General features: G+C 46.3%; 46 protein-coding genes (2 of these 46 only partly in view). 27 read left to right on the top strand and 19 right to left on the bottom strand.

Annotated elements, in window-relative coordinates:
• Positions 1–2,106, top strand: the 3' portion of a protein-coding gene (locus ACN0W5_RS13915; RefSeq protein WP_417454697.1) for a tetratricopeptide repeat protein. The gene continues 1,833 nt to the left of window position 1, outside the view; only the last 2,106 of its 3,939 coding nucleotides appear in the window; its start codon lies beyond the left edge, outside the window; the stop codon is at positions 2,104–2,106.
• 26 nt (positions 2,107–2,132) lie between these two features.
• Positions 2,133–3,563: a tetratricopeptide repeat protein gene (locus ACN0W5_RS13910; protein WP_417454696.1), complete on the top strand. Its 1,431-nt coding sequence runs from the start codon at positions 2,133–2,135 to the stop codon at positions 3,561–3,563.
• Positions 3,564–3,568: 5 nt separating this feature from the next.
• Here the strand turns inward: ACN0W5_RS13910 and ACN0W5_RS13905 are convergent, their stop codons facing one another.
• On the bottom strand, positions 3,569–4,099 hold the full coding sequence (locus ACN0W5_RS13905) for a cupin domain-containing protein (protein WP_417454695.1): 531 nt from the start codon (positions 4,097–4,099) through the stop codon (positions 3,569–3,571).
• A 90-nt stretch (positions 4,100–4,189) separates the two neighbouring features.
• Positions 4,190–4,618: a carboxymuconolactone decarboxylase family protein gene (locus tag ACN0W5_RS13900; protein WP_417454694.1), complete on the bottom strand. Its 429-nt coding sequence runs from the start codon at positions 4,616–4,618 to the stop codon at positions 4,190–4,192.
• 186 nt (positions 4,619–4,804) lie between these two features.
• Between ACN0W5_RS13900 and ACN0W5_RS13895 the strand changes: the two genes are divergently transcribed.
• The 3 genes from ACN0W5_RS13895 to ACN0W5_RS13885 all read left to right on the top strand — a co-directional run bounded on the left by ACN0W5_RS13895 (position 4,805) and on the right by ACN0W5_RS13885 (position 6,662).
• Entirely contained in the window at positions 4,805–5,692 is an 888-nt protein-coding gene (locus ACN0W5_RS13895) for a LysR substrate-binding domain-containing protein (RefSeq protein WP_417454693.1), read from the top strand.
• A gap of 87 nt (positions 5,693–5,779) precedes the next feature.
• Positions 5,780–6,370, top strand: a complete 591-nt coding sequence (locus ACN0W5_RS13890) for a tetratricopeptide repeat protein (protein WP_417454692.1) — start codon at positions 5,780–5,782, stop codon at positions 6,368–6,370.
• Between the two features lie 43 nt (positions 6,371–6,413).
• Positions 6,414–6,662 carry a hypothetical protein gene (locus ACN0W5_RS13885; protein ID WP_417454691.1) on the top strand — a complete coding sequence of 83 codons (249 nt, stop codon included), beginning with the start codon at positions 6,414–6,416 and terminating at the stop codon, positions 6,660–6,662.
• Between the two features lie 71 nt (positions 6,663–6,733).
• On the opposite strand, the gene ACN0W5_RS13880 is transcribed toward ACN0W5_RS13885, so the two are convergent.
• Positions 6,734–7,438: a hypothetical protein gene (locus tag ACN0W5_RS13880; RefSeq protein WP_417454690.1), complete on the bottom strand. Its 705-nt coding sequence runs from the start codon at positions 7,436–7,438 to the stop codon at positions 6,734–6,736.
• 226 nt (positions 7,439–7,664) lie between these two features.
• Positions 7,665–8,612 (bottom strand): TraB/GumN family protein, encoded by a 948-nt coding sequence (locus ACN0W5_RS13875; protein ID WP_417454689.1) that lies wholly within the window; start codon positions 8,610–8,612, stop codon positions 7,665–7,667.
• Between the two features lie 295 nt (positions 8,613–8,907).
• Between ACN0W5_RS13875 and ACN0W5_RS13870 the strand changes: the two genes are divergently transcribed.
• Together ACN0W5_RS13870 and ACN0W5_RS13865 are read left to right on the top strand one after the other, a co-directional pair.
• A complete protein-coding gene (locus tag ACN0W5_RS13870; protein WP_417454688.1) occupies positions 8,908–9,360 on the top strand; it encodes a tellurite resistance TerB family protein in 453 nt (150 codons plus the stop codon).
• A gap of 91 nt (positions 9,361–9,451) precedes the next feature.
• Positions 9,452–10,189 carry a class I SAM-dependent methyltransferase gene (locus tag ACN0W5_RS13865; RefSeq protein ID WP_417454687.1) on the top strand — a complete coding sequence of 246 codons (738 nt, stop codon included), beginning with the start codon at positions 9,452–9,454 and terminating at the stop codon, positions 10,187–10,189.
• On the opposite strand, the gene ACN0W5_RS13860 is transcribed toward ACN0W5_RS13865, so the two are convergent.
• Positions 10,175–12,334 (bottom strand): PAS-domain containing protein, encoded by a 2,160-nt coding sequence (locus tag ACN0W5_RS13860; protein WP_417454686.1) that lies wholly within the window; start codon positions 12,332–12,334, stop codon positions 10,175–10,177. The two genes, ACN0W5_RS13865 and ACN0W5_RS13860, sit on opposite strands and share 15 nt — an antisense overlap.
• 210 nt (positions 12,335–12,544) lie before the next feature.
• Between ACN0W5_RS13860 and ACN0W5_RS13855 the strand changes: the two genes are divergently transcribed.
• The 3 genes from ACN0W5_RS13855 to ACN0W5_RS13845 all read left to right on the top strand — a co-directional run bounded on the left by ACN0W5_RS13855 (position 12,545) and on the right by ACN0W5_RS13845 (position 17,975).
• Positions 12,545–13,312 (top strand): DeoR/GlpR family DNA-binding transcription regulator, encoded by a 768-nt coding sequence (locus ACN0W5_RS13855; RefSeq protein ID WP_417454685.1) that lies wholly within the window; start codon positions 12,545–12,547, stop codon positions 13,310–13,312.
• A gap of 78 nt (positions 13,313–13,390) precedes the next feature.
• The gene (locus tag ACN0W5_RS13850; RefSeq protein WP_417454684.1) at positions 13,391–14,743 is read left to right on the top strand and encodes an MFS transporter; all 1,353 of its coding nucleotides are present in this window, start codon (positions 13,391–13,393) and stop codon (positions 14,741–14,743) included.
• A gap of 769 nt (positions 14,744–15,512) precedes the next feature.
• A complete protein-coding gene (locus tag ACN0W5_RS13845; RefSeq protein ID WP_417454683.1) occupies positions 15,513–17,975 on the top strand; it encodes a hypothetical protein in 2,463 nt (820 codons plus the stop codon).
• A 142-nt stretch (positions 17,976–18,117) separates the two neighbouring features.
• On the opposite strand, the gene ACN0W5_RS13840 is transcribed toward ACN0W5_RS13845, so the two are convergent.
• Genes ACN0W5_RS13840 through ACN0W5_RS13830 form a run of 3 tightly spaced genes read right to left on the bottom strand, consistent with a single transcriptional unit; the run spans position 18,118 to position 19,549 of the window.
• The gene (locus tag ACN0W5_RS13840) at positions 18,118–18,591 is read right to left on the bottom strand and encodes a hypothetical protein (RefSeq protein ID WP_417454682.1); all 474 of its coding nucleotides are present in this window, start codon (positions 18,589–18,591) and stop codon (positions 18,118–18,120) included.
• Between the two features lie 8 nt (positions 18,592–18,599).
• Positions 18,600–19,061 carry a hypothetical protein gene (locus ACN0W5_RS13835; protein WP_417454681.1) on the bottom strand — a complete coding sequence of 154 codons (462 nt, stop codon included), beginning with the start codon at positions 19,059–19,061 and terminating at the stop codon, positions 18,600–18,602.
• Positions 19,062–19,063: 2 nt separating this feature from the next.
• Complete coding sequence (locus tag ACN0W5_RS13830; protein ID WP_417454680.1) at positions 19,064–19,549, bottom strand: hypothetical protein; 486 nt, start codon at positions 19,547–19,549, stop codon at positions 19,064–19,066.
• A gap of 309 nt (positions 19,550–19,858) precedes the next feature.
• On the opposite strand from ACN0W5_RS13830, the gene ACN0W5_RS13825 reads away from it, so the two are divergent.
• The 3 genes from ACN0W5_RS13825 to hsdR all read left to right on the top strand — a co-directional run bounded on the left by ACN0W5_RS13825 (position 19,859) and on the right by hsdR (position 25,030).
• Complete coding sequence (locus ACN0W5_RS13825) at positions 19,859–21,310, top strand: N-6 DNA methylase (protein ID WP_417454679.1); 1,452 nt, start codon at positions 19,859–19,861, stop codon at positions 21,308–21,310.
• Positions 21,310–22,566 (top strand): restriction endonuclease subunit S, encoded by a 1,257-nt coding sequence (locus ACN0W5_RS13820; RefSeq protein ID WP_417454678.1) that lies wholly within the window; start codon positions 21,310–21,312, stop codon positions 22,564–22,566. The genes ACN0W5_RS13825 and ACN0W5_RS13820 overlap by 1 nt, the downstream gene beginning before the upstream one ends.
• Positions 22,567–22,690: 124 nt before the next feature.
• The gene (hsdR, locus tag ACN0W5_RS13815) at positions 22,691–25,030 is read left to right on the top strand and encodes an EcoAI/FtnUII family type I restriction enzme subunit R (protein ID WP_417454677.1); all 2,340 of its coding nucleotides are present in this window, start codon (positions 22,691–22,693) and stop codon (positions 25,028–25,030) included.
• A 131-nt stretch (positions 25,031–25,161) separates the two neighbouring features.
• Here hsdR and ACN0W5_RS13810 read toward each other — a convergent pair whose 3' ends face one another.
• On the bottom strand, positions 25,162–26,184 hold the full coding sequence (locus ACN0W5_RS13810) for a LacI family DNA-binding transcriptional regulator (RefSeq protein ID WP_417454676.1): 1,023 nt from the start codon (positions 26,182–26,184) through the stop codon (positions 25,162–25,164).
• Positions 26,185–26,546: 362 nt separating this feature from the next.
• Here ACN0W5_RS13810 and ACN0W5_RS13805 point away from each other — a divergent pair, with 362 nt between their 5' ends.
• The 6 genes from ACN0W5_RS13805 (at position 26,547) to ACN0W5_RS13780 (ending at position 33,020) form a co-directional block, all read left to right on the top strand.
• The gene (locus tag ACN0W5_RS13805) at positions 26,547–27,566 is read left to right on the top strand and encodes a TRAP transporter substrate-binding protein (RefSeq protein ID WP_417454675.1); all 1,020 of its coding nucleotides are present in this window, start codon (positions 26,547–26,549) and stop codon (positions 27,564–27,566) included.
• Positions 27,567–27,689: 123 nt separating this feature from the next.
• Positions 27,690–28,271 carry a TRAP transporter small permease subunit gene (locus ACN0W5_RS13800; RefSeq protein ID WP_417454674.1) on the top strand — a complete coding sequence of 194 codons (582 nt, stop codon included), beginning with the start codon at positions 27,690–27,692 and terminating at the stop codon, positions 28,269–28,271.
• 16 nt (positions 28,272–28,287) lie between these two features.
• Positions 28,288–29,595 (top strand): TRAP transporter large permease, encoded by a 1,308-nt coding sequence (locus ACN0W5_RS13795; protein ID WP_417454673.1) that lies wholly within the window; start codon positions 28,288–28,290, stop codon positions 29,593–29,595.
• A gap of 11 nt (positions 29,596–29,606) precedes the next feature.
• Positions 29,607–31,415, top strand: a complete 1,809-nt coding sequence (locus ACN0W5_RS13790; RefSeq protein ID WP_417454672.1) for an IlvD/Edd family dehydratase — start codon at positions 29,607–29,609, stop codon at positions 31,413–31,415.
• A gap of 70 nt (positions 31,416–31,485) precedes the next feature.
• Positions 31,486–32,373, top strand: coding sequence for a sugar kinase (locus ACN0W5_RS13785; RefSeq protein ID WP_417454671.1), 888 nt, complete (start codon positions 31,486–31,488; stop codon positions 32,371–32,373).
• A 14-nt stretch (positions 32,374–32,387) separates the two neighbouring features.
• Positions 32,388–33,020, top strand: a complete 633-nt coding sequence (locus ACN0W5_RS13780) for a 2-dehydro-3-deoxy-6-phosphogalactonate aldolase (protein WP_417454670.1) — start codon at positions 32,388–32,390, stop codon at positions 33,018–33,020.
• A gap of 276 nt (positions 33,021–33,296) precedes the next feature.
• Here the strand turns inward: ACN0W5_RS13780 and ACN0W5_RS13775 are convergent, their stop codons facing one another.
• Positions 33,297–33,785: an AAA family ATPase gene (locus tag ACN0W5_RS13775; protein ID WP_417454669.1), complete on the bottom strand. Its 489-nt coding sequence runs from the start codon at positions 33,783–33,785 to the stop codon at positions 33,297–33,299.
• 645 nt (positions 33,786–34,430) lie between these two features.
• On the opposite strand from ACN0W5_RS13775, the gene ACN0W5_RS13770 reads away from it, so the two are divergent.
• A complete protein-coding gene (locus ACN0W5_RS13770) occupies positions 34,431–37,682 on the top strand; it encodes a response regulator (protein WP_417454668.1) in 3,252 nt (1,083 codons plus the stop codon).
• Positions 37,683–37,793: 111 nt separating this feature from the next.
• Here the strand turns inward: ACN0W5_RS13770 and ACN0W5_RS13765 are convergent, their stop codons facing one another.
• On the bottom strand, positions 37,794–38,294 hold the full coding sequence (locus ACN0W5_RS13765; RefSeq protein ID WP_417454667.1) for a hypothetical protein: 501 nt from the start codon (positions 38,292–38,294) through the stop codon (positions 37,794–37,796).
• Between the two features lie 144 nt (positions 38,295–38,438).
• Positions 38,439–39,338, bottom strand: a complete 900-nt coding sequence (locus ACN0W5_RS13760; protein WP_417454666.1) for a 3-keto-5-aminohexanoate cleavage protein — start codon at positions 39,336–39,338, stop codon at positions 38,439–38,441.
• 772 nt (positions 39,339–40,110) lie between these two features.
• On the opposite strand from ACN0W5_RS13760, the gene ACN0W5_RS13755 reads away from it, so the two are divergent.
• The 7 genes from ACN0W5_RS13755 to ACN0W5_RS13725 all read left to right on the top strand — a co-directional run bounded on the left by ACN0W5_RS13755 (position 40,111) and on the right by ACN0W5_RS13725 (position 50,161).
• Positions 40,111–41,085, top strand: a complete 975-nt coding sequence (locus ACN0W5_RS13755; protein WP_417454665.1) for a homoserine O-acetyltransferase/O-succinyltransferase family protein — start codon at positions 40,111–40,113, stop codon at positions 41,083–41,085.
• A gap of 417 nt (positions 41,086–41,502) precedes the next feature.
• Complete coding sequence (locus tag ACN0W5_RS13750; protein WP_417454664.1) at positions 41,503–42,024, top strand: PAS domain-containing protein; 522 nt, start codon at positions 41,503–41,505, stop codon at positions 42,022–42,024.
• A gap of 332 nt (positions 42,025–42,356) precedes the next feature.
• Positions 42,357–42,899, top strand: a complete 543-nt coding sequence (locus tag ACN0W5_RS13745) for an MgtC/SapB family protein (RefSeq protein ID WP_417454663.1) — start codon at positions 42,357–42,359, stop codon at positions 42,897–42,899.
• Positions 42,900–43,092: 193 nt separating this feature from the next.
• Positions 43,093–44,181: an endonuclease/exonuclease/phosphatase family protein gene (locus ACN0W5_RS13740; protein ID WP_417454736.1), complete on the top strand. Its 1,089-nt coding sequence runs from the start codon at positions 43,093–43,095 to the stop codon at positions 44,179–44,181.
• Positions 44,182–45,656: 1,475 nt separating this feature from the next.
• A complete protein-coding gene (locus tag ACN0W5_RS13735) occupies positions 45,657–47,762 on the top strand; it encodes a methyl-accepting chemotaxis protein (protein ID WP_417454662.1) in 2,106 nt (701 codons plus the stop codon).
• A gap of 388 nt (positions 47,763–48,150) precedes the next feature.
• A complete protein-coding gene (locus ACN0W5_RS13730) occupies positions 48,151–49,713 on the top strand; it encodes a PAS domain S-box protein (protein ID WP_417454661.1) in 1,563 nt (520 codons plus the stop codon).
• A gap of 61 nt (positions 49,714–49,774) precedes the next feature.
• A complete protein-coding gene (locus ACN0W5_RS13725; protein ID WP_417454660.1) occupies positions 49,775–50,161 on the top strand; it encodes a response regulator in 387 nt (128 codons plus the stop codon).
• Positions 50,162–50,270: 109 nt separating this feature from the next.
• Here the strand turns inward: ACN0W5_RS13725 and ACN0W5_RS13720 are convergent, their stop codons facing one another.
• The 7 genes from ACN0W5_RS13720 to ACN0W5_RS13690 form a co-directional block, all read right to left on the bottom strand.
• Positions 50,271–51,044 (bottom strand): ABC transporter ATP-binding protein, encoded by a 774-nt coding sequence (locus tag ACN0W5_RS13720; protein WP_417454659.1) that lies wholly within the window; start codon positions 51,042–51,044, stop codon positions 50,271–50,273.
• Positions 51,038–52,105: a FecCD family ABC transporter permease gene (locus ACN0W5_RS13715; RefSeq protein WP_417454658.1), complete on the bottom strand. Its 1,068-nt coding sequence runs from the start codon at positions 52,103–52,105 to the stop codon at positions 51,038–51,040. The genes ACN0W5_RS13720 and ACN0W5_RS13715 overlap by 7 nt, the downstream gene beginning before the upstream one ends.
• A complete protein-coding gene (locus ACN0W5_RS13710) occupies positions 52,102–53,235 on the bottom strand; it encodes an ABC transporter substrate-binding protein (protein ID WP_417454657.1) in 1,134 nt (377 codons plus the stop codon). The genes ACN0W5_RS13715 and ACN0W5_RS13710 overlap by 4 nt, the downstream gene beginning before the upstream one ends.
• Positions 53,236–53,636: 401 nt before the next feature.
• A complete protein-coding gene (trpS, locus tag ACN0W5_RS13705) occupies positions 53,637–54,647 on the bottom strand; it encodes a tryptophan--tRNA ligase (protein WP_417454656.1) in 1,011 nt (336 codons plus the stop codon).
• A 304-nt stretch (positions 54,648–54,951) separates the two neighbouring features.
• Complete coding sequence (locus tag ACN0W5_RS13700; RefSeq protein ID WP_417454655.1) at positions 54,952–55,584, bottom strand: hypothetical protein; 633 nt, start codon at positions 55,582–55,584, stop codon at positions 54,952–54,954.
• Positions 55,585–55,667: 83 nt separating this feature from the next.
• On the bottom strand, positions 55,668–56,606 hold the full coding sequence (locus ACN0W5_RS13695; RefSeq protein ID WP_417454654.1) for a dihydrodipicolinate synthase family protein: 939 nt from the start codon (positions 56,604–56,606) through the stop codon (positions 55,668–55,670).
• Between the two features lie 273 nt (positions 56,607–56,879).
• Positions 56,880–57,671, bottom strand: partial view of a hypothetical protein gene (locus tag ACN0W5_RS13690; RefSeq protein ID WP_417454653.1) — the 3' portion only. 18 nt of this gene lie beyond the right edge of the window; the window shows 792 of its 810 coding nt (coding positions 19–810); the start codon falls outside the window, past its right edge — the gene reads right to left on this strand; its stop codon occupies positions 56,880–56,882.

The following is a 57,671-nucleotide window of genomic DNA, read 5'->3' as shown; positions in this document are numbered from 1 at the left end:
GAAACTTTGGAGGTGGAAGATCATTACAGGGAATATTACAGAGGTGTCGATGCTTACGAAAAAAATCATCAAACGACAGCTAAGGATATATGGTTTCGTCTGGCATCAAAAGGCTATGCGCCTGCTCAACTAGAATTACAAAGAAAGTATTTTAAGTGGTTTGACACTGAACATTTCGATCAAGTTCAATTATGGCTTAAAGAGGCCGCAGAGAGCGGCTATGCCCCGGCTCAGGTGCAATATGCAAGTGATTTGGCTGTCTATTCATTTGAGGATGAGGGGTTACAACAGGTATATCACTGGTATAAGCGCGCAGCAGATCAAGGGTTAAACCGCGCTGTGGCCGAGGTTATTTCAGCCCATGTTCATGGAAAGGGTGTTCCCAAAAGTCATAAAAAAGCTGAAGAGCTGACAATCCATTATGCACAACAGGGATCTGAGTATGCCCAGTTCCAGTTGGGGTACTGGTATGAACATGGATTTTTGGTGGAAAAAGATCTGGATCAGGCCCACAAATGGTACCAGAAATCTGCGGATCAGAACTATTGGCTTGCGATAGAGGCAATGGAACGGTTGCAAGACGCGCAATCGCAGTCACCTGATACAACTTCGGCTCAGCCCCCTGGTGAAACAATAGAACCCGTAGAGCTGACAGAGAAGGCGGCAAAATCTCTTCCCCAAGAAGTCCCTGAACAGAGAGAAAACCCGGAACAGAAAGTCGCCTCCAAACAGAGAGAATCTTCTCAGCAAGCAAAGGCCGAGAGTGACGCCGCTAACGAGGCAAGCTATCGACTTATGTGGCTTTCATTTCGCATGGAGGACTATGAGCTTGCGTTATCAACCGGTTTGCCTCTGGCAGAAGCAGGTGATCTCGAAGCCCAAATTTTGGTCTCGAAAATCTATGCCAGAAAAAGTCCGCCCGATCATGACGAAGCGTTCAAGTGGATCTCCCGTGCAGCTGAAACAGGTGATGGTGCTGCTCTGACTTTACTGGCTGCGCACTATCTTGCCGCGAAGGGCGTCGCACAGGATTTTGAAAAAGCCTTTGACCTGCACAAGTCTGCGGTCGAACAGAAAGATCCCAGAGCTCACGTCGGGTTGGCCATGCACTATCATTACGGTCTGGGGGTGCCCAAAGATTTAAAAAAAGCGGCAGACTACTATGAAACGGCCGGGGAGCTGGGAGAAGTCAGGGCTTATACCTCACTCGGGGAGATGCATGAAAATGGTGACTTGGGGGCAAGGAATCTTGCGCGTGCCCAGCATTATTACGCATTGGCGGCAAAAGCCGGGGATCAAGAAGCCGAGGCAAAACTGGAAGAACTGAGGGCAGTTTTGTCCAGTATTCCCAAACCAAAAAGAAAGCCTGATAACATTCCTGCGCGTCCGGTTCCCAAACAGCTTGCCAAGGAAACCCCGATAATTAAGCGGCAAGACAAGGGGACTTTCCCGTCTTCGTCTTCTGGATATCTTGCCTCGTCCATGGAAAAATATAAGGAACTCTATGCTGCGGGTGACTATGGCAAAGCACTTGAGATACTGCACCCATTCGTCGAAGTAAATAATCCCCAAGCTTTATACCTTATGGCTGATATGTATTTCAGAGGATTAGGAGTTAAACGAGACACAAAACAGGCATTCCTGCTTTTCGAACGTTCAGCACTGTTAGATTACTCGAAAGCACAGGCTAAGGTTGCCTATCATTATTTGGCGGGGACTGGTACCAATAAAAATCTTGATAAAGCCCATAACTGGGCACTGAAATCAGCAGTTCAGGGGGATGCTCTAGGTCAAGAGGCTATGGGGCTTGTTCTTGCAGGAAAAGATCAAAGTGATCAGGGCTTAAGACAGGCTGTGAAATGGTTCAGGCTCGCAGCGGAACAGGGTGGTGTTGATGCTCAATCGTTATTGGGTTTTGGGCTTACGTCACTTGATACAGACGACAAGGAAGGATGGATGTGGTTGTACGTGGCGGCCATTCGAGGGGATAAACTTTCAAAGTCAAACGTTGACAAATCAAAAGAACATTTTTCTGAAAGCTTTGTCACGCGAGTGGAAAATATGGCGCGCAATTGTATTGATCAAAACTACCGGAACTGTGAGTGATGGACGCTTGTTGGGGCAGAGAAGTAATGAAACAGACCAGACAGAGTATTTTGATGCGGGTTATCATATGGTGGGTGGCCATGGCATTCTGGACTTTGCCAAGTTTCGCCCAAGATTTTGACAAGGGGCTCAGTGCCTATCTTGATGGCGAATATGCCGTCGCTCTCAATGAGTTTCATATGCTTGCCGAAATGGGGGATGGTGAGGCCCAGTTTTACCTGGGTGAAATGTATGGTTTGGCCCACGGGGTGGAACGTGACCTTTTCGTGGCCCGGAAATGGTTTTTGCGCGCTTCTGAACAGGGGAATTTCGATGCCGATAGTCGGCTCGCGCTTCTTTATCTGCATGGTGTCGGCGGAGAACAAAGTGATACCTTGGCGTTATATCATGCCCGTCGAGGAGCAGATAATAATAGTGATGCATCTCAGTTTACCTTGGCAGAGTTTTATGAAAAGGGTCATGCCGGGGTGGCCCAAAGTGATGAAGATGCTCTTAAATGGTATCAGTTGGCGGCTGATAAAGGATTTACCCCGGCTTATCTGGGGCTTGGGCGACTTTATGAAAAAATCGATGATATTGATAATGCAAAACGATGGTATCAGCGTGCCATTGATGAGGGGGATGAGTATGCAATAAAACCCCTGGCCAGACTAAAGGCGCAAAATGCTGACGCCAAACAGACAGCTGGTAATAATCGTAAGGTTGTTTCTTCAAAAAGTTCTTCTTCTTCTTCTGGGAGCAATATTGCTGTCGAGTATCCGGATGAAAAGGCACGAAAATCTTCTGATCGCGTTTGGGAAGACGACAAGGATGATTTTTTAGTGGGCACTAATGCCTATTTGGATGGCGATTTTTCCCTTGCACTGGAATTTTTATATCCGCTTGCAGAAAAGGGTGTTCCCTATGCCCAGTATTATATGGGGGAAATGTTTGATCGTGGGTTGGGCATTAACAAGAACCCCAAGGCTGCTGTAAAATGGTTCAAGGCTGCATACAAGAACGGCGTGAGTCGCGCAGGACATAATCTTGCGTATATTTATTTCACCGGAAGTGCGGGGTTTGTGGACCGTCAAACAGCCCTGAAGATTTACCACAAGGAAGCCAAGGCGGGAAATAGCCTTTCACAAGTTAATCTGGGGCATATCTATAGCACTGGAAATGACGTACCACAGAGCGATAAAATCGCTGTACGTTGGTACCGTGAAGCGGCTAAAAATGGCAACCCGACTGGGATGTTTCAATTGGGCTTGGCCTATTATCATAGTGTTGGCGGTGTCAATCGGGATCATGACATCGCTTATATATGGTTCTCTCTGGCAGACGAAGAGGGCGTCGAAGAGGCCCTGGTTTACAAGGATCTACTTGCGAAACCACTGACAAAAGCACAATTACTAAAAGCCAATAAAAGGGTAGCAGAGTGCCGACAACGCAAATTTAAAGGCTGCTTTTTGTTGTAAAAGCATTACTGACTTATCGTTCCCGAGGTCGTGAGCTGGGCATTTTTCTTGCCGACAAAGATCGCAAGAAGCTTGGCAGGTTTTGAGTTGCTCAGGTTTTCCGTCAGCGTGTGGATAGCCCCCGGTGGTTCTATCCAGCTATCTCCGGCCGCATAGTCAATGGCTTCTTCGCTGCCGAGCTGGCTGCGAACATTTCCCTCTAGCACATAGACAAAAACAAATGTTTCGTGACTGTGCGCCGGGGATTTGTTCCCCGGCACCAGTTCGACCGTAATTGCCGTCAGTTCATGTCCGGGCATATTCCCGATGGCTTCTTGCAAAAGCATCGTGCGTTGGTTTTTTGCATCCCCGTTCTCTGGGTTATTCTCAGGGCTATTCTCGGGGCTGTTCTGGTGAATATTCCGGGGGGTATTTGGGGAAGAAATTTCATGTGCGTATGTCATGCCGTAATGGGGCACATAAATAACACCTAACATTACAAGTGACATAAGAAGCCGACCCGTTACTCGCGTTCGGCATTTGGTAATCTTCAGCATTCTTATTTCCCTTGTTATGGCCCCTTAATGACACTGTCGTGGCCTTGGAATGAAGCCTCATGAAGTGTTTTGCCGAGATAACGATAACGACTACTGTATCTGTATTGCGATAGCGATACGGTTCCATGCGTTAATTGTTGTAATAGCCATGATGATTTGGGCGATCTGTTCTTCGTTAAAATGTTCGCTTATACGACTGTAAACTCTGTCACTGACCCCATGGTCGGAAATCAGTGTGACTTCTTCTGTCAGGGCCAGAACAGCGCGCTCTTTTTCTGTAAAAAGCGGGGACTCTCGCCAAGCAGACAGGGCGAACAGGCGTTCGGTTGTCTCGCCGTTTTCCTGTGCGGCTTTGGTGTGCATCTGAATGCAATAGGCGCAGCCATTGATTTGTGATGCACGGGTTTTGATTAGCTCTGGCAAACTGGTGCCAAGGTCTATGGTGCCCAGATACTTCTCTAACCCGAACATAGCCTCGTAAGCAGCAGGTTGGACTTTATCAATTTTTACTCTGGTCATGTTCATGTTCTCTTTTTGTTAATGGGTCTAAGGGTCTAGGGGGCTGATTTAATGGTGTTTAGTGATGTGTAACTTGATGTTCGTCTGAAATAACAATCACTTTGTATCGCAATTGATTGGTGCATTAAATGTTAGTTTTGTTATTTAATAATTGCTAAATCAGCATGAATTAATCCATAAAGACGTATGTTTAAACTTGATGATCTCAAGATCTTTATCGCAACGGCAGAGGCCGGCAGTTTTGTTGGCGCAGCGCAGCATCTGAACATTGCGCCGTCGGTTGTCAGTCGAAGTATCAAGAGCCTAGAAGTTCAGCTGGATACCACCCTGTTTAATCGCACAACCCGCAAGATTACTCTGACGGGCGAGGGGCAATGGCTGTTGAGCCATGCGGCGAAAACTCTGGATAATGTGCATGATATTCGCGCGCACTTTCGCGATCAAAGCACAGAACTTCAGGGAAACTTGGTTATTGATGCGCCGACGCCTTTTACCCTTCATCTGCTTGCGCCTATTTTGTCCGAATTCACGCGCCAACATCCCAAGGTGCGGCTGTCGCTGGAAAGCAACGAAGATATTGCAGACCTGATTGAAAAGCGGGTTGATGTTGCTATTCGCCTTGGTGCGTTAAAAAGCTCTGGCTTGAAAGCTAAAAAAATTGGGTCGATCCAGCGGGCTTTTTACGCATCGCCGGGCTATCTTGAACAAAAAGGCGTCCCGGTAGATGTGGCTGATTTACGAGAACACAATTGCTTGGGATTTTCACAGAAAACACCATCCCTCAATCGGTGGCCAATTTTGACCGAGAGTGGGGAATGGTTTGAAATTACACCCTATATGACAGCTAATAGTGGCGAGACCCTCAAACAACTGGCGATACATGGTCATGGTATCTTGTGTCTGTCGGATTTTACAGTCAGGAACGAACTGGAAAGTGGTAAACTTGTTTCTGTCCTCTGCGATAAAATCGTGCCGCACACAATACCCGTATCAGCCGTTTACTATTCTGAATACAAAGTCGTCAGGCATGTCCGTGTGTTCCTCGATTTTCTGGTTGAACATGCTACGCTTTAGGTGTGAATGATTTTTTTGCAATTAAGGCGTGTATTGATTTCTCTCGTCTGGTAAATAGGAATACCCTTATAAAAGCTGGACTTTGAGATGAGATTTCTTTTTTCAATCTATCTAATATTGAACATCCTGTTTGGTGCTGTTGCCTTTGCGGATGATTTTGATGACGCTAATCAGGCTTATGATGCCGGAGACTTTGCAAAGGCGCACAAACTCTTCCGAATGTCAGCAAAAGACGGAGATGAATTGGCGCAATTTAATCTTGGTCTGATGTACCTTCAGGGAAAAGGCGTATCTCAAGATTATGATGAAGCCGTTAAATGGTTCCGGCTTTCTGCTGATCAGGGGGATGCCAAAGCTCAATACAACATGGGTGTTGCATATGATCGGGGAAAGGGCGTGAAGCAAGACGATAAAGAAGCTTTTCGGTGGAATAAGTTAGCAGCCGAAAGCGGTCATGCTGGTGCGCAATTTCAATTGGCTTATGACTATGCAATAGGGGACGTGGTTCCGCACGATTTATTGCGTGCTTATATGTGGTTCTATTTTGCGGCTGAGCAAAATGAAGACAACGCTGAAGGTAACCTTGACTATGCCATCGAACAAATGACAGACGCGCAATATGCCAAGGCTAAATCAATGGTTAGAGAATGTATCGCGCAAGATTATCAGGGATGTTAAGGGTCGGGTATCTGGCTCTAACTTTCTTAATGTGGGGTTCTAAATGAAACAATTTATTGTTCGTGCTTTTTTTCTCTGTAGCTTTCTTTTTGGAAATCTTGTTCAAGCTGCCGATTTGGATAAAGGGACGACCGCGCTGATCCGGGGGGGGTATCCCGCTGCGTTGACGGAATTAACACCGCTTGCCGAACAGGGAAACGCCACAGCGCAATATTATCTCGGTGTGATGTACAAAGAAGGACAAGCCAATTCCTGTTGCGAGCGACCAAAAGTGTGGTTCAGCGTAAGGTGATAAAAAAAATGAAGGTACTTCATATGAAATACCTTCATTTGTTCTTTCATTAGCAACTTAGATGATTGTCGCTATTGTTTTTTGCCACTCCAATAAGTGTAGGGACCTGTTTCTTCATCCCCCCATGGTCCGCGAAATCCGTCCAGAACATTATTGAACTTAAAATCAAAATCACCTGTGCTGTTACTGTCTTGCCATGTACAGGTAAGTACTCTGGTTTGATTTGGAAAACAGTTTGTCAAATTTCCGAATTGAATAGCTCCGGAATTTTCGAATTCATAGGTACCAGTTATTTTATTCTCAGCGGTAAGGGTAAATGTCGTCGTAATTGAATCAGATATATTGTTGTTAATTAATTTTCCTTGATACACGCCGGCTATATCTAAGTGCCAATCAGTGTTGGCATTGTCTCCGACCCGACGACCCGCTTTGTAGTTTTTAATGGCTACTTTAAGCTCTTCGGGTGACAGGCTCATCACATTTTGATTGCCAATAAAATGAACTTTACATTCTGCCTGCATTCCTGCGCTATTCATGTTTTTTTCACACCCTTCTTGGGCCGTGACAATCGCATCGTCAATATTGGGATGATTCCATGCCCAGCCATAGGTATAGGCACTGTGATTACCAATGGCACCGACCATTGCCTTGTGGTCACCATAGGTGAGGTATTTTTGTTGATCATAGTACATGCCCGGTGGCACCGGACGTGTGGTTTGGCAGGCCGCGACAGCAAGCAATATTACGCCCAAAGAAATTGTTTTAAACAGATTCATAATAACAGTCCTGAATGAAAATCTTTAGAAAATTGACTGGTTCGTAAATCGTTTGTGCGAGCAGACGACTGAAAACCAGGTTCAGACTAGAAGATTGGTATGGATGGACGTTTTTTATAGTAAATCTATTCCTGTAAAACAACCATTGCGTGATGTTTGTGAGGTGTATTTTTGTTGTCCTAACCTGACTGTTATCTAACTGTAGGAAATTTGCTGCTCTACTGCATCACTGCCGCACAACTTCGTACCCCAGGCGTTCCAGATACCATTGCAGGGATTGATCGCCGCCAAGGTGTCCCGCGCCGACGGCGATGAAGACGGTGCCTGATCCGCGCATGATGTCTTCGATCTGTTCAGCCCAGTCGGCGTTGCGGTCGTCTAGCAAGGCGGTTTTGATGCGATCCTGTCCATCGAAAGAGGCATTCATGAGGGTGGCAAGTTTTTCGATCTGGCCGGTTTTCCAATAGGTGAACAGTTGGTCGAGCATATCGGTGTCTTCGACCATCTCTTCCATGGAGCTATTGAACATGGCCATATCTTCTTCGGGTGTCATGTCGCCAAAAATACGCAATTGTTGTTCAAGCGTTTCCAGATAACCCAGTTCTTTTCCCGCAGCTTTAGCATCTTGCCAAAGCGCTTTATCCACACCTGATTCCGGGTTGAGCCCTTTGGTTTGCATTTGAATTCCGGCCAGGGTGACGGCGGTGAACCATGGACGTAGCTCAGCAAAATTCTGCATGGCTGTTTCGGGAATACCTAAAGAACTTAAGGCGCGGACAAAATTTTCCCGTTCTGGTGGGGAAAGCTTTTCGTAAAAGGGCGTGCCTGATTTGTTAAATGCATGTTTCTGGAGCAGAGGAACCATGGTTTCCGGCGTGGCATCACCGATGGGGGCTTCGATATAAAAACGATCTGCGCTATCAAATGCCTGTTTGATTTTTGGTGTCCGCCATTGCAAATTTTCGTTCTGAACATGGACTGTGCCGAATAACCAAACAACACTGTCTTCATCGGACAACTTCCAGATCGCAGGGTTGATTTTACTATCGGCAAAGGCACTTTGTGCTGCAAAGCTGAGACCTATGATTAATCCTGTAACAAGGACGCTCGAGCGAAGGAAAGCTGTCATTGCGGTCTTTGTTACGTGAATAATGCCCATGAAGTTCGTGCCCATGAAACTGTCCTGAATTCGAATGCTGTTTAAAAAATGATTACCAGTAGAAAGGAACGCCAGTATTTGCCGTCAAACCGTAAATTGCAACGATGAAAAACAAATGATTATCAGGAAGAATTATGTATTTTTGGGGCGACAATAGGGCGGATGAAAAAGATATTGTGATGATCAAGTTTCCCGGGAAAGTAACGATTTAAATTTCTTTTATCGTTTTGCTACTGGAAGTTAGGAACAAAAGGTTCTACCTATTACACTGGGTAATGGGGATGTTAGTATAAGAGGAAGGTCCAGGATTATGTCCAGCTTGTTATTGGAAAAACTTGTTACCGAAGTGCGTCGGTATCAAAACAAAGACTTTCTGCATGCAGCAATGGCAGTCTGCGCTATCACGGCCTATTCGGATGGGGAAGTTTCCATCGAAGAACGTTATTCTATTGATTATGCCATTGATAATATCGAAGCCTTGAAAACCTTTGATCCGGCACAGGCAATCGAAATTCTGGATGACTATATCTATCTTTTGAAAAGTGGTGCAGAGGGCGCCAAAGCCGAGCTTTATAAAAAGATCAAAGTCTTCGAAGGGAAATACAAAAGATCCCGAACACTGTTACGGGTGGCGCATTTGATAATTTGTGCCGATCGCGAAGTAGATCCGCGTGAACAGAAAGAATTTGCCATGCTTTGTAATCTTTTAGGTTTAGAAGCAAACAAGCTCTGGCGTCAGATCGAAAACCAGAAAGCGCTTTAAGTTCGCGGGGCTAAGTATGAAGGTTCTCTGTGAATTTTGTGATGAGTACTGATATCTGATCAGATGATATCATCTTTGGATTGTTGCCCTTATGACAAAGCAAAACAACACACTGGCCTATTATGAAAAAAATGCTAAGGCCTATGCTGATCGAGATTTCTTGGGTACTTTTGGTGAATATCGGGATCTCTTTGTTACCACGGTTAAGGTAGAGTTTCAAAAAACAGTATCATCGAAAAAAACAGTGTTACCCAAACCTAAGGCCTTGCTTAAAGCGAATGACACTCACAAGCCTAGAGTGCTTGAATTAGGTTCAGGGAGCGGGCGAGATGCGCAAGCTTTTATGTCGTGTGGATTTGATGTCACTCTTGTGGATGGGGCAGAACAACTCGCGCAAATTGCCAAACAGAGAACGGGACAGGATGTTCTGGTGATAGATTTTGAGGACCTTGCTTTTGAAACCGAGTTTGATGGTGTCTGGGCAGCAGCTTCCTTGCTTCATGTACCTTCTCTAAAGTTGCCGGACGTTCTGAAGTCAGTTGAACGAAGTTTGCGAAACACAGGCGTTCTTGTGGCGAGTTTTAAAGAGAGTGATCACGATTGGGTTGACGATCTTGGGCGGTACTTTTGCGCCATGACAGAAAATCATTTGGCTGAGTTGATTGTAAACAGCGGTTTTGAACTTTTGACTATAGAAAAAAGAGACGGGCAAGGCTCGGATGGGAAACCGACGGTCTGGTTATGGATTGTTGCGCAGAAAAAACGATGTCTTGTTAAAAATGCAGATGACAAAGAGGTTGGTAAACTAGTTCTATCAACCTTTGGATGATGGTTTGTCTCGCTTATCACAAAGAAGCTCGGCATGATAAACCGGAATGGTGATGCGAAAGGTTGCGCCTGTCGCTTTATTATTCGGGTCCTTCGTGCTCAGGACGTGGATTTTGCCACCTTGATGTTCGATAAGGTCCTTGCAAAGATGCAAGCCAAGGCCGCTGCCTATTTCACCATCTGTACCTTTGGTCGAGAGGTTTTCATCCAGCCTGAACAGCTTTGATATTTGATCCGGCGCAATCCCGACCCCAGTATCTGTTACTTCCAGTTCGATAAAATCGCCGTTACTGCGCGTATCTATTGTGACAGCCCCACCGTAGGGTGTGAATTTGATCGCATTATTAATCAAATTACGGATAATAGTGTCCACCATGTTGAAGTCAGCCAGAACAATATAGTCTGTGGGTTTACAGATAAGGGTAACACCTTTTTTGTCTGCGGCCGGGGCAAATAGAACTTTGTTGGTTTGAATAACTTCATCCAAACTTACGGGGCCAGGGGCATATTCCATCCGCCCCATTTGTAACAGGGACCATTCCAACAGATTTTCCAGAAGCTTGAAAACCTGTTCGGCGGACTGATGCACTAATGTTCCATATTCTTTAGTCTTTTCGGGGCTTAGGCTTTCGCCGCGATCCGACAACAAGCTTGAAAAGCCGAGCAGGGCATTAAAAGGTCCTTTGAGATCGTGGGCAATAATGGAAAAGAACTTGTCTTTCTGTTCATTAAGACGGGAGAGCTTGTCATGGGCTTCGGACAAATTTTCGGCCAATAAAACAAGATCGGCGGCCTGTGCCTCCATACGGACTTCGTTTTCTCTGAACTCATTGACCTGTGCTTTCAAGCGTTCTTCACTGATACGCAAGGCTTCGTCGGCAGCTTTGCGTTCTGTTATCTCTGTTTGAATATGAATATGCCCGCCACCGGATGATTTGCTGACTTTGTAGAAATAGCTCCGCCCATTGGCGTGAACGGTTTCACCTTCGGTACGCGTGTTTTCACGTCGCTCTTTCAGGCGCTGAGCCAGCCATGCATCAGGGTCAGATTTGGCAAGGGGGTGATCTATTTGGCCAATGTTAAGGCTGCGTTGCAGCAGTTGGGTCATGGTGTATCCGGTAATATCATTCTGTGATGGAGAGGACGGATACATTTCATGATAGCGTTTATTGGTGAATACTACCCGTTCTTCATGGTCATACAGAATGACGCTGTCGGTAAAGTTGTCCAATGCTTCCTGTAACATGGCGGCTTCACGTTCGCGGTGATGGACTTCGGTCATATCGGTAAAGGTGGCAATACGTCCTAGATTGTCATCTTGGTATTGCGAGATTTCCAGAATACGATTGTTTGCCGTGACACGAATTGCTTTCGGTTGTTTGCGTTCTATCAGAACTTCCTTGTACCTTTTTTCGGCCAGTTTTTTCGGGTCACCTTCGCCATAGTAACCGCTTTTAGCAATGGTCAGAAGTAATTCGAACAGTGTTATGCCCGGTTTGAACGTACCTTCAGAGATGCCAAATAATTCGTGGAACCGTTTGTTACAGATAATCATTCGATCATCGGGGGCCCAGACAATAAATCCTTGGTTCAGAGCATTAAGCGATTTCTCCAAAAGCTCAGATTGTGCTTGGAGTTCCCGTGTTCTCCTTTCGACACGTTGTTCAAGTTGTTCTTTTGCTTTTTGAATTTTTTGCTCTGCTTTGATCTTGTCCTTGCTTGCCCTTGCCCGTGCCAAAAGTTTTTTGATCAGGATCGGTGCGAATTTCAGGTATGTTTGATTTTCGTCACGGACAATATAATCTGTGATCTCTAGGGAAATGGCCTCTAGCGCAAGATGTTCTGACCCTTTGTCAACCATGAGAAATACTGGGCACTCCGGGTGCTTTTTCAACAGGTTACGGGCAATCTCTAGCCCTGACATATCTGACATATGGCAATCTGTCAGGATGATATCAAAAACTTGCTGATCAGCCTTGTCCAGAACAGCTTGTCCGGAAAAAACAGATGTTACGCTGCAGGCCCCCAGTTCTTGTCGAGCAGGCTGGGAATGTTCCAGATATTCTTTCATGTCAGCACAACGGGCTACGCACTCTTGTGCATAGAGAATTTTAAGCATGCGCTGGTTGGGGATTTTCCCTGTCATGCCGTTGGTAACCGCATTAATTATGTGCTCCTAAACAACCCCTTGTCTCATTATTAGAGAATTAAATTAACAATAGGTTTCTGTAAACTGCCGGATTTGGGGCAAAAATTAGATTTCATAAAACTATCATTGCAATATTGTGCATAGTATTGCACTTTTGTGCGTATCTGATCGTTTAGGTTTAAAATTAATCATTTTTTACAGCTTTTTATGATGCAACCACTTGATTTAAATAACCCAGATACCCGGCAAGCACTTTTGATCAAGCGACTTGAGGCCGGCAAAACGCTTGTTGCCCGTGTCATCAGCGAAGAGTTAGGCGTTTCGCTTGATACGATCCGAAGGGATTTTATAGCCCTGGAAAAACAGGGGGTTCTCAAAAGGGTCAAGGGTGGCGCAATCCCCATGGGCAAACCCCATTCCCCAGTGGTTGATCGTCTTCAAGAAAAAACGGATTGGCTGGTAAAGGCAGAAACGGTTTTTCAAGACCTGCTCGTGGGGCAACCGAGTTTGTTTTTGGACGGTGGCACCTCGGTTCTCTTTTTTGCACGCCATCTTCCCATTGGGTATCAGGGCTTGGTGATCACGCCATCGCCTTTGGTTGCGACTGTTTTACTTGAAAAGCGCATCGAAACCATACTCGTCGGGGGAATTTTACGTCCTTTGGGGGGCATTGCCACGGGGGCAGAGGCCATTCGTACCCTGTCGAAGTCATTGGCAGATATTGCAATATTGGGAACCTGTGGGCTGGACCCGGATTTTGGTTTATCGGCGGATGATGTGGAAGAAGCCGCGGTCAAACAGGTCATGGCCGAAAATGCGGATCGAGTTGTCGTTCTCGCGCCGGGGGATAAGCTGGGGTGCAGATCGGCGCATCAGGTCGTGCCCTGTTCTGATATTGATGTTCTGATTACCTCGGGAACATCCGAAATGACCGCCGTTTTTACCGGTTTTGAAACAGAGATACATTATGTTTGAAGAACCCTATATTGAACCCAGTATTGAACCCAGGATTAAAGCCAGCATCCGACCCAATATCGCAGCTTCTTATCGTTTTTGTTTCTGGTCTTGTTTGGGATCTTATTTCGGGAAATTTCTTTAATCATGGCGACATTATCTCAAGACCAGACAAAACAAGACCCTGCAAAAGAAGACCTAACAAAAGAAGGCTCAAAAAAGGGGCGGGATCAAATTCAGGCTAAAGGTCTGCGATCTCCGCGATGGGCTGTTACGGCCATGTTTATTCTTAATGGTACACTCTATGGATCTTGGGCGGCACGTATTCCCTCGCTCAAGCAAAGCTTTGATCTGTCCGCGGGTGATCTGGGGCTGTTATTGTTGCTCATGTCGGGCGGGGCGATTGCGGCCTTTCCTGTTTCCGGGGGGCTGACGGATCGCTTTGGGGCCGCAAAGGTAACGTTGGTCTGTGCTGTGGTCTGTTGTGTGTCCATAGCACTGGTTGGTTATAGCCCGGTTATTACCATGTTGTGCGTTGCTGTTGTTCTGTTCGGTGGCGGTTTGGGCGCCATGGATGTTGCCATGAACGCCTGGGCGGCAGAGGTCGAACGCGACTATGGCAGGTCGATCATGTCCAGCTTTCATGCCTTTTTCTCTGTGGGTGCTGGTATCGGCGCGGGGCTTGGCGCAATCGCTGCTTGGGAAGGAATAAGCTATGGTCATCAGTTCTTTAGCTTTACCTTGATCCTGTCGCCTCTGATTTGGTTTTCTGCATTACCGAACGTTTTTAGCCCGTCAAAAGAGCAACTGATTCCCCAAAAAGATAAGCCAGAGCCAGAAACGACAAAACCCAAAGGCCCCCGTCTTATTATGCCCCGTCTTGCTATGCCACGGGGGGCATTGCTGGTGGTGGCGCTGGTGGCTTTTTCCTGTGCAGTGGGCGAGGGGGCCATGGCGGACTGGTCGGCGGTTTTCCTGACCTCTGTCATTAAGGTTGGTGAGGGACAGGCCGCGTTTGGTTATACGGTCTTTTCCATCACCATGGTTGCCATGCGCTTTGTCGGGGATTGTCTGATCATCCGCTTTGGTCCGGTGAACATCCTGCGCTTTTGCGGGGGCGCAGCACTAATCGGTAGCTCGATCACTGCCACAGCATCGGGCCTTTGGATGACCTATCTGGGCCTTGCCCTGATGGGTGTGGGTTATTCCATCGTTTTCCCGTTGGTTTTTTCCCGTGCGGCAAACAGCAAACAACTCAGCCCCGGCGTGGCGATTGCATCGGTCGCGACCTTCAGCTACGGCGGCCTGTTGCTCGGCCCGCCCCTGATCGGTTTTATCGCCGAAATATCGTCCCTACGCTTTGCCTTTGGTCTTTTTGTCTTGCTCGCGCTGGTCGTCGTGGTCGGGTCCGTTGCGTTCAGGCAGAATGACGTGCGTGATAAATCCAGTTAGTTTTTAACAAATATCTGGGTTAGTGGGTTGTATCTATTGGTTGTTTATGGGGTGGACGCTTTATTCACTTTTTATTCACAACACATGAAACGCAAGCTGTGGTTTACTTATTGTCGATGGTTTTGGGAAGCCATCAACTTAGCAAGAGGTATCTGAATAGAGATAGGTTTCTGACAAGAAGTGTGAACACGTCAGTCTGTAACTTTTATATTCTCTCTCTTGGCTTGCTATTCGATAATTGGTCGTTCGGTAAAACGGTGTTTTGTAATTCCGTCCCCTCTGGGATGGAGGCAAAGCCCGCAGCCAACTATCGGGTTAGAGGAAGTATCTCGCATCCCTTGTGGAATATACTTTCGGGTATATATGTTTTTGGCATATGTGTTTTGGGGCACGCTTTATCAGAATGGTATCTGGCGAAGTCATCCCACAGCGCAATAGCCAATAAACAATAAACAACAGGGTGCTTGAACTGTATGAACATACTGACATCATAAGACATCTCGGTGCGAGAGATGTGCCAGAATAATCCTGACGCGATAATTCAGATGTGACAATCTGGATTGGAATGTCTGGAACAGAATATCTGGAAAAAATAAACGCTCGATAATCAGATTTGTACCATCCCCGATACAGTCATTAAAAAGCAGAAACAGGACGCTTTTTTGATGATCCAGAATTGGCAATTATTATAGTTGTTTGGAAGCTGTTTCGGGGCGTCGTTGATTTCAGGTCCTCCTTTTTAAATTGAAGAATTTGGAAGGAGTTTACAATGGCTGTAAAAACAAAAGAGAGTTCAAATAAAGTAAAAGCATCTGCAAAGTCCAAACTAGACACAGATGATTTTACCGACGAAGTGGTTCTTATTCAGGACGAGGAGCATCCTGATTACCTGCCCGGTATCTATAGTGATCCAGCAGAAGTTAGTGAACTGGATTATGACGGGGTCGGGTATGATGATCTTGAATCATTTGATGATGACGGCAGTGAAGATATGGAGGCCCTGACCCCTGTACCCGGTGGGCCTATCCCTAGAATTCCCAGTATACCCGGAATCCCTGGGCGTATACCGGGACGTATTCCGGGCCGCATACCAGGACGTATTCCGGGTCCCCAAATTCCCCTTAATTTCTGTTCAGCGTTGAGTGGCACCTATGGCTATTCATCACCTTTCAGGCCAACACCGCGCCCGTTTCCAATCCCGCGTGGTCCTTTTCCGCTGCCGACACCGTCGGTCCCGGCACGGCCAGCCCGTCCCGTCGGTCCCTTTGTGCCCCTGTCCCTGATCAGTATTAAAGTACGCGTTGATGTGGATCGTTTCTTTCCACAAAACCGCATATCTATTGAGGTTAACCGCCGGTTTCCTTTCTCGACAGCCCATGCCATTGCAGAGGTCACATCAGATCGCTGTCTGGGGTGGAACCATCGACGGGTCGAAGCCAATATCACCTATCGCGATGGCCTGAACAGTTTGATCCCCGGCAATCGTGTTATCTTTGAAGCTTCCCGTGGTCGGGGAATTGGCTATGGCACGTTCAAACTCACCCTGATTGGACCGGGCAGAACACGCCGTGTCTATAACCTCAACTTTGAAAGCCAGCATTTTGACGCCGTTGAGTTTGAGGTTGATCGCGTATCAAATGCCAGTGCGCCGACAACCACCTATGATATTGGGTCCCACCCCAACCGTCCGGCGAACCTGCCTGCGGAAAATATTTCGATGGATACCGTCTATCGTCGTGCGGGATTTGATGTGTCCATGTCCCCGAACAGATCGGTGATCCCCACAAGCGGAGCAGGGGCCAATGGCACGTGGAGCGATGCGGAAATGCACAATGCCATGGTGACATACTGGTCACGGTTCCAGAACCGACCCAAATGGGCTATGTGGGTGCTCTTTGCCCGGCGGCATGATCAAGGACGCGGCCTTGGCGGTATTATGTTCGATGATATCGGGGCCAACCACCGACAGGGCACGGCGATTTTCACCGACAGCTTTATTCAAGACGCCCCGGCGGGTGACCCCAATGCGGCGGCTTGGCGTCGGCGCATGGTTTTCTGGACCGCAATTCATGAAATGGGCCATGCCTTTAATCTGGCGCATTCATGGCAGAAATCCCTTAGCTATAATGGCGGCGACCCGTGGATACCACTGACCAATAACAACGAAGCGCGTACCTTTATGAGCTACCCATTCCGGGTGTCCGGTGGTGAAAATGCTTTCTTCTCTGACTTCCGCTTCCGCTTTATGGATGAAGAGCTGGTGTATATGCGTCACGCCCCCCGCCGTTTTGTGCAGATGGGTAATGAAGACTGGTTCTCTAACCACAATCTGGAACAGGATAGCAGCCTGCAAAGCGGTAACTTTGATCTGGAAATCAGGCCGAACAAGTCTGGCAACAGCTATGATTTCCTGGAACCTGTATCCCTTGAACTCAAGCTCAAGAATGTGTCGGATCAGCCTGTCGAGATCGAAGAAGATCTGTTGGAAGACGGGCGTCACATCACACTGTTTGTGCAACGCAGTGAGGGAAAAACCCGCAAGTGGCGATCACTTTCCACCCATTGCCATCACGAACACACGACGGACCTGAAACCGGGACAAGCCATTTACGGATCGCACATGGTTAGTGCATCGACCGATGGCTGGACCATTGATGAACCCGGTTTCTATAATATTCAGGCCGTGATTGATGTGAATGATGAAATCATCAGTTCCAACGTGCTTCGGGTATATGTAAACCCACCGTCATCCCTCGAAGAAAGCAAACTAGCACCGGATTATTTCACCGAAGATGTCGCCCGGACCATTTCCTTTGCGGGGGCGCCGTCGTTGGATAGTGCCAATGATGTGCTGCGTGAGGTTGCGGCACGCTGTGCCAATAACCAAGCAGCCCGTCACGCCAATCTGGCCCTGAGCGGCCCGATGCTGCGGGACTTTAAGATATTGAGCGGTACTGATGACAAGGCAGAGTTGGAAATCAAATCCATCAACGCCAAAATTGATCAGGGCGCAAAGGCACAAACCGCCGCCTTGATGGACGACCCCGACAGCGCCGCCGATACCTTGGGCCATATCCGCTATTTCGGTATGCTCAACCAACTTGCCACCGCACTGGAAGACAAGGGCGATGACAAAGGCGCAATCAAGGTCCTGAAATCAGCCGTCAGCACCATGAAAAAACGCCACGTTCTGGATAGCGTGATCAAAGAAACCGAAAAGAAACTAAAATAACCTCCCCATATTCCTATTTTGGGAGGTTGTTTTATTGGGACTGTTTTGTGACGGTTTACTGAACCCGGTTTGATTGGGTGCATAGAAAAGAGGCCTTGTCATTCTCTTAACGAGATCAGACAAGGCCTCTTTTTTGTGGGAGTTATTCTGGCAAACTGTTTGGGGCATATCCAAAATTCAGATGACGAGATGAATGGAAGCTGAAACACCAGTTTTGTTCAAGACTAACGGCGTAGAGGCAAATTGGAACCCCTATGAAATCCCAAAGAGCAGTTGGAAGGAACGAGGTGTCCATTCGGTAATTTTCCATCAGAAAATAATCACCGTAAAGAATGACTGGGCCTCTCAGATTGTACTTTTCTATTATTCGGACAGTAAAATCCCGACTTTCTTCCATGCGGGTTGGAATTTTGACCATATAATGCTCTGAATTGGGAACGATCTCCCAATGAATTTCCTCTACTCTTCTGGGGAAACCCATGTGATCAAAATGATGATCTATTGAAAGCTGATCCTTTTCATCAACAATCTTTATGGCCTCAGTTTTGAGGTAGGAATCTATCTCTTTGTGGAGCCTTTTTGCGATAAACTCGTCATTGGAAATTATTTTAGTCACTTTGCTTTTTATTCCAATATTGTTCTGGGGGCATATCCGAAGTTCAAATGGCGAAAGGAATTAAAACTGAAACACCATTTTTGTTCAGCATTTACGGCATAAAGGTACAGAGGAATTTGCATGAAATCCCAAAGAAGAAGAGGAAATAAAGAGATATCCATACGGTAATCGTATTCTAAAATATGATCACCAGCGATGAATACAGAACCTTTCAGATCATTTTCTTTGATCATCCGCGTCGTAAAATCATGACTTTCTTCTGGTTTATATGGAATTTGAACAAGACAATGTGATGAGTTTGGCACCTTTTCCCAATCTATGTACTCTACTTTCCAAGGAAAATCTTTGTAAATGAACGTGTCGTCATCAATAGTAGAGGGGTTTTTAACAACCTCAATTTCACCTGATTTGAGATACTCTTCATACTTTTTGTGAAGCTCTTGTTCTTGGTGATCCATTTGAAAGGTCATTGTCATCTTCTGTGAGGAAATTGGTTTGAGGGGGATTTATCTGGCACATAGCCAAAGTTAAGGTGACGAAACATATTGTAGGTAAAACACCATTTTTTATCAGCACTCACAGCATAGAGACAAAGTGGTATCGGCATGAAATCCCAAAGGACAGATGGTAGCAGTGAAATATCCATCCGATAGTCATTCTGCATTAAAAGATCACCATAAAGTACAACAGGTCCGGACAGGTTATATTTTTGGATCATCTGTTCTGTAAATTTGCGACTTTCTTCCGGTCTGTAATCTATTTGTACCTGATAATATTCTGAATTAGGGACGGCCTGCCAGTGGATGAATGGACCCTTTTTAGGGAATTTTTTAAAAATGAAGTTGCTCTCATCAATGGGATCATTGTTATCTTCTATAACTTCAATAGCGCCCGAGCGGATATAACTTTCTAAAGTTTTCTGAAGCTCTTTGTCTGAATAATCCATATCCGAATTCATAGTGAAAACCCTGTTTGTTATTTCGTGAAGTCAGGTGCGGAATCCTAACTGAAATAGGCGCGGTGAAACAGATCGTTACATTTCGTTATGCGTGATCCCGTGTGAATTTTTACAACCTTATTGATGTGGTTGCAAAATATGATTACAGTTCTTGAACTGTTTGGGGGAATAAGTCTTTGGGGTTCAATCTCTTTACGATATAAGTGACCCAAATTGGGTACAACACCATTCGGTTTCTACGAGCCGAGGCAGTGTTGTGTTCCATATACCCTTGAAACAAAAATATTCTTGAAGTCTGGTAAAAATTACATGTTCGAACAACGCTTTAAAAACATTGACGATATCCTGCGTAAAGAAGCGGGTTGCGCCTCGGAACTGGACTATACGGAACAGACGTCGTGGCTGTTGTTTTTAAAGTATCTGGATGCGTTGGAAGTTGACCGCGCGATGCAGGCCGAACTCAAGGGCGAAGATTATACCCGCATTATCGACCATAAACACAGCTGGGGCGTCTGGGCCGCACCCAAAAAGGCCGACGGCAGCATTGATCTGGACACTGCCCTGACGGGGGACGACTTGATCGACTATGTGGATGGCGATCTTTTTCCCTATCTCAAGGGCTTTAAACAGCGCACCACAGATGCGGATACCATCGAATATAAAATTGGTGAGATCTTTGGCGAGATCAAAAACCGCTTTCAAAGCGGGTACAGTCTGCGCGATGTGGTCGAGGAAATGGATGGCCTGTCCTTTAACAGCCAGACGCAAAAGCACGAACTATCGCATCTCTACGAAGCCAAGATCAAAAATATGGGCAACGCCGGGCGTAACGGCGGTGAATACTATACCCCGCGTCCGTTGATCCGCGCGATGATACAGGTGGTTGATCCCAAAATTGGCGACCGTATTTACGACGGCGCAGTGGGGTCGGCGGGTTTTTTGTGCGAAGCCTTTGATTACCTGCGGGAAAAGGCAACCACCACGGCGGCGCTTGAAACCCTGCAAAAACATACCTTTTACGGCAAGGAAAAGAAAAGCCTCGCCTATGTGATCGCAATCATGAATATGATCCTGCACGGCATCGAAGCCCCGAACATTGTTCACACCAATACCCTTGGTGAGAACATTATGGACCTACAGGAAAAAGACCGCTATCACGTTATCCTCGCCAACCCGCCCTTTGGTGGCAAGGAACGCAAGGAAGTCCAGCAGAACTTCCCGATTAAATCCAGCGAGACGGCCTTTCTATTCCTGCAACACTTTATCAAATCCCTCAAGGCAGGCGGGCGCGGTGCAATCGTGATCAAAAACACCTTCCTGAGTAATAGCGACAATGCCTCAATCGCGCTGCGCAAGGAGCTGCTGGAAAGCTGTAACCTACACACTGTCCTCGATATGCCCTCGGGCACCTTTATCGGCGCGGGGGTGAAAACCGTGGTGCTGTTCTTTGAAAAGGGCAAGGCCACCAAAAACACATGGTTCTACCAACTCGACCCCGGTCGCAACATGGGCAAGACCAACCCGCTCAACGACACCGATATGGCAGAGTTTGTCACCCTGCAAAAGACATCAGCCGAAAGCGAAAAATCCTGGACCATCGCCCGCGCGGATCTGGACGAAGTCACCTTTGACCTGTCCGTGAAAAACCCCAACACCCCCGAAGAAGCGCCTTTGCGCGAGCCAAGCGAGATTATGGCTGAGATCGCGGCGCTGGATGCTGAAAGCGCAAAGGTCCTCGCCAACATCCGGGGGATGTTGTGATGGTTTGGAATAGTGTAAAACTTTCTGAGCTAATTAGTATTTCGCATGGATTTGCTTTTAAAGGCGTTGATTTTAATACAGACGAAGATACAACGAAGCCTATTGTACTTACCCCGGGAAACTACTGTGAAGATGGGGCTTTAGAGTTTACTGCAAAAAACACGAAGCGCTTTAAAGGTAAGCTACCAAACGATTACTTATTCAACATTAGCGACCTTACCGTTGTAATGACTGATTTATCATCAAAAATGAAAATCCTCGGTAAACCGGCTTTTATTGAACGAGATAATATTCTGCACAATCAGCGTATCGGGCGAATAAAGTTTTTAAATTCAAATGTTCTTCCTCGATACGTTTATTTCTTTTTAAGAACTAAAGAAGCTTCAGAGCGGATAAAAAAAACTGCAACAGGAACAATGGTTCGACACACTGCGCCAAAAAGAATTTTAGAATTAAATTTACAGCTTCCTCGCCTAGAAGAGCAAAAGCGCATTGTGGCGATATTGGATGAGGCCTTTGCGGGGATTGATAAGGCGATAGATAACACCGAGAAAAACCTCGCCAACGCCAAAGAACTCTTCGAAAGCTATCTCAACAACATCTTCACGCAAAAAGGCGAAGGCTGGGTGGAAACTAGCTTAGACCATCTTTGTTCTATTAAACATGGATTTGCCTTCAAGAGCGAATATTTCGTTCAGCAAAGCGATTACATTGTTTTAACACCCGGATCTTTTTACGAACGAGGTGGCTTTAGAGATCAGGGTATAAAGACCAAGTATTACAAAGGGGAAATCCCTGATGGTTATATCCTTCGGAAAGACAATTTTTTAATAGCTATGACTGAACAGGCTGTTGGTCTTCTTGGAAGTTCCTTGATTGTTCCAGCCGACAACAAATATCTTCATAATCAGAGACTTGGGCTGGTTGAAGTTTTAGATGGGGTTAACTGGGATAATGGCTTCTTTTTACATCAATTTAGCACTAAGAAATTCAGGGCGTTAGTTCAGGAGACTGCTACTGGACTCAAGGTGCGACACACATCCCCAACCAAGCTTGGGAATGTTTTGGTGTCTTACCCTAAAACACTTGAAGAACAAAAGATGATCGCCAGAAAATTAAATAGTATTTTGGATGAGAGTTTGAAATTAGAAGTTGTTTACAATCAAAAACTAACAGCCCTTAAAGAACTCAAACAATCCCTGTTGCAAAAGGCTTTTGCGGGGGAGTTGACCACTGATATGCGGGATGTTGCCTGATGTTTCTTAACTGGGTTTTGATCCTGTGTACGATTTTTGGACGTTATTTTTTTTAATATTGTTAAATATCAGTGTATTAGCTTTTTAACTTTTCTTGACTGATAGCCCCCTTGAAGGAATATAGATGAGCAGAAACGAAGCCCAAACCAGATTAGACCTGATTGATCCCGCGCTGTTGGCGGCGGGGTGGTCGGTGGTTGAGGGCAGTCGTATTTCTGTGGAACATACCATCACACAGGGGCGTTTGGTCGGCGGTGGGCGACGGGCGCAGCCTTTGGCGGCGGATTATGTGCTGATCTATCGCAACAAGAAACTGGCGGTGATCGAGGCCAAGGCAGAGAAGTATCCGGTATCCGAAGGGCGGCCACAGGCGATTGAATATGCGGAACGCCTTCAGGTTCGTTTTGCCTATAGTACCAATGGCAAGGGCCTTTATGAGATTGATACCAAGACGGGTAAAGAGGTCGAACTGTCGTCTATGGGGGCGGTGCCATCGCCGGAAACTCTGTGGAACCGAATATATCACGTCGAAAATTACTGGCGTGACCGCTTTGCCGAGGTGGCTTTTGAAGATCGCGGTGGGACGTGGCAGCCAAGGTACTATCAGGATAATGCCATTGAACGTACCCTTGATGCCATTGCGTCGGGTAAGGACCGTATCTTGCTCACCCTTGCCACGGGCACAGGCAAAACGGCCATTGCCTTTCAATTGGCGTGGAAGCTGTTTCAAAGCCGCTGGAACCTGACGCGCGAGCCAACGCGCCGTCCGCGTATCCTCTTTCTGGCGGACCGGAACATTTTGGCAGATCAGGCTTTTAATTCCTTTTCTGCTTTTGCCGAAGATGCGCTGGTGCGCATTGCGCCGGATGAAGTACGGAAAAAGGGGCGGGTGCCCAAGAACGCTAATATCTTTTTTACCATCTTCCAGACCTTTATGAGCGGGCCAGATGGTACGCCCTATTTCGGTGATTACCCCGAAGACTTCTTTGATTTTATTATCATTGACGAATGTCACAGGGGCGGCGCGAAAGATGAAAGTGCGTGGCAGGATATTCTGAAATATTTCGAACCCGCTGTGCAGCTTGGTCTAACCGCGACGCCCAAGCGTAAGGGCAATGTGGATACCTATTCCTATTTCGGGCGGCCCGTTTATGAATACTCGCTCAAAGAAGGCATCAACGACGGCTTCCTGACCCCGTTTCGGGTGCGCCAGATTACGACCACCATGGACGATTATGTCTTTACCCCCGGTGATACGATTTTAGAGGGCGCGGATATCATCGAAGAAGGCAAGCGTTACCGGGAACAGGATTTCAACAAATCCGGCGGTATTGTGATCAAAGAACGTGAGGCCAAGCGGGTTGAGATTTTTATGGACGAGGCCAATCAGCAGGAAAAGGCCATCGTTTTCTGCAAAGGGCAACCCCACGCTGCGTTGATCCGTGATTTGATCAATCAGGTCAAAGAAAGTTCGGACCTGCATTATTGTGAACGTGTCGGGGCCGATGATGGCGCGCGCGGCGAAGCTTTCCTGCGCACATTTCAGGATAACGAAAAAACCGTCCCCACAGTGCTGACCACCAGCACCAAGCTATCCACCGGGGTCGATGCGCGTAATGTACGCAATGTTGTGCTGATGCGTCCGGTACAGTCGATGATCGAATTTAAACAGATCGTCGGGCGGGGCACGCGACTGTTCGATGACAAAGATTATTTTACGATCTACGACTTTTGTAAAAACTATGAAATGTTCGAAGATCCCGAATGGGACGGCGAACCCCTTGATCCCGCAGATGCGCCTGTGCGGACGCCAAAGCCGGATGAAGATGGTGAACCCACAGGGATGGAGGATGAACCCGGTGACTATGATCCGGGGGTACCGGAAGAAAAACAAACCATTGTCATTAAACTGGCGGACGGGTCGGCCCGCCGCATACAGCACATGGCCGCGACCAGCTTTTGGGGGCCAGATGGCAAGCCCATTTCATCGGCACAGTTTGTGAACAAGCTGTTTGGAGAGCTACCGGAACTCTTTCGCGACGAAGACGAACTGCGTATGCTTTGGGGCAAGCCCGATACCCGCAAAGCCCTGATACAGGGACTGGAAGAACGCGGGTACGGCGAAGCGGTTTTGAGCGAAGTTGCCAAGCTGATCGACGCGCAAAAAAGCGACCTTTTTGATGTGCTTGCTTACATTGCCTTTGCCATGGACCCGATCACCAGAACCGAGCGCGTGGATACCCACAAAGACACGATCCTGCGGGATTACGATGACAAGCTACAGGCATTTCTGGAATTCGTCCTCGGCCAATACGAAGAACAGGGCGTTCAGGAACTGGATCAGGCTAAACTGCCAAGCCTGTTGGAGCTGAAATACAATTCAACCGGTGACGCCGCAGTTGAATTGGGCGGCATCCCCCGCATCCGCGACGCCTTCGTCGGCTTTCAACAGCATTTGTATTAAGCGAGTTTGCGGGATATTTTTGGGGATTTGGAAAAAGCAAACCCTCGGCTCATACGTCCGAGGGTGATAATGCTTTAGCTCATGAAAAGGCCATGGATGTTAATCCAGAGGAGGCGGCTAGAAACCCTGAATTATCGTCGGGATGTGCTGTCCCGTTGGATCAATTCAAAGCCGGTATCGATTTGTTTTTGATCTGTCTCGTCGCCATTTAGCCTTTGCAGGATTTTATCAACGGCCAAGGTGCCTATTTTATAACGGTCTGTTCTGATGCTGGTTAGGGATGGATAAGCAGCCTGCATCATTTCAAGGTCGTTAAAGCCGATAATACCCATTTGTTCTGGTACTGATATTCCCTGGGCCTGGCATTCGAAAAGTGCCCCCAGAGCAATATCATCATTGGCACAAATAACGGCGTCAGTATCTGGGGCACAGTCAATAAGTTGCCGTATTAGTTCTCGCCCTATATTGACCGATGAGGCTTTGTTGGTAAGGACCACGCGCTTTGGCTCAAAGATTTCAAGCGAGTTGAGCTTTGCGCGATAGGCTTCAAGGCGGCGTTCCATCCGGGGATCTAGACGGGCAGCCAGATAACCTATCTTGCAAAAGCCTTGGTCCAAAAGGTGTTCGACCATGGTTTCACTTGCCGCGATATGGGACAGGCCAACACTCATATCAATGGGGTCAGGGCCAATTTCATATATTTGAACGACGGGAATATTCGCTTCTTTTAAAAGATTGATCGAATTGTCTGATTGATCGATGCCAACGACAATAAGCGCCGCGGGATTTTGGGCGAGAAAGAGCGAAAGCAAATGGTTTTCTTCTTGAGCATCATACCGCGTGTTTCCGATCAAAACCTGATAGGGGGTATTCTGGGTACTGTCGTGAATGGCACGCAGCGTATCGGCGAAGATGATGTTACTGAGCGAAGGAATAAGAACACCGATGACATCGGCTCTGCCCGAGGCAAGGGCACGGGCTTTGGGATCGGGGATATATTGCAGTTCTTTTATCGATTTTTCGATCCGGATACGCAGCTTTTCAGATACTTTTGACGGATCGCGCATCATGCGAGATACGGTGATGGCGCCAACCCCCGCATGTTCGGCAACATCGGTAATCGTTGCGCGTCCTGATCCTTTACGTTTCCCCAATTCTTACTGTTCCTCAGTCTTTCCAATCTTGATTAATCAGGTCTTTTAATACCTGCCGAGACCTTCTACAAGCGCCTTTCTTCTGCATCTCAAGGACAGGGAAAAGTACCTATAGCGGTCCGAATTTCCGAAAGGTTTTATCACAGAATACGGTTACTCTCATTTCATTGTTTGACAATATGGTAGCGCTACCATATTGTCAAACCGCATTGTGGTAGCGCTACCAAAAAAGGGAAATTGGCGACTGGCGCTATCGCATCAATAAATAAATTACAAACAACAGGTTAAGGCGTTCTTACGTAAGAAAGTGCGCCATCCTGTTTTGAGAATGAGATGTATTTCACACTGGGAGATGAACAAAAATGTTGAAAAAACTCACCACGGGCCTTGTTATGGGGCTCTCTGCGGCTTTGATGTCAACAGCATCCATCGCGGCGGATTATAACTTTAAGTTCCAATCAAGTGATCCTGCGGGTAATCCTAACTTTATTTTGAAACAGGAATGGGCGCAACGCGTTGATGAGATGACTGGCGGTCGTCTCAAAATCGAGATGCTTCCTGTAAACTCGGTTGTGCAACACTCTGAAACACAGGATGCGGTCGCCGGTGGTATTCTGGACGGACACATTACTGACACCAGTTATTTTGCGGGTAAAGATCCTGCCTTTGGTTTGATTGCAAATCCTGTTGGCGCATGGTCTTCTCCTTCTGAAATGCTGCGTTTTATCAACTATGGCGGTGGTTCAGAGTTGATGAACGAAATTCTAGAGCCATATGGCCTGCATTTTATTGGCGCAACCACACCGGGGCTTGAAGCCTTTATTTCCGCAAAGCCACTCGACGGTGTTGCCGATCTTAAAGGTCTTAAGATGCGTGCGCCCGAAGGTATGGTACAGGAAGTTTTTGCTGCTGCTGGTGCTACGCCGGTGAATTTGCCCGGCTCTGAAGTGTTTACTTCGCTGGATAAAAAAGTAATCGAAGCTGCTGATTACACTGTGTTTTCAACCAACCATGCACAGGGCATGCACGACATTGCTAAACATCCTGTGTTTCCTGGCTTCCATTCTATGCCGATGATTGAAGTTTCTATGAACAAGACAAAGTGGGATGCACTTCCTGCTGATCTCAAGAAAATTCTAGAAATTTCAGTGCGTGATTTTGCGATAGATATGACATCCAAATTGGCAATGAAAGATTTGAAGGCTGTTGCAGAAGCCAGCAAAGATCCAGAATTGACAATTCACAACTGGTCGGGCGAAGAGAGAGCAAAATTCCGTAAAATTGCGAAAGATCAATGGGCAAAAGTGGCATCCCGTTCTGAAAATGCGCAAAAGGTTTATGATGTTCTTCTTGGGTACCTCACAAGTCAGGGCCTAATCTGATAAGAGGTTTACAGTACGACGGGAGAACCGCGCCTAATGTAATTGGTTGGCCTGAAATATTTTTTATGGCCAGATTACTCAGGTTAGGTTTTCCCTTCGTATTGTCGTGACCAGGAGTAAGTTATGACTGATCAAAAAAATGACCTGCCTCTGGATCAGCTAGAGGCGCTTGAAAAAGAAACAGTACCGTTGGAATCTGGACGCTTTGGAAGCCTGATAAATAAACTGGGTTCCGTTTTTGCCTTTGGTTTTGTTTTAAGTATGGCGATATTGATTTACGAAATTGTTTTGCGTCATGTTTTTGATGCCCCGACGCTTTGGGCACACGAGACGACAACATTTCTCTGTGCTGTCGGATTTATTTTTGGTGGCCTGTTTTCGGCCTCTCACAACAAGCATATCCGCGTCGTGATTATTTATGATTACGTAGGCCCCAGGGTGAAACGCTGTTTGGATGTTGGTATATATATTACCTGTGCCATTTCGACGGCCTTTTTTTCCTATGCCGCTTGGTTGTTGGTCAAACGCGCTATTTTTACCCCAGGTGGTGAATTGCGATTTGAAACCAGTGGCAGTGCCTGGAACCCACCAATCCCGGCCTTGTTGAAAATGTTTCTTCTTGCCGTGCTGGTTGTGATGACCGTGCAATTCATCGTTTATGCGTTTTCTCATATCCGTAATAAACCATCCCCAAAAGACGCCTGATACCGGAACTAAATTGATGATTGATCTTTCTTTGCTCGGCGTTGAATACGGGACGCTGGTCATGTTTGTTATGCTGTTGGTCCTATTGATGACCGGCATGCCACTTGCCTTTGTTACACTCCTTGTTGCGCTGGTGTTTGCACTGGGGTGGTTTGGCCCCATGGCCGTTCCCCTGATCACCAGCCGGGTCTATTCTTTTGTGTCCTCTTTTGTTTTTGTCTCGGTGCCCATGTTTGTTCTGATGGCCGCGCTGTTGGATCGATCCGGGATTGCACGGGATCTGTTTGATGCCATGAAGCTTGTCGGGGGCCGCGTAAGAGGATCGGTTGCCATTCAGACGATATTTGTTGCCGTTGTGCTTGCCGCTATGAGTGGGATTATCGGTGGAGAAATTATCCTGCTTGGTCTGTTGGCTCTGCCGCAGATGCTTCGTCAGGGGTATGATCGAAATCTGGCCATTGGTGTCGTTTGCGCCGGGGGATCTCTTGGCACAATGGTGCCGCCCTCTATTGTGCTCATTATTTACGGATTAACAGCCAGCGTTTCCATTGGTGATCTCTTTACCTCGGCTTTTATTCCCGGATTGATGTTGGCAAGTTTCTATGTTGCTTATGTTTTAATCCGCTGCTATCTCAACCCAAATCTGGCGCCAGCGCCCGAAGTTGAGCCTATTCCCCTGAAAGAGAAACTAAAATTGCTGAAGGGGATTATTCTACCAATCATGGTGGTGATCTTTGTTCTTGGGTCGATCTATGGGGGGATTGCTTCTGTCACAGAAGCTTCGGCTGTTGGCGTCGCAGGGGTCTTGCTCTCTGTCATTATCCGTGGCGAATTCACCTTTGCCATGTTCAAGGGGGCAGCGGTTCAAACGCTGTCGACCTGTGGGATGATTGTCTGGATCGGTATCGGCGCAAGTGCATTGGTCGGGGTCTTTAATCTTATGGGCGGGATTAATTTTGTCTCGGGGTTAATTACAGGAATTTCCGACAACGGTATCGTCATTATCCTGTTTATGATGCTGATCCTCTTTGTACTGGGCATGTTCCTTGATTGGGTTGGAATCGCACTTTTAACCATGCCGATCTTCGTACCGATTGTGATTTCACTCGGATATGATCCCGTATGGTTTGGTGTTCTCTTCGCCATGAATATGCAGGTTAGTTTTCTCTCGCCTCCTTTTGGGCCTGCGGCCTTTTATCTTAAGTCAGTGGCACCGCCTGACATTAGTCTAGGTGTTATTTTCCGATCACTACTCCCCTTTATTTGTATACAGATTGTCGCCGTGGGCTTGCTTATCGCATTCCCTGGCTTGACCGGCCGCTAAGGAAGTGACTTATGTCAAATAAACTGACCTCGAAGAAAAAACCACAACTACGATCCCGGGCTTGGTTTGATAATCCTGATCATCCCGATATGACCGCGCTCTATCTTGAACGCTATTTGAACTATGGCTTGACCCGCGAAGAGCTTCAATCCGGAAAGCCTATTATCGGTATTGCACAAACCGGGTCAGATCTTTCACCTTGTAACCGCCCCCATATTGAACTGGCCAAGCGCGTACGTGATGGTATTCGTGACGCCGGGGGAATTGCACTGGAATTTCCCGTTCATCCGATACAAGAAACAGGTAAACGACCTACGGCTTCACTGGACCGTAACCTTGCTTATCTGGGACTGGTCGAGGTGCTTTACGGTTATCCCTTGGACGGTGTTGTGCTTACCGTCGGATGCGACAAGACCACACCAGCCTGTATGATGGCAGCGGCTACGGTTGATATTCCAGCGATTGTGTTAAGCGGTGGACCAATGCTCAATGGCTATTCAGGCGGGCGTCTTTGCGGGTCTGGCACGGCGATTTGGGAAGCGCGAGAGCTGCATGCAAAGGGAGAGATCAACTACGAAGATTTCATGAAACGCGCCGCAGATTCCGCGCCCTCTGCCGGCTATTGCAACACAATGGGGACAGCATCGACCATGAACTCGCTTTCAGAAGCGTTGGGTATGCAGCTTCCGGGTGGGGGGTCTATTCCAGCACCTTATCGTGAACGTGGGCAGATATCCTATGAAACCGGCCGCCGTATTGTCGAGTTGGTGAACAAGGACATTAAGCCTTCGGATATTCTGACAAGAGAGGCATTTGAAAATGCCATCGTCGTGAACTCTGCACTTGGTGGATCAACGAATGCGCCGATCCACATAACAGCGATTGCGCGTCATATCGGGGTTGAACTCGATATTGAAGACTGGGAAAAACATGGTCTGGATGTGCCTTTGCTCGTCAATCTTCAACCAGCGGGACAATATCTTGCCGAAGATTTTCATAGGGCAGGCGGCGTTGCAGCCGTGGTTTCGGAACTCATATCCAAAGGCTTGATCCACGAAGATTGCCCAACTGTATCTGGCGCGAGTATCGGCGAAAATTATAGGGGTAAAAAATCAGAAAATCCGGATGTAATTCGTACCTTTGATACTGCTCTGGTGCTTGCTGCTGGTTTTAAAGTAATTAGCGGCAATCTGTTTGATTCTGCAATTATGAAACTTAGCGTTTTATCCGATGAATTTCGCGATCGCTATCTTAACAACCCTGACGATCCCAATGCTTTCGAAGGGGACGCTGTCGTCTTTGATGGCCCCGAACACTATCGTGAGGTAATTGATGATCCCGCAATGAACATTACCGAAAATTCCATTCTTTTTATCAGGGGGGCTGGTCCCATCGGTTACCCCGGGGCTGCCGAGGTCGTCAACATGCGGGTGCCGGATTACCTTCTTAAAAAGGGTGTAACGTCGCTGGCTTGTATCGGTGATGGAAGGCAGTCGGGAACATCGGGGTCACCATCCATACTCAACGCCTCGCCCGAAGCCGCCGTCGGCGGTGGGCTTGCGCTGTTAAAAAATGGTGATCGGGTTCGAATTGACCTTAAAAAGGGGCAGGCCAATATTCTTATTACAGATGCTGAACTTAAAGCGCGTCAAGTAGAACTGGCAGAGGCGGGAGGATATCAAATTCCCGAACACCAAACCCCGTGGCAGGAAATTCAGCGTGGTATTATCGATCAGCTTTCTGAAGGAATGGTGTTAAAGCCGGCGGTTAAGTATCAGCGCATCGCGGCGAGCAAGGGACTGCCTAGGGACAGTCATTAGGTAATGGGTACAACCTTAACCGCTGCTACAATCTTAAACTTTGCTGTAATAAGAGAATATACAAACCGTTATGACTAAAATACTTTCCATTGGCGAGGTGATGTTAGAGATGTCGGATGTCGGCGATGGCCTGTTTAAAAAGAGCTTTGCCGGCGATACTTTTAATGTGGCGCATTATATAAATGTGACCAGTCACGGACGGATCAGGGCCGATTATCTAACGGCGTTGGGACGCGATGCGATCAGCAGTGAATGCATCGATTTTCTAGAAAAACAGGGTGTTTCAACCCGTCGGGTACAATGTGTTGATGGGCGTACGATCGGTCTATTTATTCTTGGGAATGATGCTACGGGTGAAAAGCAATACGGCTATTGGCGTGGACAGTCTGCTGCGCGTCATCTTTTTGATGAACCCCAAGATCTATCCGATTTTGATCTGGTTTATTTTTCGGGGATTACCGCGGCGATTACTGAAAACAGAAACAATCTGATTTTATCTGTTGCCGAAGCTAAAAACAAAGGGGCAAGGATTGTCTTTGATTTTAACTATCGTGCCCAGCTGTGGTCGAAAGAAGAAGCCTGTGAGTTTGCCAGAAAAATCCTGCCGCTAATTGATATCGTCAAGATTTCAGATGAAGAACTTGCAAGTCTGTATGGTTTGCAAAATGTAGAGAGCTTATCATCTGAATACGCTGCGGCCGAGTGGGTTTTGACCTGCGGTGGCAAAAAGGCTGAGCTTTGGCAGAACGGCCAGAAGATAGTTTCTAAAAGCTTTACAGCTGTATCAAATGTCGTGGATAGCTCTGCAGCTGGCGATGCTTTTATTGGTACCTATTTGGCATCCAGATCAGAGGGAGCTTCTTTTGCCGAGGCGCTTGACCGGGCACATGAAACAGCCGCGCAGGTTGTCTGTGCCAAGGGATCTATTGTCGAGATTGATCTCTCTAAACTTAATTAATTCAGGACATAGTTATGATGAATGAACTGCACGACCGAATTAAACAGATGCCGCTTGTTGCTATTCTGCGAGGTATTCAACCACACGAGGCTGACGCAGTATCTGATGCCCTTGTTAATAATGGTATGCCTTTTATGGAGGTTACGCTCAATAGCCCGGATTGGGATGAAACCATACAAAGGATTAAGGCCAAACACGGGGATGATATTATTCTTGGGGCAGGGACTGTCCTGACGGTTGAAGATGTCGAGCGCGTGAAAGATGTTGGTGGTCAGGTAATAATCTCTCCCAATATGGATAAAGATGTGATTACGCGCACAAAGGAACTCGGTTTGCTGTCGATTCCGGGCTGCTTTACGCCGACAGAGTGTTTTACTGCCTTAAAGGCGGGTGCTGATATATTAAAGATTTTCCCCGCAGATACCCTCGGCATTCCTTTTATAAAAGCAATCTCTGCTGTCTTGCCCTCTGGCACGCGGATCTGTCCCACAGGGGGAATAGGTGCGGAAAACATGCATCAGTTTATTGCGGCGGGTGTTTATGCCATGGGCATGGGCTCATCACTTTATAAGCCCGGTGTTGATGCTGTGAATGTTGGTAAAGAGGCGGCTAAACTGGTCCAGGCTTATCGGGATGCCAGTCAATAAGCGAGGCGCTGATAGATGGTCACGACGCAATCGACCCTGACTATTCCCAGCTATTCCCCGACTATTCTGGTATAGAGAAAATCGACCAACGCGAATGTTGTCTGTGATCAGTGCGTTAATCAGTCTAAAAATCTTGAAATGGGGAAAGTCTCAAAATAGGAAACAGCTTGATCTTTGGTTATCTGAAAAACAAAGATGCGCTCATTTCCCCTTAGGCTGCTTATGGTGATTAACGATCAAGCTATTACATACGTCAGAGATTAAGTCCGCCAGCCATCAGACATGGAGAATAATGTTAAGCCCTTCATCCTTTTGGGGCGGTACGAAGTAACTGGTGATCACCTCAAACTCTTCGTCGCTGGGGGCAAACTCGTGGGAACCGGATGCGTTGCGCGTGTGCAGGCGTTCTTTGCACAGGTCATTGCTGACGTCCAGATAGTGCAGCTTGTTTTTCACCTTGGCGCGGGTCGCAATGCCCAGCATCCACGCCCGAATGTCCGGTGTGTTGGCGGGGAAATCGAGCACGACGGATACCCCGGCTTGAAGCAATTGTTGTAGGTGGTCTTCCATAATGCTGCGCAGACGGTTCGAACAACGCACGTAATCGGGAATACTATTAATTTCTTCGGGATAAAGCCGGGACAGCCACGTATCTTCATTTATCAAAATAACCTTGGGATCAATCGACAGGTTGCGCGCCAGTGTTGATTTCCCTGCGGCGATTTTTCCACAGACAAGATGAAGCGTTGGGGAGAGGTCTGTCATGGTTATCGTAATCCCGGATTTTTGGTGTTTTTGTTACAAAGCTGCGTCTGGTTAGTCGCAAGTTTGTTTAAGGGTACGACCCGGCGGGGTAAATGACAATACAATCCTGTTTAATGCTTCCTCTAATATATTGATTATTATGATGAATATTTCAAGTTAGAGGATGGTGTCTGATTGTCCATCTTGGTAAATGGGCCCAGAAAAAAAACTCTAATTCGTAAAAACACCTTAATTACTGTAATTTAGGAGGCCTTGATTTCTGAAAAACAACCATCGATATTTGCCCAACAAATTATATCTGTCTACGTAGTAGAATAAATGACTGATTTTTTTGTCGTTCGTTGCGAAGTTGTATGTTATCTGTCTGAAATAAAATAATATTTTTAGAGTAATAAAAATTAACTAATTATATTTATACTGTATTTTATGCACTAACAAGTTGTACTCGCGATAACTTGAAACTTTGATGTAGGTTTTGTAACTGGAATCTTGAAGCGATAACTTTGTAATAGGCCTTAAAACGCCCGTTAAATTACTAGGTTTCGAAGTGTGATTTGGCCCCGAGTGTGGTGATTTAGGCCCTGCGTGTCGTGAATTAAGACAGTAAGATACGGACTTGAATTTATAAGCTGGGAATAGGTGCCGATGAAGTTAAAGCATATGTTGATTACAGCTTTTTTGCTGATTTCAGTCGTGCCGTTTATTTTGAGCTTTCAATATTATACCCAGCATTCATCGGAACAACACCAAAAACAGATCGAAGACAACTTGTCTGCGGTTTCTCTTATCGCGAAAAAACGTGTTCTGGCAGTTGTCGATCGGGTACAGGATAATACGGCGTTGATTGCCAGTAGAACCCAGATGCGGGTCAGTCTGGACAAGTGGAACAGGACAAAAGAACAGCAACACAAAGATAAAATCACCAAGATCCTGAAAGATGCTCAGGGGAATATGAGGCGATTGGAAGCTATTGAGGTTTTTGATCTCGTTGGCAAAAAGGTCGCGACGACAGCCCCGGTTGAGGCCCCTGACGATGCCTTTCATATTCCTGAAAAAGACTATGCTGTTCGCCTTGTCAACAAGGGGGGAGGTGTTGTTCAGAGTGCCGCCCGACTTATTCAAGATGGTCGTGTGATTGGTTATATATCTGTCGAATTCAAAGCAGATTTTTTATCTGATTTAATCGAAGACAGAAGTGGCTTGGGATTAACCGGTGAATGGTTGATTGCTGTTAGAACCAGCAATGGTGATGCGCTTGTCGTGGTGCCGCTTCGTCATGACCCGGATGCGGCTTTTAATCGTAAAGTCAGTAAAGAGAATATCCAGACACCAATTACGCAGGCATTATTGGGTAATGAAACCATTTTACGGGGCGTAGCGGATTATCGAAATAAGCCAGTTCGAGCGTTTACACGCATCATTCCTGAATTTGAATGGGGCCTGGTTGTGAAAATTGACGAGGCAGAGGTCAATGCTTCTTATGATAATGCAAACCAGTCTCTAATTTGGCTGGTGGGACTTGTTGCGTTGATTTCTGTGGTGGCGGGTATTGTTATTGCGTATTTTATCGCCCGTCCCATTGATCATCTAAAATTAATGACGAAGCGCTTGGCATCCGGGGAATTTGATGTTCCACCTGTGACAAAAGGTTGGCAGGAAGCAAAGGAACTTTCGCAGTCTTTTCAGGACATGGCAGGATCTCTTGAAAATTTAAATGAAAACCTTAATCAGCTTGTTTTCAAAAGAACAGGGGACTTGAAAAAGGCCAATCAAGTTTTAGAAGATAAGAATAAAACACTGGATGCTTTGGCGCTTAAGGAGCAACAAGCCAATAAGGTGAAATCAGAATTTTTGGCAAGTATGAGCCATGAAATAAGAACCCCGATGAACGGTATTATCGGGGCCACGGGGCTTTTGCTTGATACAGAACTGTCACCAAAACAATACAATTTTGCTGAAACCGTCATGAAATCCGCTGATGCTTTGTTGGCGCTGATAAACGATGTTCTGGATTTTTCCAAAATTGAAGCGGGGAAACTGGATCTGGAACTTATCCCCTTTGACATGCAACAGCTTGTCGAAGATGTGATTGATCTGGTGATACCCAAAGACAAAGATGATGATATTGAATTTTTGGTCAGTTTTCCACCAGAAACGGAACGCTTTGTTGTTGGTGATCCCGGTCGTATCCGACAAATCCTTCTTAATCTTTTGAGTAATGCCATTAAGTTTACCTATCGGGGGCATATCTTTATTGGCGTCCGTTCAGAGCAAATGGATGATGGAAGGATAAATTATGTGTTTAATGTCAAGGATACTGGGGTTGGTATTGCTGCAGACAAACAGAAATTAATTTTTGAAAAGTTCTCTCAGGCCGATGCTTCGACAACCCGTCACTTCGGTGGTACGGGGCTTGGGCTGGCAATTTGCCGGGATCTGATCGCCTTAATGGGGGGGCAGCTTTCGGTTGAAAGCGAATTGGGCAAGGGATCTTGTTTTAGCTTTAATATAGAACTTGGGCGACAGGAAAAACTGGTCGCATCAAAAGAAGTTGCTGCAATACAAGCCCAGGAATCTTTGGAGGGTCTTAAATTATTGGTAGTCGATGACAGCAAAGTGTCATTGGAAATCGTCAGCGAACAGTTGGCTGAGCTTGGCATGGAAATTCACCTGGCGAGTACAGTGGAAGCAGCATTGGCTCTTTTGCGTGATGACATGGCTCAGACCCACCCCTTTGATCTTTTATTATCTGACTATTGCATGCCGGGAATGGACGGGCACGATCTTGCGCGCGAAATTCAGATCGATGCAAATATTCAAACCCCGCAGATGATCTTGATGTTATCTTCCCCTGAACGCGGCGATGGTAAGTTGGTCAAAAATCTTGGTTTTCGGGGCTATCTGACCAAACCCATTTTTCCCGGTATTATACGTTCTACCCTTGCTGCAGTCTGGTCGACGCGGGACAAGGCCGAAGAAACCCCGCTCTTTACCCGGCACAGCTTCCGCGAGGCCGAACTTAAACAGGAAACAAACCTTAATTTCAAAGGGGTACGGGTTCTGCTTGCCGAGGATAATCCGATCAATCAGATGATCGCGACAAAAATTCTGGAACGTTATGAGTGTCTGATTACACCCGCCGGAAATGGTAAAGAGGCATTGGAACAGCTGGATCAACAGCAATTCGATATTGTCTTTATGGATTGTCACATGCCAGTGATGGATGGTTTTGAGGCAACCCGTCAAATTCGTCAGCTAGATGGTGAACGCAAGTCTTTGCCGATCATTGCCTTTACAGCCAACGCGATGGAGGGCGATCGTCAAAAATGTCTGGATGCTGGAATGGATGATTTTATTTCAAAGCCAGTACTAATTGATGATTTAGAAAGAGTTTTGCAAAAGTGGATCGTTGACCGAAGATCTAATGCTGATAGCGGAGCGGCTATAGACGATAACCTTCAAACTGGAACCTTGGCAAAGGGTAATCCAGAAGACGATAGATCAAACTATGATCGATCTGAAAAGGGCGAACAGCTGGTTGATTTTTCCGAGGTTGAAACGCTAAAAGGAAAGATTGGCGACAGGGTGTTTCCGATTATTGAATGTTTTGTTGAATTTTCGGCCCAGACGGCCCTGAATATACAAAACGCGCTGGACGAGAGGGACAATGCGGCCATTAAATCTGCGGCTCATTCTTTCAAGCCTATTTGTTTTGAGCTTGGGGCAAAAGGTTTGGGACGTCAGGCGCAACAGATTGAAGGGGTGATCCGGGATGATCAAGCCGAACAGGCTTATGAGTTAATTCCTGACTTTATCCGTAACTGTAATGACGTCGAAGAGGTCATGCGCAATTATCTGGATGAAAATCAGCATGAATCTAATGAGAAGACGGCCTAAAATTTATTTGATGGTCGAAAAAATATGGAGTTTTCCCTCTGTTTTATTGCTTCCGAGCTGCTTTTGTTTGGGATGTATCAGGCTTTCGGGGGTTATCTGTCGTGATCCGCTCTAATTATTAAACAGATAGGGCACGACAAATTGTTCTCTCTGATCTTTGACGATCTTTCCAATTTCATCTTGTTCTTTGGATAACAGGATTTTCAGTGTCAGTAATTTGGGATCATCACGGGTTTCAATAATCTGATAAAGCGGAAGTTCTGCTTGTGGCGGACCGCAATAGTCACCGACCGATAGTTCGCGTGTCTGGTGAACCTTAACGTTCAAAGTGGTAAGTTCTTTTTTCAATCGTTTTGCCGGTAGGATCAAAAGATAAAGTGATACAAGAACAGATATCGGTGCGGAAGCAATCAAAATAATGGGCGCAAAAAGAGCCGGGGCAACAATGCCAATCATGAAGATTGCCCAGTACCATGCAACACTCACTTTCTCTTTTAACAATCTGCGTGCTTTGATCAGATTGGCGATTTCTTCTTTTGAGACATCAGCTTTTGAAGCATCGACTTTTGCATTGTGGGGAATGGGTGTGGTCGCAGGTTGCTCGTTTGGCATTATCAAATCCAGATCGTTTGAGAGAAGTAGGGAGGCGAAGGTGCTTTTACGGCATTAGTTTTTGTGGTCTTAGTTTTCGGGCCTTAATTTATCAGCCTTAGATTTCGGGCCATAATTTATCGGGTTTCTTTAACGGGGTTAATTTTAAAGGCCCAATATCTTACGGGCTTCGTCTGGTGTGGCCAGTGTGCCGCCCAGATTGTCGATGATATCGGCTGCTTTTTCGACCAGTTGGGCATTGTCACGACAAAGCTCACCCTTGCGGATTTGCAGATTGTCTTCCATACCGACCCGTACATGCCCGCCCAACAGGAAAGACTGGGCAAGGATTGGGAATTCATGACGTCCAATGCCAAAAGCGGCCCAAACGGTGTCTTTTGGGATTTGCGATACCAGATACATCAGACTTTGCGGGGTGGGTAAAATGCCATACCGCACGCCCATGACAATCTGCATCATTGTTGGGGCCTTCAGAATGCCTTTGTCCAGAAAATCGAGTGCCATGTTCAGGTCACCGACGTCAAATAGCTCAATCTCTGGCTTGGTTCCCGCGGCATAGATACGATCAGCCATAATTTCGACATTGCGCGGCGTGTTGATCACCACGGCTTCCCCCGACCACATGGTGTTAAAATCAAGGGTACAAATTTCAGGCTTTAGCTTTTCCACATGGGCAACACGCAATTCCGGGCGGCAAAGTGTGCTGCCGGTTGCTGCGACTTTTGGATCGTCTTGTGATGGCACAAAACGGCCACCTTCACCCGTGGTCAGGTTCAAGATCACGTCCTGATTTTGCTGACGGATCAACCCGACCATTTCTTCATAGAGATTAAAATCCATGGACCCTTTGCCCGTCTGGGGATCGCGCACATGCAAATGTACAATGGCCGCCCCGGCCTTTGCCGCGCCCAAGGCGGCATCAGCGATCTCTTTTGGGGTAATGGGCAGCCCCGGATGCTGTTCCGGCTTGGTCAGGTTCCCTGTAACGGCACAGGTAAGAATGGTTTTCTTTTGGGTTTTGGGTTTGATGTGTGTTTGGGGCATAAGGCTGCTCTGGTGCTTAAGGCTTGTTGTTTTGTTTATGTTACTTTGGCCCAAGTTATGAGGGAGAACAAGCGCTTATCTGATGCAGACATAAACTGGTTATAAAGTTTCTATCATGCTGGCGATAGGATGAATGTATTCCGGGAAAGTCCTAAATCAGGATAACTGGATTGCGGGATAGCTGGATTGAATGACGTACTCTGGGTTACTTTCTATATAATCTATGAAATATATAAAACCCAAGAGAACCCCCAATAAACCAGACAGCACAAAGATAATGGTCATGGACTTCTTGATAAAATTTTTAGGTGTTTTTATCGCGACAGTTATAATGATCAGGAAGATCGCAAATAAAAACAGGATGAATAAAAGAAGAATAAGCACGTTAAAATCCGGGATGTAACGGGGTATTAAAATTTATTATCTTATTATGCATTACCTTATTATCCCCTGTGAAAGGCAGAATTAAGGCCCGTGGAGTAACTATTCTACAAATCGTAGCTTTATCCTATTCTGGTGAAAGATTGCCCCTTTTGTGGCCGCTAGTTTTTGATCCTGAGCATTTTTTTTAAGTATTGGTACCAAATAAGTGATGTATAGCGAGGGAAAATTGTATTCTTTTATTCGCTTGTTTTAGTTACGGTGGACTTGATTTGAACATGAACGATCTATATCAAGTTTAGTTTATATCTTTGTCGTCGTGTTTTCCTGATCGTGTTTTTTCAATTACAGGCAGGGGAGCAGACTGGTTTGCTTATAGAGGATTATTGGTTTGCCTATCGTCATTACAGCGAGTGAAGCGCATCCCTTTTTGCCGTCGCTGGGGGATCCCACAGCGATTGCAGAGGAAAAGGCCCTGCATCAGGACATTCGTCCGCTGGAAATTGCAATCCTGAACTTGATGGCAGACAAACAGACAACAGAGCTTCAATTGGCCCGTTGGTTGGGACACACGCCGCTACAGGTTAGGCTCACCTTTGTGACGACGGACAGCTATGTGGCCAGTGTCAAGGCGGGGCATAAATCCAAATCCACACCAAGTGAGCACATCAGTAAATATTACAACGCCTGGAGTGATGTGAAAGATCGCAAGTTTGACGGCTTGCTGGTCACGGGTGTCAATTTACTGGATGCTGATGTCACAAGCGAGGGGATTTGGAACGAAATTCAGGAAATCTTTAACTGGTCCAAAACCAATGTGCTGTCGTCCATGTATATTTGCTGGGCTGGCTTTGCCGCCATGCGCTATTTCCACGATATCAAGTGTCACAACGGCAAGACAAAGACGCTGGGTGTCTTTGAGCATGGTATTGAAGCAGACAGCGCGGACCTTCTGTTTGGTTTGCCAGACCGCTTTCCGATCCCTGTGGGGCGTTGGCAACGTCTGCACCGGGATAAGGTCGAAGGCCACGAACCGCTGGAGCTTGTTTCCTGTACCGACGAAGGGGATATCTTTCTCGTGGCAGAGAACAAGGCCTTCAAAAAGGGGTGCAAGACCTATCCGCGTCGGATCTATATGTTCAATCACCCTGAATACGATACGGATACGATGAAGAAGGAATTTCTGCGTGATCGCAAGTCATTCCCCGACCTGCCTATCCCGCCGAACTACTTCCCGGATGATGATCTCGAAAAGACGCCGATTAATACCTGGCGTTATACCGCCGCAATCTATGGCAACTGGATCAAATCGCTCTACGAAGCGACCCCCTATGATATCAATGATATCCCCGAGGCGTGTGAATAGGCTGGTGTCTAGGTACAATTACTTATCACTGTAGAACGCAAGATTATAAGGCTTTGAGTTCATTTTGTTTTTACTGCTGTGTGATTAAGTCGTTCGCGAGGAAATGACCTGATTCCGGTGTCTTGCGTGTGGGGGTAGTCCTCCAAGACTTGACTCTTTCTTGTCTATACATCATAACCGCGCAGTCTTTTTGGTTGGATTTATGGTTTATTTACCATAACTAGCGTGCGTTTCCCAAAAAGCAGGTCTGTCATGGAACGGGCCGAAAGTCGGCCCCATAATTTTGTGTGTTCGGGGGTGCTTGAGAAAAGCCAGATGATGGCTTTATTAAATCTTACAGTATAATTTTACCTAGGCAGTTACCTGGGAAATTTACTTGGCTTGAGATAACAGCTCTTGATGGACTAGAGTACCGATATGCTTAATGTGAAATTCAGAGCGGCCGCTTCTGATTTGGCGTACAAATACTGGCTTTCGAAATGCCAAGGGGGCACGATCCCAAGCCGTGAGGACATTAGTCCGGCTGAAATGGTGCCATTTTTACCCAATATTCTGTTACTGGATGTTGAAAATGAGCCACTAGATTTCCGTTTCAGGTTAATCGGAACCCGTATCGTGCCATTGTTAAAGCGCGATTATACCGGGGAGTTGATGAGCACAATCGATAACCTGAAATCCCCGAATTCCGTTTGGAAGAACTGTTGCAAAGCAGTTGACTTGGCAGAACCAGTTTATGCCTTTACGCCGTATGTTGGCCCCAAAAAGGATATTCTGGATGTTGAGGATCTGATCCTGCCGCTGGCCTCGGACGGTAAGAATGTGAACATGTTAATGATCATCCTTGCGCCTGTTAAAAAACAACCGGGACAACGGGATAGCGGCGAACAGGGAAATAAGAGCGAGAATAAAGCTGAGGGCACAAAGAACTTGGCTTCCTGATCAGCTTTGTTATTTGATTTCTTGTTCTGTTGATCTCGGCTTTGCCTAAGCTTTTTCTTATCTTAATACAAGTCGCCTGTATACCTAGCCCCTTGTACAGCTAGTCCCTTGTACAGCTAGACCCTTGTACACCTAGTCCCTTGCATGCCAAACTAGTATTTGTCTAGCTCAGTGTCACCCGGTTTTGGTGCTCTCAAGTTCCCTCCAATACCTTTCGAGTGCCCGATAGCCCTTTTTTCCTCTCGCTTTCCTTGCACAATATAATGCCCAAGGTACTATCTGTGGGGCAACAGTACTTGTGTATAAGCAGATTAATGGTGGATTGGGGCAAAATGGCTGATTTGAGTGTCGAGCTTGCGTATATTTCCTGGCAGGAGCTTTTGCTTCGTGTCGGTTTGGCGATGGTTGTCGGGCTTGTTTTGGGGCTAGAGCGGGATAGCAAGAATAAACCAATCGACTTTCGGGCCTATATGATTGTCGCTGTCACCACGTGTGTTCTTGCGATTTTGGGACAGGAAATTTATTCGGATTTCTCCTCGGCGGAAACCATTGTAAAGGTTGATCTGTCCAGTATTGTTGCAGGTGTCATGACCGGTATCGGCTTTCTTGGCGCGGGGGCAATTATTCAACGCGGCGACCGGGTTGTTGGCACCGCAACCGGGGCTAGTATCTGGGCGTCCGGGGGAATTGGCCTGACGATTGGCTTTGGGTTTTATGCACTGGGCATTGTTGCTTTTGGGGCCATTAGCCTTATTTTATTGGCGGGCGGCATTTGCCGAACATGGATATCCGGGGTTGATGATAGCGAAAAATGTGCCCAAGAAAATAATAACCAAGAAAATGATAGCCCCAAAAAAGATGCACAAGAAAAGTAGCTAACAAACTTGAAATAACCAATAACAGCAAGAAAACAGTCAAAATTTTCTATTATTGTATTGTTGCGGAATAGAACAGCCTGGGCTGGTAAGTGAAATTTGCCAGATTTAGTGATTGTTTGATCGCGATGAAAATGTTGGTCAGTACAGATTTATACCCCCAATAAAGGGGAAAGGGGATAAAACAGGCGTGATGATGGTACATTATTTGTTAGGGGCAATTACAGTGCTGTGCTTTTTGGCCAGTGTTCTTCCCTTTATTCCAATTGCCCATGGTGCCGTCAGAATTTTTGATTTTGGACGCCTTCAAATTCTGACTATTTCGTTTGTAACGCTTGCGTCTGTCGTGGCGTTCCTTCCCAGTGATCAGTATTGTTATTCCCTTGTGGGAATGCTGTCTGTCTCGGTTTTGATTGAACTTTTCCACATCATACCCTTTACCCCCTTTTGGTGGCAGCAATCGGCAAGGTTTGATCCGACAAAACACGATAATGCATCAACCTTTAAAATGCTGGTTTGCAATGTAAAGCAGAGCAATAAAAGCTACGATAAATTGATTGAAATCATTAAGGATTGCGACCCAGATATTTTGATCCTGATGGAAACGGATCAACTGTGGGTGGATGCTATGGCGGGGGTAACAGAACGCTATGACTATACGCTTAGCTGTCCACAAGATAACAGCTATGGAATGTTCTTGGCCTCGCGGTTGGATGTTTTGCAGGGTGATATCCGTTTTCTGCTGAACGACAGTATCCCTAGCTTTCATTGCCGGTTCAGGTTTAAGGGCGGGGATGAATTTGATCTTATTGCCATTCATCCCGATCCGCCTGTGCCCCACAGAGATACGATTGGCAGAGACGCCGAAATTCTGGTGGCAGGGAAAAAGGCGCGATATCGCAAAAGGCCGCTGGTGGTTGCCGGCGATTTAAATGATGTGGCATGGTCATCGACAACTCGCCGTTTTCTGCGGGTTTCTCGCTTGCTTGATCCGCGTCAAGGGCGAGGGATGTTTAACTCGTTCGATGCGCGGTATCCATTTTTACGATGGCCGTTGGACCATATTTTCCATTCTGAAGAATTTGAACTTGTATCAATCCGGCGACAACCCTTTATGGGGTCGGACCATTTCCCAATGTATTATGAACTGGCTTATGTTTTTGAACATAACAACGAATTGCCTGATACCCCTACGGTGATGGATTTGAAAGAAGCCAGAAATCTGATCCACACCGAAAGCAAACGAGACCGCCGCCCTGTTGGTGAAGATTGGGAAAAGTAAAATTACGCGTCCTGACGAAAGGGAAAGCAGCACTTCAGGAACGTTATGTATCCTAAATGGTTAGTTCAGTCGGAAATGTGTAATTTTAATACGTATATAATCAGATGCAGAGAAGGCTCTGTCGTTATCTAAGGATACCCGGATATACTGTTGGTGATGATTATAATTCTTAATCGTAAGTTGATTCGGTATATTTTACGGCGAAACCACGTAAAATAATGTTTTTATAGATTTAAAAAAAGATATTATTTTTTTTTGAAGCCGAAAATACATAAGACTTATTCAAATAATCACCGTATCTTATTGATTTATAAAATTGTATATACTTTAGTCAATTACTCGGAATTCCCTGATTGTATATAATATTCTTTAGCCTTTAAGTAGAATAGGGGCTGCGTTAATATCTCTTTAACCAATTCAACGTAATTTTCCTACATTCGCCCTCCACGTAGTCAGGGGTGGCTCCATAAAATAAGAGTTTGCACAGTACTGAAAAGGTACTGGTTCAATTGCAAACCTGATCAGATATATGACCTGGGTTTTTGTGTGGTACAGGAACGATCTGATCTTCGTTATATGGAGTGGGGTGCGGGTAGAGACTGGACATGGTTGTTGACATGATTGTCTGGGGCTTTTTTGAATAATTCGACGCTAGTGTGGTTGCGTCATGGGAACAGTCTTAGTGTGTTTTGGGCTCGAACCGATTATTCAAAGCGTGTGGTTGCTCTGGTGTGTGGTATTCAATCGCTTGTGTTTCGTCTGGTTTCAAACTGTCAAAGGCACTTCCATTGGGGGATCTTGCCAACGTGAAACCATATAGATTAGGTGCTCTACCTGATCAGCATGACATTATCCGCAGTTTTAACAACTGTGGCGTAAGTAAATCAGAACGATTGCGATAGAGAAGTGTGGGGGTCGCGTTCTGCTTTTACAGCGTAGTGGTATACGTCGCAATTGCGGGTGTCGGGGTAAGGAAAGATCGTTATGTGGCAAAGGTAGCTGTCACGGCAAGAGGAACGTTAAAAATTATCAAGGGGGTAAGCACGTTCTGCCTTTGCTTCTTTTGTCGGGTTTTGTGGCTTTCTTTTAATTGCGAGGCTTTTATTTGCTTGAAAGACAACCACAAAGCCCTGCAAAAAGATAAGTTCAAAATATATTCGTCAATTTCATAATTGCTTTATTTTTGCTGAATGTCTTTTCGTGATGAGAAAACAGGATATTTTTTTCCGTAATTATATCAATTCTGACACCGTTATTCTGACATTGTTATAAAGTAATGCCCGGCTATAGATGCCGGGTGTTTGGACTTCTTAGCGCTTTCAATTAATCAAAGCTAGGAATTTATATTATTATGTGGTCCTACATGTTTAACTGTTTTGTAATATGCTGTTAAAGGCAAATTAATACTTTGTGATCGAGAATTGGTAAGGAGCTTATTACGCTTGCTTACTTTCAATTACTTATGTGATCACATTATGCCCGGAATTTTGAACAAATCTTTTAGTCTCACAGGTAAGATTCTTACATCTGTCGTTATTACCCTTGCGATTGGGTTAACGGCTACGACCGCCTTTGTCGTTAAGGAAAGTCAGGATGCAATCCTTGATGTTGCTGAAAAACACGGTCAGGAACTCGCGGGGAATATCGGTAGCCAAGTGAAGGCTGATATTGATGTGGCAATGACAGCATCGCGTACTATGGCTGAAACATTCTTAGCTTATCACCGGGCGGGAATTACGGATCGGGAAGTTTACCGAGAAGCACTTAAAGGTGTCGCACTTAATAACCCCGACTTTGCGGCAGTTTGGAGTGGATGGGAACCAAATGCGCTGGATGGTAAGGATGCAGATTTTGCGAATACACCGGAAAGTAACCCAAGCGGACGTTTTATTGATCTCTGGTTTTTAAAGAACGCTACGGATCTTGGTGTCCGCGGGTTGAATATAGACAAAGGTGAAACGGCAGACTGGTACGACGGTGCTCGAAAAGCTATGACAGAGGTGATTACAGAACCTTATGCGATGGAGCTTGTAAAAGATGAAGGTACGGAAGCTTTTCTTTCTACCTCTGTCGTGGCTCCGATTATTTTGGATGGCAAGTTTATCGGTACTGTTGGTGTTGATTTTAATTTACAAGAAGTGCAGGACAAGATTGCCGAAATTCGCCCTTACGACGAGGGTATTGTTACTCTTATCACCAATAATGGCGTTTGGGCTGCTTATCCAGATAGAGATCAAATCGGTAAAGCGATAGAAGAAATCTCACCACAATTACAGGATTACAAAGGCCTGGTTGCTAAAGGAGAGAATGCCAGCTGGATCGGATATTCGAACGAACTGGGTAAAGATGCCCTCTATGTTCTGGTGCCTTTGACGGTTGGGCATTCAAAAACGCCTTGGTCAATTGCCGCCATTATGCCTCTGGATAAGGTACAGGCTGGTGCAACGAGCGTGCGTAATAATATGATTATTGCAGCAATCGTTTTAACCTTGCTCATGGCGCTGATAATTACCGTTCTGATTACAGTTTTGATGAGCAGACCATTAAAAAATATTACTGAAGTCGTTGAGGTTCTGTCGAGAGATGAGACCAATGTCGAAATTAAGGATCAGCAGCGGAGTGATGAAATTGGTGTTCTTGCAAAAGCGCTGGAACATTTCCGCCATAAGCTAATCCAGGTTCGCGATCTACAATCCGAACAAGTTGAAAAAGATCGACAGGCAGAACAAGAACGCCGAGATACTCTTTTGGGGATTGCCAATCAGTTTGAGGTACAGGTTCAGGGCGTTGTTGGTAATGTATCCAGTTCATCGGATCATCTTTTGACTTCTGCGCAGAGCATGTCCGCGGTGACAGATAATGTGTCAAGACAGACAGCCGTTGTGTCATCTGCAACCGAAGAAGCATCGGCTAATGTTGCAACTGTTGCCAGTGCAACAGAAGAGTTGTCAGCCTCTATTGGAGAGATCAATGCACAGATCACACGTGCTGTTGCAGTATCGCAAGAGGCAGTGCAAGAGGCAGATCGTGCGAACACAAAGGTGCAAGGTCTGTCGGATGCTGCCTTGAAGATTGGTGATGTAATCAAGCTGATCAGTGATATCGCAGAGCAGACTAATTTACTTGCTTTGAATGCAACGATTGAGGCCGCGCGAGCAGGTGATGCCGGTAAAGGTTTTGCTGTGGTTGCTTCCGAGGTTAAATCTTTGGCAAATCAAACCGCCAAGGCTACAGAGGAAATCACAAGCCAGATTTCCGGTATTCAGGAAGAGACCGATGCGTCGGTCGAGGCCATTGGTGGCATTGGGAACACGATTTCTCAAATTAGTGAAATATCGACTGTAATTGCTTCTGCTATGGAAGAACAGGGTGCTGCGACGCAGGAAATCTCGCGTAATGTTCAAGAAGCTGCAGCGGGTACCAGTGAGGTGACCAGAAGTATTACCGAGGTTAACAGTAATATAGAAGAAGCGGGTAGTGTTTCCCAATCCGTTCTGACAGCTGCACAAACCCTGCAAGATGATGCGGCCGTGCTAACGCGTCAGGTTGATGAGTTTATGAACCAGATCAGGGCGTCGTAAGATAGGATAAAAGCGAGCAGCATTTTACAATAAAAAGCTGCTCGTAATGCCTGATTTTTCATCTGCATCTTTAAGTCTGTCGTGGTTAAACTCGATTGTTTCGATAGTATTCAGCGTATCTATTTTTAGAAAATAAACACTGATCTGGGCGCTATAATCCTTTGATGGTTTTGGTGTGCCCCAAAATAATCCCGAATAGTTCACAGTGAAAGTACAATCTTACTGATTGTTAATTCAGCATAATAATTATTTCAGGCTACCAGGCGTGACCTGTCACCAGATAATATTGTTCTGACTACGAAGTATTTATATCGAAGTAATACATCCTTAAGCTATGACGCGTAACGTTAAGATGAGGTTTTTTTAAAAAAACAACTGGACGTTGATAATGAATGATATTGTCTTGTCAGATGCCAAAAGTGGATCAGCTTTGTTCCAGTCGATTTGGCAAACCGTTGTTGATGGTATGATTGTGATAAATCATTTGGGCATTATCCAAATGGTCAACCCGGCTACTCTTAAAATTTTTGGATATACCGAAGAAGAGCTGGTTGGTAAAAACGTCAAAATTTTAATGCCCAATCGATACAGTTCTGAGCACGATCAGTATCTGTCCAACTTTATGGGGGGCGGGCCGAATAAAATTATCGGGATCGGACGCATTGTCGAAGGCCGCACAAAGGCCGGGCAGGAAATATCGATGTATCTCGCTGTCAGTGAGCTGATGGTGGGGGAGCAAGTTTGTTTTGTGGGTATTCTAAGGGATCTGACCGAAAAGGTTCGCGCGGAAAATGATATCTTGCGGGCGAAAGAAGAAGCTGAGAGAGCCAATATGGCCAAGTCTCACTTTCTTTCTTCTATGAGCCACGAATTACGAACCCCTATGAACACGATACTGGGGTTTGCCCAGCTATTACAGGTTTCGGATCGAAGCGAAATTAATTACGAGCTATATCAAGAAGCGGTTCAACATATCCTCAAAAGTGGGGATCATTTGTTAAATTTGATTGATGATGTTCTTGATTTGTCAAAGATAGAGGCAGGCATTATTGCTGTTTCGTTGGAAGATATTGACGTTAATGAAATTGTTGACGAATGCATTGACCTTACGAAATTTGCGGCGACATCTAATAATATCAAGGTCGCTTTCAAACCGAAAAATAAGGGGAAGACCTTTATTCATGCTGACAGGGGACGTGTTCGGCAGAGTTTGATCAACCTAATTTCCAATGGTATTAAATACAACCGCGAAGACGGGTCTGTTACCATTTCCTTTGAAAAGCTAGATAACGACTTTGTTCGTATAAAGGTGACAGATACTGGCTATGGAATACCCCAAAGACAGCACGAAAAGCTATTCATTCCCTTTGATCGTCTAGGGTTGGAAAACTCCGCGATTGAAGGTAGTGGCGTTGGACTGGCAATTACTCAGAAAATTGTACGGATGATGCAAGGGGATATTGGCTTTTCGAGTTCTCCCGACGGCAGTCAGTTTTGGATAGATCTACCCGCAGGAAACATTAATAACGAGATGGAAGTCACAAGTCAGGAAATAGAAAGTGTGATAGGTGCGGCGGGTAAAAAGATGAATGGCCGCATTCTTTATATAGAAGATAACCCGTCGAATATTGCCCTGTTGAGGCAGATCGCACAAAAAGTGTATCCGGATATTATATTTGATAGTTGTCCATCTGCTGAATTGGGGCTTGAATATATTCAGGCCCATCCCTGTGACATGGTTTTTATGGATATTAATTTACCGGGGATGAGCGGTATTGACGCCATGAAATGTTTGGAGAGATTATACCGGGATTTACCGCCCGTCGTTGCAATTACGGCTGACGTTTCCAAGCTGACCATTAGTAAAATTAAGAAACAAAAGTTCAGTGAAATGCTTGCAAAGCCTATAAGTTTACTGGAAACTGTAGAGGTTTTGGAACGTTATCTGTAAATTTATGATTGTTTAACCTAGTAATGTAGTATGGTATTGTTATGATGATACCGGAGGTTGCATGAAGTTCCTGTACGTAGAAGATAAGCCGATGAACACCCGTGTTTTACGCCTTTTTGTAGAACAGCTGTGGGGCGAGGATTTAACGTCTGTGGAAACCGCAGAAGAAGGGTTGGACCTTATCGACAAGGAAGACTTTGATCTGGTTTTTATGGATATTAATTTGCCCCAGATGAACGGGCTAGAAGCCATTCGACATATTAAAAATAAATTGAACAAAACTTCGTTGCCTATAATTGTTGTCAGTGCGGCTACGGATAGGGATGTTATTGCGGATGCCTATCATAGTGGGTGCCGCGCCTTTATTAAGAAGCCCGTTAACATTATGAATTTTAAAAGCATAACGGAACGAGTTCTGAAAACGGACGAAACAATCGCTGTTGTTTGATCGGCCGCGGATTAAAAATTCCTACTATCCATAATCGTACTGGTGATTATTCTGATCAATTTTGTTTGTGTTTGTTGTTTAATCCCAAAATTAGAAGAGTGGTTTTGGCTCAAGCCGATTTTGAAAAGCTCTGCTCCTGAGCTACATCATCAACGATGATATGACGCAATCCCTTTGAACAGGCCTCGATCCGCGCTTCAATCCGGTAAACTGTTTTCAGTAAGGCCGGTGTAATAACGTCTTCAACAGGGCCACAGGCATGCAGTCCCCTATCACAGATCACCATCACTTTATCGGCGAAACGTAATACGTGGTTGAGATCGTGCACAGCGGTGAAGATAATCATCTGGCGCTCAAAGGCCAACCGTCGAACAAGCGCAAGTACCTCTATCTGACGGTGGAGATCCAGGGCCGAGGTTGGTTCATCCATCAGAAGTATCCGTGGTTCACGGACCAATACCTGGGCGATACCAACGAGTTGACGTTGCCCGCCGCTGAGGTCTGCCATATTACGATCGCTGATAGAACTGATGGCGAGGGCCTCAATAGTCTCGTCCACAATCTGTAGATCCTGGGGGGAAACCCGAAGCGGACTTCCCTGTTTACGGGCCAACAAAACCGCTTCATAAACACTCATGATTGTGGTGCCGCTGTTATCTTGAGGCATGTAACAGATCGACTGGTCGGCGCCGCCCTCTAGAACGATGGATCCTGGTCCGGAAACCAGCCCCGCGATGCGCCGGAACAAAGTTGATTTTCCCGCAGCGTTTGGTCCGATAAGGGCAACAACTTCACCAGCGTTGAATTGGGGCGTGGTGATGCCTTCTAAAATCAGGTTTCGGCCATAGCTCGCCCCAATGTTATCCAGATGAATAGCTACCATGCACGCCTCTGACTGTTGAGGATAAGAAAGATGAAAAACGGAATGCCCACCAGTGACGTGACAATGCCGATAGGGATAACCGTGCCCGGGATAAGCATTTTTGAAACGACAGAACTGGCGGACAAGATCAACGCGCCGGAAAGGGCCGCGGCTGGCAGGAAGAAACGTTGATCTTCACCGATCACCATACGCGCGATATGCGGCCCGACCAGACCGACGAAGCCGATCGTCCCGACAAAGGATACAGGGATGGCGGCCAAAACACTGACCAGTATCATGGTTTCAAGCCGAAGTCGGGCAATTTTGACACCAAAGCTTTCCGCCTTTGCGTCACCCAATCGCATGGCGCTCAAGGCCCATGCACGTCGTACAAACATGGGAATGATGATCAGGAGAACAGTGAATGCAATCCAGAACTTTGGCCAGGTTGCTTTGGTCAGGCTGCCCATAGTCCAGAAGACAACAGCTGAAAGCGCCTGTTGTGTTGCGAAAAACTGAACAAGTGCAACCAGTGCATTAAAAGAAAAGACAAGCGCGATGCCTAAAAGAACAATGGTCTGAACCGTGACCCCACGCTGCATACTGATTACATGGATAAGAAGAGCAGCGAGCATCGCCATAATAAACGCGTTTAAAGGTACGACATATTCAATGGCTGCGGGGATGAACATAACACCGAAAGCAAGTGCTAAAGCAGCCCCGAAACTTGCACCCGCCGAAATTCCCAAGGTAAAGGGGCTGGCCAGAGGATTGTTCAAAATTGTTTGCATCTGGGCACCTGCCACCGATAGGGCCGCGCCAACGATGACCGCCATCAGTGCGATTGGCATGCGGATTTCCCACAAGACCACCCGGACTTGCAAAGATACTGAATCCGGAGCAACAAGTGCCATGATTACCTGATCCAACGGATAGTTGGATGGCCCCAAAGCCAGATCAACACAGATACTGCCAAGAAGAGCGAGCCCCAGACCTAGCAAGGTAAGTTGTCGGCGCTGAACCAGGACGCGGTAGCTACCGCGCCCTGAGTTTCTTGGTGGAACGGTAGTATCGGTTGTCATTTGTCGCCATCTGTAAGGGACACCCAATAGCCTGGTACATAATCGACGGGCAGGAATTTTTCATGCAGGTCCGCGAAAGTCGCTTCTGGGTCCAGATCGGCGAACAGATCGGGATGCAGCCATTTGGCCATCTGTTGAATGGCGACGAACTGATAGGGGCTATTGTAGAACTGATGCCAGATCGCGTGGAATTGGCGGTCCTGAACTGCCGGGATGCCCGTCATTGCGGTGCGGTGCGTTAACCCTTCCAACTTACGTAATGCTTCTTGAGGGTCCGATCCCGGACCAACCCCAACCCAGTTACCGCCGGGAACATAGGCATCCCAGTTACCACCTGTGACAATGACATGATTGGGATTGGCGGCAATTATTTTCTCTGGATTAAGCGTCCCAAAAGTACCTGGGATGATATCTTTGGCGATATTGCGTCCCCCGGCCATTTCGACGAATTTTCCAAAATTTTCATCACCAAAACTCATGCAGCAATCATCGGAATATCCGCCGGCTCTATCGACAAAAACCGTCGGTCGAGCAGGGTTGGCAGCGGCGATAACGTCGGTCACGCGGGCAATTTGCTCTTTGCGATAGGTGATAAAGGCTTCAGCTTTTTTCTCTTCGCCAAACAATTCGCCGATGATGCGCATGCTGGTTTCAGTATTCTTGAAGGGATGCTCACGAAAATCCACATAGACAACTGGTATGCCGACCGCAGCCAGCTTCTCAATATATTTTGCATCTTCTGTCGCTTGCTTGGATTCAATATTCATCAGCAACACATCAGGATTGAGGGCAACTGCCTGCTCTACATCAAAAGAGCTGTCCTTGAAGCCACCGAAAGTAGGGATGTCCGCCATATGCGGGAATTTCTCCAGATAGGTCGCATAGTTATCTGGGTCGGCTTGAGAGAAGTCTTTTCGCCAACCGACGACCCGTTTGAACGGATCATCATTGTCCAGTGCTCCGACAAGATAAATCTGGCGACCTTCACCAAGGATAACTTTATTCACGGGGCCATTAACAGTTACTTCCCGTCCTGCGACATCCGAGACAGTAATCTCTTCTGCTAGAGACGGAGAGATCGCCATGGCAAATCCGATCAGTGTTTGAAAGGCAAGATGTCTTAACTTCATCATATTCTCCTGCTGTGCGCGCCTATGCAAACTTGGTAAATAAACAGGTAATCTGCTTTCATTACCTATCTGCCAACATAAAAGTAAGTGATAATCATTATCATTTGTTAATTGGAGGTACATGCAATTAATTCTCATTACAAGTATTATTTGTGGTGAGAATCTAAAGCTCGCTATTTATTGGCTTTACATCTGGGAGACGAAAATATTGTCTCTGATTTCAAAAAGATCGCTGAGCGGATCTTAAAAACTGATGAAATAATCGCTGTTATTTTATAATGCTGCATACGGAAAAATCCTAAACATCTTCATAGCGACGGCGATTATGTTCATCAGTTTTTGCTTTTGGGTTCTGTTGCCCTTCATATATATTGCCTCTTATATAAGGCAAAGATCCTTTTTCAGGATAGCATAAAAAGCCCCAGAGAAGAGGCAACATCCCGATAGGTGTTCTGTGTCAGGTCACGGGACTTTGCGGTTCCTTCTCGGATAACATTCAGAACATAACCGGGATCTTGGGAAAGCTTTTCCCGACGTTCTCTGATCGGTGCAATCAACTCCTGAAGGATATCATTCAGCCTGTTTTTCAGTGCCATATCACCCAACCCACCTTGTTGATAGTGGTGTTTTAGCTCTGCAATTGCTGTGGTGTCTTCATCAAAAGCATCCAGATAGGTGAAAACCACGTTGCCTTCGATCTGTCCTGAATCCTCAACTCTTAGGTGGTTGGGGTCCGTATACATTTGCATTACCGCCGCTTTTATTTCATCAGCAGACGCGGAAAGCGCAATGGCATTACCCAGAGACTTACTCATCTTTGCTTTCCCGTTAATACCGGGCAACCGACCCGTTTTGGGGATGATGGCTTTTACGTCCGGTAAAACAGATGCATTGGCCGTCGCGTTGATTTTCCGGATAATTTCATTGGTTTGTTCAATCAGGGGGGCCTGATCTTCGCCAACTGGCACCACCGTAGCCTTAAAAGCGGTTATGTCTGCTGCTTGGGCTGCGGGATAACACATAAAGCCTGCGGGGATATCGCGGCCAAAATTGCGGGCTTTGATTTCATCCCTGATTGTCGGGTTTCTCTCTAGCCGGGCAACGGTGACAAAGTTGAGATACAGCATCGACAGTTCCGCCAACGCGGGAAGGTGGGATTGTAAGCAAATTGTTGTTTTGGCCGGATCGATCCCGACCGCCAGATAGTCCAATGCGACTTCGAGCACATTGGATCGTACCTTTTCGATATTGTTTGCGTTATCTGTTAAGGCCTGGGTGTCAGCCAACAGCAAGAATTGTTCGTGATCATCCTGAAATCGTAATCGATTTTTAAGTGATCCGGCATAATGCCCGATATGCAATGGCCCGGTTGTTCTATCACCAGTCAGGATGGTTGGTTTGTTTTGTGTCATGGTTGTCTCCGAAAAAAACAGAGCTGCCCCATGATGCCGGAAATAAAAAAGCCGCCCATGAGGCGGCTCAAAAAATAGATACGAAATATCCTTGTGCCGCTCCGTTCAGGAACGCCACCAGCGATTAATAAGTGTTGTGCATCGATATTTCATATGCGTGGGATAACATTCTCATACATGATGTGGCAAGGGGAAACGTGATGTGAAAAAGAAGGCCGTGAAAGTCAGGTAGATCAACAGGACGACACAATTATAAAGCTGTAATGCCGTTGATTTAGCCGGACGTACTTCTATTCTTGAACAATCAGTTTTCTTTCGGATGGAAATGGGATTGGGGGAGAATACTAACAGAGGTGCTGGCTTCACCAAGGACGGCGACGTATCCCTGTTGAATGGCTTGATTGCGGATCAGGCCACGGCCTTTGGCGACGGCGGCGCGTAGATCCGGGTCTTGCTCGGTAAAGGAACCGCCAGCTTCCAAAGATGCGTTTTGAAAGGTGATACTGCCAAGAATTTGAGCGCCGTTGCCAAGGGTTGACTTGCCAAGGATGGTCACGCCGCCGAGGTATCTACCGTAATCGCCGATATGAATTGTGCTGTCGGGGGAGTTCGCTTTGATGGTTACGCCACCTTCGGGGCCAAACTGGTTGTTTGACCCGATGGTGATTGTACCGCCGCTGGCTTCCAGATAGGTCTGGGCATAAAAGGTATTGTCATTACCAACGGTGATGGCGTCGTTCTTGTCAGAACGCATAACGCTATTGGGATAGAAAGTGTTGCCTGTGCCAACCTTTGCATGCACTGAAATCAGAGTTGAAAAAGGGTCCAGCACTGTGTTGCCACGGGCAGTAAGCTCCATGGTTTCAGCTAAAGTTCTGAACCCGTTTTCCTTGCGTTGTGCATCAATACTGGCAAGTAGATCGTCGTTGGTGGGCATGTATCCATCCTGAGAAAATATTGCCCATAATATTGATTTATATATGTTTATGTAAAGTTTTTTGACTGATGACCTAACGGACTTTAATCCAGTTCGTTCAGGGCATTAATCGCTTTCAATACCCGTTCTTGATCCGCAGCGCCTAGCGGCAGGATTGGCAAATGTGGAGATGCATCAGAGAGCGACAGGATATTGGCAGCAGCATACATAACCCTCATGCCGCCAAATTCTTTAAAGAGCGTCCAAAGCGGTTGGAAGAATTGATCAATACGCTGGACCTCTTGTGCATCACCAGCTTGCGCGGCTTTTGCCAATTTCAGGGCCTGAGAGGGGAAAAGCCCGCCAACCACGCTGTACCATGTATCGGCCCCGGCAAGAAGACCCGCCGCGCAACCCCAATCGCCACTATAGCCAATAGCAAAGCCATCCTTGTCGGCGGTATTTTGGCGAAGTTGTGCCAGATCGGCCTCGATATTCTGACCTTGCGGTAAGGGCATCTTGACGGCAGTAATGGTCTCAATCTGCGAAAGACGCTTTAAAAGATCCAGTGAAAAGGTGAAATGGGTTGTGCCCGGGTTATTATAAATAGAAATGGGGAGGTCTGTGGTACCTGCAACCGCAACAAAATGTTGATAGACTTCCTCTTCTGTCAGGGGTGTGTAAGAAACCGGGGCCAGCAATAGGGCATCTGCCCCTGCATCGCGTGCGTCCTTTGCCAATGCCTGTACGTCATCTGTTCTAAGCGCGCCAATCCCAACGATCAAGGGGGCACGACCATCAATAAAATCGGCAGCCATGGCAACGGTGCGTTGTCGCTCGGCCCTTGTCAGATAGGCATACCCGCCCGTACTGCCCAACAGTCCAATAGAATTGACTCCGGAAACAATTCTAGTATCGTTCCCGGAACCGACCCCGGCTTTTACAATTCGGTCCAGCAAAAGGCAGAGTTGATCGCTATTTACCCGCCCATCCTTATCAGTGGGCGTTATCGGGAAGGCAGAGAGGCCGTGAAAAAATGACATTGTGGTTTCCTGGGTTGTTTTCTGGCTTATTCATGAGGCAAATCTGCCTCGGAGATTTATCAATAATTCTCTTTGTCTTATTGATTTATTTTTACGAGGCATAGGGCCATTAAATTTTCTGGTATAGGGCCAATGTATAATTCGTCGAGGAAGGTAACTGGTTTAGAGCTGTAATATGCGGAAAATCGACCTTGATGCTGTATAAATGGCTTGAAATTCAGATGGTTGGCCTAGGTGAGTTGTATGTTATGTAATCAAGGTAAAGCTAATAAGCTAAGTCGGTGTCTGTTTTGCCGTGTGTGTTTTCATTCTGCGGAATATTTTTGCAACCATTCTTAGGAACCAAGAAACTTTCGAGCGGGCAATACGTAGTTTTTGATATGCATAACGATCTGCCTCTTCTTCTTGCGAGGGGACCTGACCGCCTTCTTTGTGTTTGTGAAAATGGTGCCCTATTTCATGATAAAGCGTTTTTTGTATGAAAAAGTGATCTATAAAATTAAGAAACTTGAGCTTCTCAACATATTTAAACCAAACCAGATTGATAACTCCAATATAGGGCAGGTATTGCCCCGCAAAATCATATTGGGGTTTAAGGGGAATAATATAAATTCTGGGAACCCCTTTTAAATCTTCGTCCGGAATTACCTCCAACCATTTTAAAACAAAGTCTGTTGCGTGATTTCGTGGGTCCAGTGTTTTGTCTTCAAGAATGAGAACGCCCCGATGCTCTGTTTCTGTGAAGTTGGTGCGCTTAAATCTAAGGATTGAATCAAAAGATCGTTTGATAACAGGGTCAGTTTTGGGGGTAACGGAATTGTTTACAAACTGTTCCGATAGATTTTCATCAAGATCGTGCAGAATGGTCAAGAAGCCTGCCGCGAGTATCGTATTCGAAGAATTATACTTTTCAAGATCCAGTAGCTTTAGTTCCCTAAGTAATAAGGGAATTGATTTAACACCACTTTCATAAATGGCTTTATAGGCCATTGCTTGTGTTGGGTCGTGGTTACTGATTAATCCGCGCTTTAAACGATTAATTGCATTTTCAAGGTCGTTGTTCTT

The sequence above is a fragment of the Kiloniella sp. genome, assembly GCF_048270245.1.
Classification (GTDB): domain Bacteria; phylum Pseudomonadota; class Alphaproteobacteria; order Kiloniellales; family Kiloniellaceae; genus Kiloniella.
The sequence above is the reverse complement of the archived record's forward strand: the minus strand, read 5'-3'. Positions and strand labels throughout refer to the sequence as shown.

Coding starts and splice junctions, on each gene's coding strand:
- ACN0W5_RS13730 (WP_417454661.1), top strand. CDS start 48,151: ATGAATGATATTGTCTTGTCAGATGCCAAAAGTGGATCAGCTTTGTTC.
- ACN0W5_RS13795 (WP_417454673.1), top strand. CDS start 28,288: ATGATTGATCTTTCTTTGCTCGGCGTTGAATACGGGACGCTGGTCATG.
- ACN0W5_RS13720 (WP_417454659.1), bottom strand. CDS start 51,044: ATGGTAGCTATTCATCTGGATAACATTGGGGCGAGCTATGGCCGAAAC.
- ACN0W5_RS13900 (WP_417454694.1), bottom strand. CDS start 4,618: ATGACCAGAGTAAAAATTGATAAAGTCCAACCTGCTGCTTACGAGGCT.
- ACN0W5_RS13700 (WP_417454655.1), bottom strand. CDS start 55,584: ATGCCCACCAACGACGATCTACTTGCCAGTATTGATGCACAACGCAAG.
- ACN0W5_RS13785 (WP_417454671.1), top strand. CDS start 31,486: ATGACTAAAATACTTTCCATTGGCGAGGTGATGTTAGAGATGTCGGAT.
- ACN0W5_RS13725 (WP_417454660.1), top strand. CDS start 49,775: ATGAAGTTCCTGTACGTAGAAGATAAGCCGATGAACACCCGTGTTTTA.
- ACN0W5_RS13820 (WP_417454678.1), top strand. CDS start 21,310: ATGGTTTGGAATAGTGTAAAACTTTCTGAGCTAATTAGTATTTCGCAT.
- ACN0W5_RS13885 (WP_417454691.1), top strand. CDS start 6,414: ATGAAACAATTTATTGTTCGTGCTTTTTTTCTCTGTAGCTTTCTTTTT.
- ACN0W5_RS13910 (WP_417454696.1), top strand. CDS start 2,133: ATGAAACAGACCAGACAGAGTATTTTGATGCGGGTTATCATATGGTGG.
- ACN0W5_RS13835 (WP_417454681.1), bottom strand. CDS start 19,061: ATGACCTTTCAAATGGATCACCAAGAACAAGAGCTTCACAAAAAGTAT.
- ACN0W5_RS13880 (WP_417454690.1), bottom strand. CDS start 7,438: ATGAATCTGTTTAAAACAATTTCTTTGGGCGTAATATTGCTTGCTGTC.
- hsdR (WP_417454677.1), top strand. CDS start 22,691: ATGAGCAGAAACGAAGCCCAAACCAGATTAGACCTGATTGATCCCGCG.
- ACN0W5_RS13735 (WP_417454662.1), top strand. CDS start 45,657: ATGCCCGGAATTTTGAACAAATCTTTTAGTCTCACAGGTAAGATTCTT.
- ACN0W5_RS13825 (WP_417454679.1), top strand. CDS start 19,859: ATGTTCGAACAACGCTTTAAAAACATTGACGATATCCTGCGTAAAGAA.
- ACN0W5_RS13770 (WP_417454668.1), top strand. CDS start 34,431: ATGAAGTTAAAGCATATGTTGATTACAGCTTTTTTGCTGATTTCAGTC.
- ACN0W5_RS13695 (WP_417454654.1), bottom strand. CDS start 56,606: ATGTCATTTTTTCACGGCCTCTCTGCCTTCCCGATAACGCCCACTGAT.
- ACN0W5_RS13765 (WP_417454667.1), bottom strand. CDS start 38,294: ATGCCAAACGAGCAACCTGCGACCACACCCATTCCCCACAATGCAAAA.
- ACN0W5_RS13905 (WP_417454695.1), bottom strand. CDS start 4,099: ATGCTGAAGATTACCAAATGCCGAACGCGAGTAACGGGTCGGCTTCTT.
- ACN0W5_RS13830 (WP_417454680.1), bottom strand. CDS start 19,549: ATGAATTCGGATATGGATTATTCAGACAAAGAGCTTCAGAAAACTTTA.
- ACN0W5_RS13760 (WP_417454666.1), bottom strand. CDS start 39,338: ATGCCCCAAACACACATCAAACCCAAAACCCAAAAGAAAACCATTCTT.
- ACN0W5_RS13750 (WP_417454664.1), top strand. CDS start 41,503: ATGCTTAATGTGAAATTCAGAGCGGCCGCTTCTGATTTGGCGTACAAA.
- ACN0W5_RS13780 (WP_417454670.1), top strand. CDS start 32,388: ATGATGAATGAACTGCACGACCGAATTAAACAGATGCCGCTTGTTGCT.
- ACN0W5_RS13805 (WP_417454675.1), top strand. CDS start 26,547: ATGTTGAAAAAACTCACCACGGGCCTTGTTATGGGGCTCTCTGCGGCT.
- ACN0W5_RS13890 (WP_417454692.1), top strand. CDS start 5,780: ATGAGATTTCTTTTTTCAATCTATCTAATATTGAACATCCTGTTTGGT.
- ACN0W5_RS13740 (WP_417454736.1), top strand. CDS start 43,093: ATGATGGTACATTATTTGTTAGGGGCAATTACAGTGCTGTGCTTTTTG.
- ACN0W5_RS13745 (WP_417454663.1), top strand. CDS start 42,357: ATGGCTGATTTGAGTGTCGAGCTTGCGTATATTTCCTGGCAGGAGCTT.
- ACN0W5_RS13855 (WP_417454685.1), top strand. CDS start 12,545: ATGATGCAACCACTTGATTTAAATAACCCAGATACCCGGCAAGCACTT.
- ACN0W5_RS13775 (WP_417454669.1), bottom strand. CDS start 33,785: ATGACAGACCTCTCCCCAACGCTTCATCTTGTCTGTGGAAAAATCGCC.
- ACN0W5_RS13895 (WP_417454693.1), top strand. CDS start 4,805: ATGTTTAAACTTGATGATCTCAAGATCTTTATCGCAACGGCAGAGGCC.
- ACN0W5_RS13800 (WP_417454674.1), top strand. CDS start 27,690: ATGACTGATCAAAAAAATGACCTGCCTCTGGATCAGCTAGAGGCGCTT.
- ACN0W5_RS13845 (WP_417454683.1), top strand. CDS start 15,513: ATGGCTGTAAAAACAAAAGAGAGTTCAAATAAAGTAAAAGCATCTGCA.
- ACN0W5_RS13715 (WP_417454658.1), bottom strand. CDS start 52,105: ATGACAACCGATACTACCGTTCCACCAAGAAACTCAGGGCGCGGTAGC.
- ACN0W5_RS13865 (WP_417454687.1), top strand. CDS start 9,452: ATGACAAAGCAAAACAACACACTGGCCTATTATGAAAAAAATGCTAAG.
- trpS (WP_417454656.1), bottom strand. CDS start 54,647: ATGACACAAAACAAACCAACCATCCTGACTGGTGATAGAACAACCGGG.
- ACN0W5_RS13710 (WP_417454657.1), bottom strand. CDS start 53,235: ATGAAGTTAAGACATCTTGCCTTTCAAACACTGATCGGATTTGCCATG.
- ACN0W5_RS13870 (WP_417454688.1), top strand. CDS start 8,908: ATGTCCAGCTTGTTATTGGAAAAACTTGTTACCGAAGTGCGTCGGTAT.
- ACN0W5_RS13790 (WP_417454672.1), top strand. CDS start 29,607: ATGTCAAATAAACTGACCTCGAAGAAAAAACCACAACTACGATCCCGG.
- ACN0W5_RS13860 (WP_417454686.1), bottom strand. CDS start 12,334: ATGACAGGGAAAATCCCCAACCAGCGCATGCTTAAAATTCTCTATGCA.
- ACN0W5_RS13875 (WP_417454689.1), bottom strand. CDS start 8,612: ATGGGCACGAACTTCATGGGCATTATTCACGTAACAAAGACCGCAATG.